The organism is Stenotrophomonas sp. YJH_SMC_19, from assembly GCF_059367915.1.
On sequence record NZ_JCAFRI010000009.1, the window covers coordinates 108,409 to 165,538 of the forward strand.

41 protein-coding genes and 1 pseudogene (1 of these 42 cut by a window edge) are annotated in these 57,130 nt (G+C 66.1%); 19 read left to right on the forward strand and 23 right to left on the reverse strand.

Features of this window, described 5'->3' with window-relative positions:
- The 4 genes from AC5P5R_RS11690 to AC5P5R_RS11705 all read right to left on the reverse strand — a co-directional run.
- Positions 1-243 carry the 5' portion of a DUF4304 domain-containing protein gene (locus AC5P5R_RS11690; protein ID WP_012480065.1) on the reverse strand. The gene continues 219 nt to the left of window position 1, outside the view, so the window shows 243 of its 462 coding nt (coding positions 1-243); its start codon is at positions 241-243; the stop codon falls past the left edge of the window.
- A gap of 118 nt (positions 244-361) precedes the next feature.
- A complete protein-coding gene (locus AC5P5R_RS11695) occupies positions 362-943 on the reverse strand; it encodes an NAD(P)H-dependent oxidoreductase (RefSeq protein ID WP_012480066.1) in 582 nt (193 codons plus the stop codon).
- Between the two features lie 55 nt (positions 944-998).
- On the reverse strand, positions 999-1,394 hold the full coding sequence (locus AC5P5R_RS11700) for a MerR family transcriptional regulator (RefSeq protein ID WP_012480067.1): 396 nt from the start codon (positions 1,392-1,394) through the stop codon (positions 999-1,001).
- A gap of 4 nt (positions 1,395-1,398) precedes the next feature.
- Positions 1,399-2,160, reverse strand: a complete 762-nt coding sequence (locus AC5P5R_RS11705) for a 3-oxoacyl-ACP reductase (RefSeq protein ID WP_414486345.1) — start codon at positions 2,158-2,160, stop codon at positions 1,399-1,401.
- A gap of 90 nt (positions 2,161-2,250) precedes the next feature.
- Here AC5P5R_RS11705 and dapB point away from each other — a divergent pair, with 90 nt between their 5' ends.
- The 5 genes from dapB to AC5P5R_RS11730 all read left to right on the forward strand — a co-directional run bounded on the left by dapB (position 2,251) and on the right by AC5P5R_RS11730 (position 9,194).
- Positions 2,251-2,970, forward strand: coding sequence for a 4-hydroxy-tetrahydrodipicolinate reductase (gene dapB, locus AC5P5R_RS11710; protein WP_005409480.1), 720 nt, complete (start codon positions 2,251-2,253; stop codon positions 2,968-2,970).
- 309 nt (positions 2,971-3,279) lie between these two features.
- Entirely contained in the window at positions 3,280-4,407 is a 1,128-nt protein-coding gene (gene carA / locus AC5P5R_RS11715; RefSeq protein WP_005413213.1) for a glutamine-hydrolyzing carbamoyl-phosphate synthase small subunit, read from the forward strand.
- A 149-nt stretch (positions 4,408-4,556) separates the two neighbouring features.
- On the forward strand, positions 4,557-7,799 hold the full coding sequence (gene carB / locus AC5P5R_RS11720; protein ID WP_005409482.1) for a carbamoyl-phosphate synthase large subunit: 3,243 nt from the start codon (positions 4,557-4,559) through the stop codon (positions 7,797-7,799).
- Between the two features lie 8 nt (positions 7,800-7,807).
- Positions 7,808-8,272 (forward strand): transcription elongation factor GreA, encoded by a 465-nt coding sequence (gene greA, locus AC5P5R_RS11725; protein WP_181453298.1) that lies wholly within the window; start codon positions 7,808-7,810, stop codon positions 8,270-8,272.
- Between the two features lie 4 nt (positions 8,273-8,276).
- Complete coding sequence (locus AC5P5R_RS11730; RefSeq protein WP_012480070.1) at positions 8,277-9,194, forward strand: hypothetical protein; 918 nt, start codon at positions 8,277-8,279, stop codon at positions 9,192-9,194.
- A 310-nt stretch (positions 9,195-9,504) separates the two neighbouring features.
- Here AC5P5R_RS11730 and AC5P5R_RS11735 read toward each other — a convergent pair whose 3' ends face one another.
- Positions 9,505-10,545: a DUF1176 domain-containing protein gene (locus AC5P5R_RS11735; RefSeq protein WP_099484313.1), complete on the reverse strand. Its 1,041-nt coding sequence runs from the start codon at positions 10,543-10,545 to the stop codon at positions 9,505-9,507.
- 145 nt (positions 10,546-10,690) lie between these two features.
- Between AC5P5R_RS11735 and recJ the strand changes: the two genes are divergently transcribed.
- Positions 10,691-12,448 carry a single-stranded-DNA-specific exonuclease RecJ gene (gene recJ / locus AC5P5R_RS11740; protein ID WP_099523832.1) on the forward strand — a complete coding sequence of 586 codons (1,758 nt, stop codon included), beginning with the start codon at positions 10,691-10,693 and terminating at the stop codon, positions 12,446-12,448.
- Between the two features lie 144 nt (positions 12,449-12,592).
- Positions 12,593-15,505 carry a DUF2135 domain-containing protein gene (locus AC5P5R_RS11745; RefSeq protein WP_100438483.1) on the forward strand — a complete coding sequence of 971 codons (2,913 nt, stop codon included), beginning with the start codon at positions 12,593-12,595 and terminating at the stop codon, positions 15,503-15,505.
- Between the two features lie 102 nt (positions 15,506-15,607).
- Here the strand turns inward: AC5P5R_RS11745 and AC5P5R_RS11750 are convergent.
- From AC5P5R_RS11750 to AC5P5R_RS11770, 5 genes and pseudogenes are all read right to left on the reverse strand, one after another.
- A pseudogene (locus tag AC5P5R_RS11750) lies at positions 15,608-15,856 on the reverse strand (acyltransferase family protein); the annotation flags it as partial.
- A gap of 129 nt (positions 15,857-15,985) precedes the next feature.
- Positions 15,986-17,176: a Wadjet anti-phage system protein JetD domain-containing protein gene (locus tag AC5P5R_RS11755; protein ID WP_162292025.1), complete on the reverse strand. Its 1,191-nt coding sequence runs from the start codon at positions 17,174-17,176 to the stop codon at positions 15,986-15,988.
- Positions 17,166-20,582, reverse strand: a complete 3,417-nt coding sequence (locus AC5P5R_RS11760) for an SbcC/MukB-like Walker B domain-containing protein (protein WP_100438485.1) — start codon at positions 20,580-20,582, stop codon at positions 17,166-17,168. Before AC5P5R_RS11760 ends, AC5P5R_RS11755 begins: the two co-directional genes overlap by 11 nt.
- Positions 20,579-21,175, reverse strand: coding sequence for a DUF4194 domain-containing protein (locus AC5P5R_RS11765; protein WP_100438486.1), 597 nt, complete (start codon positions 21,173-21,175; stop codon positions 20,579-20,581). Before AC5P5R_RS11765 ends, AC5P5R_RS11760 begins: the two co-directional genes overlap by 4 nt.
- Positions 21,175-22,593 carry a Wadjet anti-phage system protein JetA family protein gene (locus AC5P5R_RS11770; RefSeq protein ID WP_172476249.1) on the reverse strand — a complete coding sequence of 473 codons (1,419 nt, stop codon included), beginning with the start codon at positions 22,591-22,593 and terminating at the stop codon, positions 21,175-21,177. The genes AC5P5R_RS11765 and AC5P5R_RS11770 overlap by 1 nt, the downstream gene beginning before the upstream one ends.
- A gap of 80 nt (positions 22,594-22,673) precedes the next feature.
- Here AC5P5R_RS11770 and AC5P5R_RS11775 point away from each other — a divergent pair, with 80 nt between their 5' ends.
- The 8 genes from AC5P5R_RS11775 (at position 22,674) to AC5P5R_RS11810 (ending at position 35,472) form a co-directional block, all read left to right on the forward strand.
- The gene (locus AC5P5R_RS11775) at positions 22,674-23,510 is read left to right on the forward strand and encodes a WYL domain-containing protein (protein ID WP_100438488.1); all 837 of its coding nucleotides are present in this window, start codon (positions 22,674-22,676) and stop codon (positions 23,508-23,510) included.
- 306 nt (positions 23,511-23,816) lie between these two features.
- Positions 23,817-24,942, forward strand: a protein-coding gene (gene prfB, locus AC5P5R_RS11780) for a peptide chain release factor 2 (protein WP_014037064.1) whose coding sequence is annotated in 2 segments (ribosomal slippage) — positions 23,817-23,891 and positions 23,893-24,942 — 1,125 coding nt in all. Because the reading frame shifts where the segments join, the coding sequence is not laid out codon by codon here.
- A 154-nt stretch (positions 24,943-25,096) separates the two neighbouring features.
- On the forward strand, positions 25,097-25,879 hold the full coding sequence (locus tag AC5P5R_RS11785) for a helix-turn-helix transcriptional regulator (RefSeq protein WP_032966703.1): 783 nt from the start codon (positions 25,097-25,099) through the stop codon (positions 25,877-25,879).
- Positions 25,880-26,582: 703 nt separating this feature from the next.
- The gene (locus AC5P5R_RS11790; RefSeq protein ID WP_005413223.1) at positions 26,583-27,968 is read left to right on the forward strand and encodes an NAD-dependent succinate-semialdehyde dehydrogenase; all 1,386 of its coding nucleotides are present in this window, start codon (positions 26,583-26,585) and stop codon (positions 27,966-27,968) included.
- 63 nt (positions 27,969-28,031) lie between these two features.
- On the forward strand, positions 28,032-29,672 hold the full coding sequence (locus AC5P5R_RS11795; RefSeq protein ID WP_043035394.1) for an acetolactate synthase large subunit: 1,641 nt from the start codon (positions 28,032-28,034) through the stop codon (positions 29,670-29,672).
- Between the two features lie 218 nt (positions 29,673-29,890).
- The gene (lysS, locus tag AC5P5R_RS11800) at positions 29,891-31,402 is read left to right on the forward strand and encodes a lysine--tRNA ligase (RefSeq protein ID WP_043035395.1); all 1,512 of its coding nucleotides are present in this window, start codon (positions 29,891-29,893) and stop codon (positions 31,400-31,402) included.
- Positions 31,403-31,607: 205 nt separating this feature from the next.
- Positions 31,608-32,747: a cyclic di-GMP phosphodiesterase response regulator RpfG gene (gene rpfG, locus AC5P5R_RS11805; RefSeq protein WP_005409495.1), complete on the forward strand. Its 1,140-nt coding sequence runs from the start codon at positions 31,608-31,610 to the stop codon at positions 32,745-32,747.
- A gap of 1 nt (position 32,748) precedes the next feature.
- A complete protein-coding gene (locus AC5P5R_RS11810) occupies positions 32,749-35,472 on the forward strand; it encodes a response regulator (protein WP_100438489.1) in 2,724 nt (907 codons plus the stop codon).
- A gap of 12 nt (positions 35,473-35,484) precedes the next feature.
- Here AC5P5R_RS11810 and rpfF read toward each other — a convergent pair whose 3' ends face one another.
- The 5 genes from rpfF to betI form a co-directional block, all read right to left on the reverse strand.
- Positions 35,485-36,354 (reverse strand): diffusible signal factor synthase RpfF, encoded by an 870-nt coding sequence (gene rpfF / locus AC5P5R_RS11815; protein WP_065183661.1) that lies wholly within the window; start codon positions 36,352-36,354, stop codon positions 35,485-35,487.
- A 200-nt stretch (positions 36,355-36,554) separates the two neighbouring features.
- Complete coding sequence (locus tag AC5P5R_RS11820) at positions 36,555-38,231, reverse strand: long-chain fatty acid--CoA ligase (RefSeq protein WP_012480081.1); 1,677 nt, start codon at positions 38,229-38,231, stop codon at positions 36,555-36,557.
- A gap of 222 nt (positions 38,232-38,453) precedes the next feature.
- A complete protein-coding gene (betA, locus tag AC5P5R_RS11825) occupies positions 38,454-40,136 on the reverse strand; it encodes a choline dehydrogenase (RefSeq protein WP_012480082.1) in 1,683 nt (560 codons plus the stop codon).
- 101 nt (positions 40,137-40,237) lie between these two features.
- Complete coding sequence (gene betB / locus AC5P5R_RS11830; protein WP_005409500.1) at positions 40,238-41,710, reverse strand: betaine-aldehyde dehydrogenase; 1,473 nt, start codon at positions 41,708-41,710, stop codon at positions 40,238-40,240.
- Between the two features lie 38 nt (positions 41,711-41,748).
- Positions 41,749-42,339: a transcriptional regulator BetI gene (gene betI, locus AC5P5R_RS11835; RefSeq protein WP_005409501.1), complete on the reverse strand. Its 591-nt coding sequence runs from the start codon at positions 42,337-42,339 to the stop codon at positions 41,749-41,751.
- 169 nt (positions 42,340-42,508) lie between these two features.
- On the opposite strand from betI, the gene AC5P5R_RS11840 reads away from it, so the two are divergent.
- A complete protein-coding gene (locus AC5P5R_RS11840) occupies positions 42,509-44,059 on the forward strand; it encodes a BCCT family transporter (RefSeq protein WP_005409502.1) in 1,551 nt (516 codons plus the stop codon).
- Between the two features lie 151 nt (positions 44,060-44,210).
- Here AC5P5R_RS11840 and acnA read toward each other — a convergent pair whose 3' ends face one another.
- Together acnA and bamE are read right to left on the reverse strand one after the other, a co-directional pair.
- Positions 44,211-46,964, reverse strand: coding sequence for an aconitate hydratase AcnA (gene acnA / locus AC5P5R_RS11845; protein ID WP_065183660.1), 2,754 nt, complete (start codon positions 46,962-46,964; stop codon positions 44,211-44,213).
- Between the two features lie 260 nt (positions 46,965-47,224).
- Entirely contained in the window at positions 47,225-47,596 is a 372-nt protein-coding gene (bamE, locus tag AC5P5R_RS11850; protein WP_005409504.1) for an outer membrane protein assembly factor BamE domain-containing protein, read from the reverse strand.
- A 191-nt stretch (positions 47,597-47,787) separates the two neighbouring features.
- On the opposite strand from bamE, the gene AC5P5R_RS11855 reads away from it, so the two are divergent.
- From AC5P5R_RS11855 to acnB, 3 genes are read left to right on the forward strand one after another with little or no spacing between them, the layout of a single operon-like run.
- Positions 47,788-48,012 (forward strand): AbrB/MazE/SpoVT family DNA-binding domain-containing protein, encoded by a 225-nt coding sequence (locus tag AC5P5R_RS11855; RefSeq protein ID WP_005409505.1) that lies wholly within the window; start codon positions 47,788-47,790, stop codon positions 48,010-48,012.
- 6 nt (positions 48,013-48,018) lie between these two features.
- On the forward strand, positions 48,019-48,417 hold the full coding sequence (locus tag AC5P5R_RS11860; protein WP_005409506.1) for a type II toxin-antitoxin system VapC family toxin: 399 nt from the start codon (positions 48,019-48,021) through the stop codon (positions 48,415-48,417).
- A gap of 43 nt (positions 48,418-48,460) precedes the next feature.
- The gene (gene acnB / locus AC5P5R_RS11865) at positions 48,461-51,052 is read left to right on the forward strand and encodes a bifunctional aconitate hydratase 2/2-methylisocitrate dehydratase (RefSeq protein WP_005409507.1); all 2,592 of its coding nucleotides are present in this window, start codon (positions 48,461-48,463) and stop codon (positions 51,050-51,052) included.
- 91 nt (positions 51,053-51,143) lie between these two features.
- Here acnB and AC5P5R_RS11870 read toward each other — a convergent pair whose 3' ends face one another.
- The 6 genes from AC5P5R_RS11870 to AC5P5R_RS11895 form a co-directional block, all read right to left on the reverse strand.
- On the reverse strand, positions 51,144-52,088 hold the full coding sequence (locus AC5P5R_RS11870) for a hypothetical protein (RefSeq protein WP_100438491.1): 945 nt from the start codon (positions 52,086-52,088) through the stop codon (positions 51,144-51,146).
- A gap of 90 nt (positions 52,089-52,178) precedes the next feature.
- The gene (locus tag AC5P5R_RS11875; RefSeq protein WP_100438492.1) at positions 52,179-53,765 is read right to left on the reverse strand and encodes a hypothetical protein; all 1,587 of its coding nucleotides are present in this window, start codon (positions 53,763-53,765) and stop codon (positions 52,179-52,181) included.
- A 92-nt stretch (positions 53,766-53,857) separates the two neighbouring features.
- A complete protein-coding gene (locus AC5P5R_RS11880) occupies positions 53,858-54,931 on the reverse strand; it encodes a protein-glutamate methylesterase/protein-glutamine glutaminase (protein WP_005409510.1) in 1,074 nt (357 codons plus the stop codon).
- A complete protein-coding gene (gene cheD, locus AC5P5R_RS11885) occupies positions 54,928-55,524 on the reverse strand; it encodes a chemoreceptor glutamine deamidase CheD (RefSeq protein ID WP_005409511.1) in 597 nt (198 codons plus the stop codon). Before cheD ends, AC5P5R_RS11880 begins: the two co-directional genes overlap by 4 nt.
- Positions 55,521-56,390, reverse strand: coding sequence for a CheR family methyltransferase (locus AC5P5R_RS11890; RefSeq protein ID WP_100438493.1), 870 nt, complete (start codon positions 56,388-56,390; stop codon positions 55,521-55,523). The genes cheD and AC5P5R_RS11890 overlap by 4 nt, the downstream gene beginning before the upstream one ends.
- A gap of 37 nt (positions 56,391-56,427) precedes the next feature.
- Positions 56,428-57,130, reverse strand: a 703-nt coding sequence (locus tag AC5P5R_RS11895) for a methyl-accepting chemotaxis protein (protein ID WP_495205387.1), incomplete at its 5' end; no start/stop codon positions are given.

Here is a 57,130-nt window from a genome sequence, read left to right on the forward strand (position 1 = left end):
GACGTGGGGCGTGGGAATGCTGGAGCGGTACCTGAAAGCCGTTTCAAGATCGTCAGGTGCGAGGGGATGCTCGAGCAGCTCTGGAAAGTAGAGTCCAGCATTCACATAGAAACCCCGGCTTTCGCTGGCACGCTGGTGATTCACGACAAGCAGGGCGTCATCCAGCAAGCGGTAGCGGGTAGTCGTGGTCCCGGCAAAGCCGGTCTTCCTGGCGCACTTGCTGAAGACAGTCGAGGATTTCATGGGCTTTGCCCGGGCCGGAACAGGGGGGGCACAGCCTTGAGGCGCGGTGCCTGGCGGTCAATTGGCAAACGCGACACGCGGAACACTGGCCACCATTTCATCCACGCATGGCGTGGATCTACCAGGCGCGTGAGCCCAGGTCCGCCGCCAGCGCCAGCCACTTGCTGCGTTGTGCCGCTGTACTGCTGCGTACAGCGCCAAGGCGGCTGACACGCACCGGGCGGATGCCGCAGAACTGCAGGATGGTGGCGCGGATCTGGGCGACGCCCGGGTCGCGGTAGATCCAGCGGTAGTACCAGGGCGGCGTATCCAGCGTGGTGATCACCCGCGCGCTGCGCCCGGCCAGCAGCCGGTCCCACCACACCGAATCGCGCCGGTAGCGGAAGGCGTACCCCGGCAGCAGCACGCGATCGAAGAAGCCCTTCAGCAGTGCCGGCATCGCGCCCCACCAGGTGGGGTAGACCAGCACCAGGTGATCGCAGGCCTCGATCGCTTCCGCGGCGTCCTGCAGGTCGGCTTCCAGCGGCTGGATCTGACGGTAGCCGTGGCGCAGTACCGGGTCGAACTGGAGGTCACCCAGCGCGATCAGGCGTACCTGGTGACCGGCGTTCTCGGCGGCGGTGGCGTAGCGCTGGGCGAGGGCGCCGCACAGGCTGTCGCGGTCGGGATGGCCGAGCAGGATCAGGATGGAACGGGACACGGCAACCTCGGGCAATGGAAAGTGCGCGAGGTTGGGGTCTGCCCCAGGGGCAGAGTCAAACCGGGGTGGTGCAGCCGCTGGGTTCCAGGATGCAGTCGCCGCTGCCGGAGTGCAGCCACTGCTGCAGTTCGTCGCTGACCAGCTGCAGGTCGCGCTCGACCTGTGCCAGCCGCATCCGCTCGTCGGCGATGCGGCCGCGCTGCTGCTCCAGCAAGGCCAGTACCGCTGGCCAGTCGAGCCGTCCATCGCGGCCCTGCAGGCGTGAGATCGCGGCCAGGGTGATGCCCAGCCCCAGTGCCTGACGGATCAGCTGCACCCAGGCCACGTCCTGTTCGCTGTAGTCGCGATAGCGGTTCAGGCGTGGCACCGGCGGCAGTAGTCCGCGCGCCTCGTACAGGCGGATGGCCTTGGCACTGGCGCCGGTCAGGCGGCTGACTTCGGAGATGCGCATCGACTCAGTCCCGCACCAGCCCGCCATCGACCACCAGGTTCTGACCGGTCACCGCGCGCGACCAGGGGCTGGCGAAGAACAGCGCGGCATCGGCGAACTCGGCCGGCGTGGTGACGCTGCGCAGTGGCGTGTTGGCGGCGATGTAGTCGAACACTGCTTCCGGGGTGGCGGCGCTGGCATCGGTGGTGCGCAGCAGGCCGCCCGACAACATGTTCACGGTGATGCCATGCGGGCCGAGGTCGCCGGCCAGGGTACGGGTCAGCGACAGCAGTGCGGCCTTGGCGGCGGTGTAGTCGTGATAGGGCACCACCGGATTCTGGAACAGGTTGGTGCCGATGTTGATCACCCGACCGAAGCGACGGGCCTGCATGCCGGGCAGGGCGGCCTGCACGGTGTTCAGCGCGCCGCGCACGCTGCCCTCGAACTGCGCCTGGAACGCCGGCCAGCCGATGTCGGCGGCGCCGTCGCGGGCATCACCATTGAACGAGAACGCTGCCAGTGCGTTGTTGACTACGGTGGTGACGCCCTGGCCGAAGTGGGCGAGGGCGTGCTGCAGCATTGCATCGACCTCGGCGCGCTCAGTGACATCGGCCGGCAGCGCGATCGCCTGTCCGCCCAGCTCGGCAGCCAGAGCACGTGCAGCGCCTTCGCTTCGGTGGTAGTTGATGATGACGCGCGCGCCCTGCGCGGCGAAGGCGCGGGCGATGTGCTGGCCAAGTCCGCGCCCGGCACCGGTGACCAGCACCAGCTGTTCACTGATCTGCATGAGGGAACTGCCATCCATTGCATGAAAGGGCATGCAGCGTAGCAGCGATGGCGCTTGCCGGAGCGGGCGTGCTGCCGCTAGCCTGCAGGCATGAACCAGACTCCCCTGCGATTGCTCATCCACGGTGCCTCCGGGCGCATGGGCCAGGCCCTGCTGCGGCTGGCCGCCGAACATCCCGAAACCCTGCAGATCGCCGCTGCGGTGACGGGTCGTGCGCCGGCCCAGCGCGTAGTCGATGGCGTACCGTTCTTCGCGGCCAGCGAGCTGCCCGGTGCGCCGGCATTCGACGTGGCGATCGACTTCAGCCTGCCGGAGGGTTTCGACCCGATGCTGGCACTGTGCGTGGAACGTGGTGCGGGGCTGGTCTCGGGCACTACCGGCATCTCCAGCACGCAGCGCCAGGCGCTGGAGGCGGCGGCGGCGAGGATCCCGCTGGTCTGGGCCTCGAACTTCAGCCTGGGCGTGGCGGTGCTGGACGAGCTGGTCGAGCGCGCGGCGCAGGCGCTGGCCGGCTGGGACTGTGACATCGTCGAATCGCACCACACCCAGAAGAAGGACGCGCCGTCGGGCACTGCACTGACCCTGGGCGCGGCCGCGCAGCGGGGCGGGGCAGAGCCGCACTACGCCAGCCTGCGTGCCGGTGACATCGTGGGCGAGCACCTGGTGCAGTTCACCGGTCTGGGCGAGCGCATCGAGCTGGTGCATCGGGCCACCAACCGCGACATTTTCGCCCGCGGCGCCCTGTTCGCCGCCCGCCAGCTGCAGGGCCGCGCCCCGGGCAGCTACCGGGTACGGGACCTGCTGCAGTAAGGCGGTAGTGCCGGTCGCTGGCCGGCAGCTTCCGGGCGCCCGAAGGCGTGGGGATAGCCGGCCAGCGGCCGGCACTACCAGGCGGCGGACCGCGCATACGCCGCCGGATTGAAATGAATGCGCAATCGCCCGTTCATGAAGCGCGATAACCGCTGGCGCGAGCGCCCCGGCAGCGCTACAATTCGCACTCGCCGAATCACGAAAGCCGGACCGGTCCCAGACCGCACGTCCGCGCTTTTTTGCAACCGGATTTCCGTGAAGCGCAGGCGTGACTTCGGCAGCCCCCTCGGTAGCCAAAGTGAGATTCCCGTGACCCAAGCCGCAATCCTCGTCCTCGAAGACGGCACCGTATTCGAGGGCGAATCCGTAGGCGCGCCCGGCCTGTCCGTCGGTGAGGTGGTGTTCAACACCGCCATGACCGGCTACCAGGAAGTGCTGACCGACCCGTCCTACGCCCGGCAGATGGTCACGCTGACCTATCCGCATATCGGCAACACCGGCATGACCGACCAGGACAATGAAGCGTCCAAGGTGTGGTCGGCCGGCCTGATCGTGCGCGATGTTCCGCGTCGCCCCAGCAACTGGCGCAGCCAGGTGTCGCTGCAGGACTGGCTGATCCAGCGTGGCGTGGTTGCCATCGCCGGCATCGACACCCGCAAGCTGACCCGCATCCTGCGCGAGAAGGGCGCGCAGAACGGTGCGCTGATGGCCGGCGACATCGACGTGGAAAAGGCACTGGAAGCCGCCCGCAAGTTCCCGGGGCTGAAGGGCATGGATCTGGCCAAGGTCGTCACTACCGAGAAGACCTACACCTGGACCGAGGGCCAGCTGGACCTGGATGCCAATGCCTTCGTCAGCGTGCCGGCCAAGTACAAGGTCGTGGCCTACGATTTCGGCGTGAAGACCAACATCCTGCGCATGCTGGCCGAGCGCGGCTGCGAAGTGACCGTGGTGCCGGCACAGACCCCGGCCGCCGAAGTGCTGGCGCTGAAGCCGGATGGCGTGTTCCTGTCCAACGGCCCGGGTGACCCGGAACCGTGCGACTACGCCATCGAAGCGATCAAGACCTTCATCGACGTGAAGATCCCGACCTTCGGCATCTGCCTGGGCCACCAGCTGCTGGGCCTGGCCTCGGGCGCGCAGACCATGAAGATGGGCCACGGCCACCACGGTGCCAACCACCCGGTGCAGGACCTGGACAGCGGCCGGGTGATGATCACCTCGCAGAACCACGGCTTCGCGATCGATGAAGCGACCCTGCCGCCGACCCTGCGCGTGACCCACCGCTCGCTGTTCGATGGCACCAACCAGGGTGTCGCCCGCACCGACGTGCCGGCGTTCTCGTTCCAGGGCCATCCGGAAGCGTCGCCGGGCCCGACCGATGTCGGCCCGCTGTTCGACCGCTTCGTGGTGCTGATGGAGCAGGCCAAGGCGTGATCAGTACGCCGCCGGCCCCCCGGTGGCGTCGCGATGGACCGTAAACCCCGCATCGCTGCTGCCCCTGGCGCGGCGCTGCGGTTCAAGATTCCTGATCGACAGCGTGCGATCACTCCCCCTTGTCACGCTGTACTGACTTAGAGAAGAAAATGCCCAAGCGCACTGACCTCAAGACCATCCTCATCATCGGTGCTGGCCCGATCGTCATCGGCCAGGCCTGCGAGTTCGACTACTCCGGCGCCCAGGCCTGCAAGGCCCTGCGTGACGAGGGTTACCGCGTGGTGCTGGTCAACAGCAACCCGGCCACGATCATGACCGACCCGGAGATGGCCGATGCCGTCTACATCGAGCCGATCAACTGGCAGACGGTCGAGAAGATCATCGCCAAGGAAAAGCCCGATGCGCTGCTGCCGACCATGGGTGGCCAGACCGCGCTGAACTGCGCGCTGGACCTGGCCGACAATGGCGTGCTGGAGAAGTACAACGTCGAACTGATCGGCGCCAAGCGCGAAGCGATCCGCATGGCCGAAGACCGCGAGCTGTTCCGCGTGGCCATGGGTGAGATCGGCCTGGAATGCCCGACCGCCGCCGTCGCCCACACCCTGGACGAAGCGCTGGAGATCCAGACCCGCGTCGGCTACCCGACCATCATCCGCCCCAGCTTCACCCTGGGCGGCAGCGGTGGCGGCATCGCCTACAACCGCGAAGAGCTGGTCGAGATCGTCAGCCGTGGCCTGGAACTGTCGCCGACCACCGAAGTGCTGGTGGAAGAGTCGGTGCTGGGCTGGAAGGAGTTCGAGATGGAAGTGGTCCGCGATACCGCGGACAACTGCATCATCGTCTGCTCGATCGAAAACCTCGACCCGATGGGCGTGCACACCGGTGACTCGATCACCGTGGCGCCGGCGCAGACCCTGACCGACAAGGAATACCAGCGCCTGCGCGATGCCTCCATCGCCGTGCTGCGCAAGATCGGCGTCGATACCGGTGGCTCGAACGTGCAGTTCGGCATCAACCCGAAGACCGGCCGCGTGGTCGTCATCGAGATGAATCCGCGCGTGTCGCGTTCCTCGGCGCTGGCGTCCAAGGCCACCGGCTTCCCGATCGCCAAGGTCGCCGCCAAGCTGGCCGTGGGCTACACCCTGGACGAACTGAAGAACGAGATCACCGGCGGCCTGACCCCGGCCTCGTTCGAGCCGTCCATCGATTACGTCGTCACCAAGATCCCGCGCTTCGCCTTCGAGAAGTTCCCGGCCGCCGACGCCCGCCTGACCACCCAGATGAAGTCGGTGGGCGAGGTGATGGCGATGGGCCGTACCTTCCAGGAGTCGGTGCAGAAGGCCCTGCGTGGCCTGGAAACCGGCAAGGTCGGTTTCGACCCGACCGGCCTGGACCTGGGCAACGAAGACGACCTGCAGACCCTGCGCCGCGAACTGAAGGCACCGGGTCCGGAGCGCCTGTTCTTCGTCGCCGATGCATTCCGCGCCGGCATGAGCGTGGACGAGATCTACGCGCTGTCGTTCATCGACCACTGGTTCCTGGACCAGATCGAGGAAATCATTGCTGCCGAAGCTGACGTCGCCGCCGGTGGCATCGACGCACTGGACGCCGCACGCCTGCGCAAGCTGAAGCGCGCCGGCTTCTCCGACGCCCGCCTGGCGCAGCTGACCGGCACCAACGAAGCCGCCATCCGCGCGCTGCGTCGTGCGCACAAGGTGCGCCCGGTCTACAAGCGCGTGGACTCCTGTGCCGGTGAATTCTCCACCGGTACCGCCTACCTCTACTCGACCTACGAGGACGAGTGCGAGGCCGCGCCGAGCAACCGCGACAAGATCATGATCCTGGGCGGTGGCCCGAACCGCATCGGTCAGGGCATCGAGTTCGACTACTGCTGCGTGCATGCGGCACTGGCGCTGCGCGAGGATGGCTATGAAACCATCATGGTCAACTGCAACCCGGAAACCGTGTCGACCGACTACGACACCTCCGACCGCCTGTATTTCGAACCGCTGACCCTGGAAGACGTGCTGGAAATCGTCGAGCTGGAACAGCCGAAGGGCGTGATCGTGCAGTACGGCGGCCAGACCCCGCTGAAGCTGGCGCGCGCGCTGGAAGCCAACGGCGTGCCGGTGATCGGTACCAGCCCGGATTCGATCGACCTGGCCGAGGACCGCGAGCGCTTCCAGCAGCTGGTCGACAAGCTGGGCCTGAAGCAGCCGCCGAACCGCATCGCCCGCAACGACCAGGAAGCGCTGCTGCTGGCCCGCGAGATCGGCTACCCGCTGGTGGTGCGCCCGAGCTACGTGCTGGGCGGCCGTGCGATGGAAATCGTCTACGGCGAAGCCGACCTGGCCCGCTACGTGCGCGACGCGGTGAAGGTGTCCAACGATTCGCCGGTGCTGCTGGACCGCTTCCTCGACAACGCCGTCGAGTGCGACGTCGACATCATCGCCGACAAGGAGGGCAACGTCCTGATCGGTGGCGTGATGGAGCACATCGAAGAAGCCGGCGTGCACTCGGGCGATTCCTCGTGCTCGCTGCCGCCGTACTCGCTGTCGGCTGAAACCCAGGCCGAGCTGCGCCGCCAGGTGGTGGAGCTGGCCAAGGCCCTGAACGTGGTCGGCCTGATGAACACCCAGTTCGCGATCCAGACCAGCGACGAAGGTGCCGACACCATCTACCTGCTGGAAGTGAACCCGCGTGCCTCGCGCACCGTGCCGTTCGTGTCCAAGGCCACCGGCATGCCGCTGGCCAAGATCGCGGCGCGCTGCATGGCCGGCAAGAGCCTGGCCGAGCAGGGCGCGACCAAGGAAATCGTGCCGGACTATTACTCGGTGAAGGAAGCGATCTTCCCGTTCGCCAAGTTCCAGGGCGTCGACCCGATCCTCGGGCCGGAGATGCGCTCCACCGGTGAGGTGATGGGCGTGGGCCGCAGCTTCAACGCCGCCTTCGCGCGTGCGCAGGAAGCCGGTGGCATCAAGGCACCGCCGGTCGGCAAGGCCTTCGTTTCGGTCCGCGATCCGGACAAGAAACGCGTGCTGCCGGTGGCCAAGGCGCTGCTGGCGCGTGGCTACAGCCTGGTCGCGACCCGTGGCACCGCCGCGTGGCTGCAGCAGCACGGCATGGACTGCGAGATCATCAACAAGGTGGTCGAAGGCCGTCCGCACATCGTCGACTCGATCAAGAACGGCGAGATCGTCTACATCGTCAACACGACCGAAGGTCGCTCGGCGATCAACGACTCGTTCTCGATCCGTCGCGAGGCGCTGCAGCATCGCGTCACCTACTCGACCACCATTGCCGGCGCCAAGGCGCTGGTGGATTCACTGGAATTCCGCGGCACCGGCCCCGTCTGGTCGCTGCAGGAGCTGCACAAGGAGTTGAATGCATGAGAGCCCCCATCACGATGAAGGGCGCGCAGAAGCTGCGCGACGAACTGGATCACCTGAAGTCGGTCAAGCGCCCCAAGGTGATCGCCGCCATCGCCGAAGCACGTGAGCATGGCGACCTGAAGGAGAATGCCGAGTACCACGCTGCGCGCGAGGAACAGGGCTTCATCGAAGGCCGCATCAAGCAGCTCGAAGGCGAGCTGTCGCACGCCGAGATCATCGACGTGAGCAAGCTCAATGCCGGCTCCAAGGTGGTGTTCGGCGCCAGCGTGACGCTGGCCGACGTGGAAACCGACGAAGAGAAGAAGTACCAGATCGTCGGTGACCTGGAGGCGGACATCAAGCAGGGCCTGATCGCGATTTCCTCGCCGGTGGCGCGCGCGATGATCGGCAAGCTGGAAGGTGATTCGATCGTGATCGACGCCCCGGCCGGCCAGCGCGAGTACGAGATCGTCAGCGTCAGCTACGTGGACTGACCCGGTGGCAACGGCGACCCTGCTGTTGCCGGCACGCAGCCGCTTTGCCGCGGCTGCGCTGCCGGACGATGTGGCGCGCGCGCTTGGCCGCGCCACGACGGTGCAGGTCGCACCGGGTGAACGCGCGCAGCTGACGCGCCATTTCACGGTCGCCGCGCCGCAATGGCCGGTGGCCGCGTTGACCCGCCAGCGCGACGTCGGCGATGCCGCTGGCGCCAGCTGGCTGCGTGCCGATCCGGCCTGCATGGTGCCGGACATGCATGGCGCGCGGATGATGGCCTACGGCGAAACGCTGCGACCGACCCTGGCCGACTGCCTGGCCCTGCTGCCGGTGCTGCAGCCGTTGTTCGCCGATGCCGGATTCGTGCTCGACGCACCGGACCCTTCGCGCTGGTACCTGCGCCTGCCGATCGACCTGGCCCTGCCGGACTTCGACAGTCCGGACGAGGTGCTGGGCGATGACCTGTTCTCGCACCTGCCGGAAGGCGAGGTCGGCCGCCGTTGGCGGGCGCTGATGACCGAAGCGCAGGTACTGCTGCACAACCATTCCTGGAACCAGCAGCGCGCCGCGCAGGGACAACAGCCGATCAATTCGCTGTGGTTCTGGGGTGGTGGCGTGATGCCGGTATCGGTCAGCACGCCGCATGCGCAGGTGCGCAGCCGCGATGCGCTGCTGCAGGGCCTGGCTCTTGCGGCTGGCGTAGCCGTGGATGGCGAGCAGGCGGTCGATGCACTGGTTGATCTGCGCCAGCTGCGCTCGCTGCAGCAGCTCGGCAACGATGCGATCCGTCCGCTGCTGGCCGCGCTGAAGCGCGGCGAGCTGCAGCGGCTGGTGCTGGATTTCGAGGACGGCCTGCAGTTCCAGCTGGATCGCGGACAGCGCTGGCAGTTCTGGAAGAAGCCGCGCCAGCTTCACGACTGATCGGGGCCTCTGCCGTGCGGGGTCGGATCCGTTTTCCTAGGGAAAACGGCTCTGACCCCATTTTGTCTATCGATATCTGAAAGATGTGTCGACCAAGGTCGACACCTACCAGCAGCGGCGTGAACCTGTCGAAGGTGGGGCGGTGTCGGATTGCGGGGTGTCAGCCGCATGGATGCGGCTGCCAAGCCTACAGGTACGTACTTGCGGCGTCCCCGCAATCCGACACCGCCCCGCCAACCCACGGACTCCCCGCTGTTGCTGTTGCTTCGGATGTTGCTTCGGCAGGTGCAGGGCGCAGCCCTGCAAACAATCACCTCACCGTGCTGACCACGGTCGGCAGCTGCCAATGCCCTCCGGCCACGCCGCGGCACTGCCCGGTGGTGAACTCGCCGCTCTTCACAAATCGCGCGCCATCCCAGGCCCAGTCGTGGCCGGAGAAGCAGTCACCGATGCCGCGTCCACGGAAGCGCCCGCGCAGCGTCGCGTCATCGCGATCAAAGTCCTCCGCGTTGGAGGTCACGAACTTCGCCTGGTACGGCGCCTTGTCCTGCACTACCCAGTAGCCGCTGCTGAAGTTGTAGGCACCCATGAAGCAGCTGGTGCTTGCCAGTACATGCCGGGCGTCCAGTCGCTGGATCTCGATCTCATCTGTCCCGCCCTCGCTCAGGCGGGCGCACTCATCCGGCTTCGGCAGGCTGGCGATCAGTGCTTTGCGCAGGCCCGGTGCGTTCGCCAGTGCCGCGTCCGAGGCGCGCGGTGCCACCAGCGCGCCGCGCATGATCACTGGCACCGGCAACGCCGCAGGCACGCTCGCTTCGGGCTTGTCGCCACGCCGCACCAGCGCACCGGGCGTGCCCAGCCGGCCCTGGGCCTCGTCCATCTTCAGCAGTACGGCCGCTGCACCGCTGTCGGAGATCGGCCACGCCTTGCCCTTGCCGTCGATGATGTCGATGCGTGCGTGGCGTGGCAGCGCGGCGACCAGCGCATCGGTCTGTCCCTGCTGCAGCAGTACTTGATCTCCGTCGCCGGTGTCGCGCACCGGGCCCAGGTCCTTGCCGTTCAGGCGCAGGCGCAGCGCCCCGGTCGGCGTCGCGCTTTCGCCATCCTCGCCATTGCGCAGCCGCGCGAGCACCTTCGTACCCGGGCCGCCCGCGCGTTCCAGCATCAGGCTGAGCAGATTGCCGGATTGTTCCGGACTGTAGCCGGCGGCGCGGCAGGTGCGGGTGTTGTCACAGGCCAGCGACCAGTCGTTGTGCTGGAACTGCACGCCGGCCTTCGGTTCGGGCGTGGCGGCGTGGGTGGCCGGGGCCAGGGCGAGGCCCAGCAGCGCGGGAAGGAGCGTGCGATGCATGCGTTGAAGTCCATTTCCGGGCCGACAAGCATGGAAGATAGGCTGGCAGATTCCAAATGCCGGCGATCGGGGTGGAGCCTCCTGCGGGCAGCGAGATCCGACCCCGCGCTATCATGGGGACGTCTTCCGCAACCCGGCGATGCCGATGTCCCTTGCCGCCGATGCTGCGCAGCCGTCCTCTGATACGCCGATGATCCGCCGCCGCGATGCGGTCGTACCGGGCAGCTGGCCAGACGGCACGCTGCCACTGCTGGCGCGACTCTATGCCAGCCGCGGCGCCGGTACGCCAGAGCTGGCACTGCCGAAGCTGGGCAGCCTCCACGCGCCGGAGCTGCTGACCGGCATCGATGATGCGGTGGGTCTGCTGATCGAGGCCATCGCCAACGACAAGCGCATCCTGGTGGTCGGCGATTTCGATTGCGATGGCGCCACCGCCTGTGCGGTCGGCGTGCGGGGCCTGCGCATGCTCGGCGCGCAACACGTCTTCCACGCGGTGCCGAACCGCATGGTGCACGGCTACGGCCTGTCACCTTCTCTGGTGGAGGAGCTGGCCGCGCTGCAGCCGGACCTGCTGGTTACGGTCGACCACGGCATCGCCTGCCATGCGGGCGTGATCGCGGCGAAAGCGCGGGGCTGGCAGGTGCTGGTCACCGACCATCACCTTCCCGGGCCGCAGCTGCCGCCGGCCGATGTCATCGTCGATCCCAATCTCGACGGTGATGCGTTCCCCAGCAAGTCGCTGGCCGGTGTCGGTGTGATCTTCTACGTGCTGATGGCGCTGCGCCGGCACATGCGCGAGGCCGGCGTCTTCGCCGATGGCAAGGGGCCGGACCTGACCACGCTGCTGGACCTGGTGGCGGTCGGCACCGTCGCCGACCTGGTGGCGCTGGATCCGAACAACCGGGCACTGGTCAGCGCGGGCCTGCGCCGTCTGCGCGCGGGGCAGGGCTGCGTCGGCCTGCGAGCGCTGATCGAAGCCAGCGGCCGTGATGCGGCGCGGCTGACCGCCACCGACATCGGCTTCGCGCTCGGCCCGCGCCTGAATGCCGCGGGCCGGCTGGAAGACATGGCGCTGGGCATCGCGCTGTTGCTGACCGAAGACCCGCGCCAGGCGCGGGAGATCGCGCAGACGCTGGAGCAGATCAACTCGGAACGCCGCGCGGTGCAGCAGGCGATGACCGATGACGCCGAGCAGGCGTTGACCCGCGTGGTGCTGGACATGGCCGGTCAGCGACCGGTGGCGGCCTGCCTGTTCGATGCCGACTGGCATCCAGGCGTGGTCGGCCTGGTCGCATCGAAAATGAAGGATCGCCTGCATCGCCCGGTGATCGCCTTCGCCCCGGCCGAACCCGGCGCCGACACCCTGCGCGGCTCGGCGCGCTCCATTCCCGGCCTGCACATCCGTGACGCGCTGGCGTTGGTCGATGCGCGCCATCCGGGCCTGATCGAGCGCTTCGGTGGGCATGCCATGGCGGCCGGGCTGAGCATGCGGCTGGATCACGTCGATGACTTCAAGGCCGCCTTCGTCGCCGTGGTGCTGGAGATGCTCGATCCGGCCGCATTGCAGCAGCAGGTGCTCAGTGACGGCGAACTGGCGGCGGATGAGCTGGACCATCGCCACGCCGATGCGCTGCGCCTGGCCGGGCCGTGGGGGCAGGGTTTCCCCGAGCCACTGTTCGACGGCCACTTCGAAGTGGCCAACTGGCGAGTACTGAAGGAACGCCACCTCAAGCTGGAACTGCGCCTGCCGGGCGTACCCGGCACGATCAACGCCATTCATTTCGGCGGCTGGCACGGCAACGCGCCATCACGTCACGTCCACCTGGCCTACCGACTGGCCTGCGACGACTACCGTGGCGGCAGCGCCATCCAGCTGATCATCGAACACTGCCTGCCCGCCTAGAAAAAGGGGACGGAGGGGATTAAGCCGCTTTTGCCTTGTTTGCCAATTGCGACTTAATCCCCTCCGTCCCCTTTTTGGGGCCCCGCCAACCCCGTTACGGTTGCTGGTGCGTTCAACGATCCACGATCCCACTGGAGTCCGGTCATGGTCTTCGCCCGTTGCTGCACTGTGTTGTTGCTGGCCCTTGCGGCCTGGCCCGCTGGCGCGCAGTCGCCGCCGATCTCCCGGCCGCAGGCCAGCACGCCGTTGCTGATTGCCCTGGCTGCCGAGCAGGCGGTCCAACTGCGACACGCCCGCATCGAAGGCGAAGTCCAGGCCGGCGTCGCCCAGACCCGGATCTCCCTGGAATTCCACAACCCGAACCGGCGCGTGCTGGAGGGTGAGCTGCAGTTCCCGCTGAGCGATGGTCAGCAGATCAGCGGCTTCGCGCTGGATATCAACGGCGAGATGCGTGACGCGGTGCCGGTGCCCAAGGACCGCGGCCGCCAGGTGTTCGAGGAGATCGCCCGTCGTGGTGTCGATCCGGGCCTGCTGGAACAGACCGCCGGCAACCAGTTCCGCCTGCGCGTCTACCCGCTGCCGGCCGGTGGCAGTCGGCGTGTGCAGCTGGTGATCCGCGAACCGCTGGCCTTCGCCGGCCAAAGCTGGCAGTGGACGCTGCCGCTGCAGTTCGCCGCCGGTGCAGCCTCGGTTGAACTGAAGGTGCATGCTCCCGACGCGGCCACCGCAGGTACTGCGCCATTCCGCATCAGCGCGGGCCAGCTGCAGTGGCAGGGCAAGGGTGCGCAGCTGCCGAAGCAACTCCAGTGGAACCTGCCGGCAGCCCGCCACGCACAGTTGCAGGTGGCGCCCTGGCAGGATGGGCACTACCTGTTGGCACAGCTGCCGGTGGCGGCCAGCAGTACACCCCGCACGTTGCCCAGCGAGATCGGCCTGCTGTGGGACGGCTCCGGTTCGGCGGGGCTGCGCGATCGCACGCGTGAGTTCGCCCTGCTGGATCGCTATTTCGCCGCGCTGGGTGACGGCACCGTGGCCTTGACCGTACTGCGCGATCGCGGCGAGCCGGTGCGTCGATTCCGTATCCGCGCCGGCAACTGGAACGAGCTGCGCGCAGCGTTGCAGGCGGTGCGCCCTGACGGTGCCAGCGCGCTGGCGCAGTGGCAGTCGCAGCCGGGCGTGAAGGAATACCTGCTGGTCAGCGATGGACTGTTGACCTACGGCCCGGAACAGCTGCCGGCGATGGCGCCGGATCAACGCCTGTTTGCGGTCAGCAGCGCCGGTGCGCGCACCGATGCCGTGCGACTGCGTGGTTGGAGCGAAGCGCGTGGCGGCCGCTTCGTTGCGCTGGGCGAGGATGTCGATGCGGCGGCGCGCGAGCTGCTGTCGTCGTCGCTGGATGTGCAGGTCGATGCGGGGCGCGGCGTGCAGGACGTGGTGATCGATCGTCGCAGTGAAGCCCAGGGCTGGCTGTGGCTGCACGCACGACTGGCGGCCGACGGAGTGCCGATGCGGGTGCGCGTGGGTGGCGGCGAATGGCAGGCGCTGCCCGCCACGCAGAAGAGCAACGACGGTGAACTGCTGGCGGGCTTGTGGGCGCAGGCGCGCCTGCAGCAGCTGGCTGCCGACCGCCGTGGCAACCGCGAGGCGATGCAGCGGCTGTCGCAGCAGTTTGGCCTGGTCGGCCCGGACACCTCGCTGATCGTGCTGGAGACGTTGGAGGACTACCTGCGCTATGCGATTCGCCCTTCGGGCACGCTGCGCGCCGGGTACGACGCCAGGTTTGCAGTGCAGGTAAGAGATCGCGCCGCTGCTGATCGCCAGCGCCTGGATGAGGTGGCGGCACGCTGGAAGGAGCGCCAGCAGTGGTGGAGCCGCAGCTGGCCGAAGGGTGTGCCACCGCAGGCGAAGGGCGGGGCACTGGAAGTGGCCTCGGCGGACTACGCGATGGAATCGGCGCCGGTGGCAATGCTCGCCGCGCCGGCCCCTGCGGCACCGCCCGCCCCGGCACCGATGGCCGCCGCCGCCGAGCAGCGCATGGAAGCCAGCAGCGCGCGTGCACGTCGCTCGGCGCCTGCATCGAACAAGGCCCTGGATTCAATTACGGTCACTGGTGGCCGTGTCGCTGCGCCCGCTGCCGCCAACGAGGGCGAGCTCGGCATCCAGCTGGCGGCCTGGCAGTCGGATTCGGCCATCGCCCGGCGCCTGCGCCAGGGCCCGGCGTCGCAACTGTATGACCGCTACCTGGCCGAGCGCGATGCGCATGCCGACAGCAGCGCGTTCTTCCTCGACGTGGCCGACCTGCTGCTGGAGCAGGGTCAGCGCGACCTGGCACTGCGTGTGCTGTCGAACCTGGCCGAGATGGATCTGGACAACCGCCACCTGCTGCGCGTGCTCGGTTACCGGCTGATGCAGGCTGATGCCCCCGCACTGGCGGTGCCGGTGTTCGAGCAGGTCCTGGCGATGGGCCAGGAAGAACCGCAGAGCTTCCGCGACCTGGGCCTGGCACTGGCCGCGGCCGGCAAGCCGCAGCAGGCGCTGGCGCCGCTGTACCAGGTGGTGGTGCGGCCGTGGGACAGCCGTTTCGATGGCATCGCCCTGATCGCACTGGATGAACTGACCAACCTGGTGGCCCGCAGCACGCCCCGGCTGGATACCACCAGCATCGACCCGCGCCTGCTGCAGGCAATGCCGCTGGACCTGCGCGTGGTGCTGTCGTGGGATGCCGACAACAGCGACATGGATCTGTGGGTGACCGACCCGAACGGCGAGCGCGCGTACTACGGCAACCGCCTGACCTACCAGGGTGGGCAGATGTCGCAGGACTTCACCGGCGGCTATGGCCCCGAGCAGTTCTCTCTGCGCAACGCCAAGCCAGGCAAGTACAAGGTGGAAGCGAACTACTTCGGAAGCCGCCAGCAGCTGGTGACCGGCGCGACGACCCTGATGCTGCACCTGACCACCCATTGGGGCACGGCCAAGCAGAAGGACCAGATGGTGACGATGCGCCTGAAGGACCGCGCCGAGACCGTGCTGGTGGGCGAGTTCGAGGTGCGTTGACCGCTCGGACGTCCGCGTAGCGTCGAGCTTGCTCGACTGCTTTGCTGTAGAGCCGGGGCCATGCCCGGCTCACGGCACAGGCAGCCGAGCCTCGGCGCGGCTCTACAACGCCACGGTGCGCGCCTTTGACGCCGCTGGCGGTTCGGCACGCAGGCCGAACAGGGGCCGCAGCCAACGCACGCGACGGATCAGCAACTCATGGATCAGCAGGCAGCCGCCGACGGTGCCGCCCAGCAGCAGGGCCGGTTCCAGCCATGGGCCCAGCTGCAGCGGTCTGAGCCAGAACAACAGCACGATGATCAGGCTCTGGTGCAGCATGTACCACGGATAGATCGCCTCGGTGGAGACAGGGGGACGTGCCCGTGGCCTCTCCCATGTGTTCTGGATGAGAGTGGTTCCTCCTGCCAGTCTCTGCCTTCTGCTGGTTCCTGTCGCCGCGATCTTCATGGTGTACCTCTTCTTCAACTAACTGGCCTTGCCCTACGATTTCAGGATCCGCTCCTGGATATCGATTCCCGGCAAGACGGGATCGAGGGCCTCTTGTTCCACACAGATGGGGCGCAGTGTTTTTGCCAGCTCCGACCAGCCAGCGCGGTCAGCGTGGCGCGTCATGGCACCCAGGGTGGCAGGATCCGCTCGGTGCGTTTCCACGCCGGCAGGAAGCCCAAGCGGGTCCATCAACCAGGGAAGAAAAGGGAGGGATGTGGGCACCACCTCTCGGATCCTGGCGGCGATGCGGAACCCGCCTGCGTCGATGTCACCCCAGTGCAGGACGGGGGTGGCCGGCGAGACCCCGGCCAAGAGCTTGGCGTACGCGGTGGCCCAGGCGGGCGAGGGCATGCCTCCGGTGTACACGATCAACCCCTGGGGCGCTTGCGGCAATTGGCTGCACAAGTGGAAGGTGGTCAGGTTCTCGATGCTCAGTACCCATGCCGGGGTGCCTGAGTAGCCTTCAATGGCCTTGCTGGCCACGCCGAGAAACGGGCGAAGCACAGGGGCGAGCTGGTCTGGGCCAAGCCGCAGGGTGCCTGCGCCGGCGACCAGGAAGGGCTGTGGCTCCTTCACTAACCCCAACTGGTTGAACAACTCTTGAGGGGTCCTCGCAGGGGCCGCGAGACTTTCGTTGGTGAGGACGTCCAGCGGTCGATGCAGCCGTTCGATGCGTTTGGAGTCACCGAACAGCTTGACGCTCAGGCGACGTACGACCTGATCCTCACCGGGCAAGCGGGCCAAGGTGTCCAGGACGGTGAGGGCATCGACGAAGACGCTCGCCGATGCGGCGCCCAATTTGCGGATTTTCTTGCCGCTGTGCCATCTCTCGAGGATTTGCCGAACACGTGGATGCGCTGCCCAAGGCGCGAGCAGCGTGCTGGCCGTGCTGAGCACGTCCGTGCGGGTCGTCGTGCCCAGGAAGGAAGCCAGCGCCGGGACGTTCTTGACGGAGATGAGATCCGCTGTCCGATCCTCTCCTCCCTGCTTGGACCAGGCCACGTGGATGCCGCCCTCGCGTTCCGCCTTGCGCATGCGCTCGTGGAACGCATCACGATCTTTAAGTGACAGGGCCCAGTAGGCGTCGAGCTCGCTGATCTTTTCCTTGGCGGTCCGGCCGCTGGATAAGGCGAGCTTCTCGGCCCGGGCGAGCAGCCCGGCGAGTACGGCATCAGCCAGCATCGGAAGCCCCGCTGACCAATCGCGCCATCTCCGTCTCGAGAAGCTCGGGATAGAGCAAGTAGTTGTCGCTGCGCAGAAGCTCCTTTGCTTCATCCAGGACGATGTTCTTGGTGAGCTGGATCTGGTCAGAGCCGTGCCGCGCCATGTCGTAGTAGATGTCGAGGAAAGAAGACATCTTGGGCTGATCAGCCTCCGGGCCCGCCAGAATCATCTGCAGGCCCAGGGCGTTGAGGTACTCGGCGGTGGCGCGAACGTTCTGGGCGTCCATCTTCTCAAAGGCCTCATCGAGCATGATCAAGCCGCCTGGCGTCTGCGCGGTTTTGGACTTGCCATAGGCGGCAGCCAAGGCTGCTCCGAAGATCACGTACAGCGGCGTGCGGTGTTCGCCACCGGAACCCGGACCAAATCGCTTGCTCAGCAGCCCGATCGAGGTGCCGTTGTGGAAGATCTTGACGTCATAGGAGAAGAAGCGGCGATGGTCGTTCAACGGACTGGTCGCATGGAGAAGCGGGGAGTCGGCATCCCCCTCGACCAGCAAGCGGAACTCCTCAGGAACCTTCTCGGTTTCCTTGAACAGATCGACCCCTTCTTCGCCGTGTTTCTTGACCTGGAGCAGGAAACTGTAGAGCGCTCGATGCTGCTCAACCGGGCTATGCACGAACTGGTAGCGCTCGCCATTGGAAAACTCCGGCGCCGAACGCAGGATGTCGTTCAGTCCGTCAATCTGACTCGAGACGGCGTCAAACCCCTCCAGCAGGTTCTGGGCGACGTCGGTCCGGAACACATCGACGGCGGCTTGATACGCTTGCTCGGCCTCTTCCTTTCGCTGGACCAGCTCAAGACCCTCCAAGCGCTGCTTCTCGTCGACGGCAAAGGCGTGAACCTGCTGCCACTGCTGCTTGGTCAGATCGTGGTTTTGGAGAGCAAAGTCCGCCGCGTACTGACAGAAACTGCTCCAGCCCTCATGGTCGGCTTCAGAGGCGGCACCATTGGATTGGGTGACTCGGGTCCTGCAAGCGGCCTGCTTGGCATCCACGTCCTCGCCCAATCGCGCGTCATACCGTGCGCGGTGACGCTCCACTTCGTTGGCGTCGTAGAGGGGGGCAGCGCGAAGCAGCTTCTCGTTGGCTTGGGCCGACTCGAGCAGGCCCTCAAGTCCGCAGACGGCCTGGGTGGCCTGGTTGAGTTTCTGGGTCAGCCCGCCGACCTCGCTGCTCAAGGCAATCACCTGGCGTCTGGCCAGGTCACGGCGCTCGGAGGCCACCGCCAGTGCCCCTTCCAGCTTGTCCAGTTCCCCGGAGCGCACCGCCGCGAGCCTTTCACGCATCTGCTCGACCACGCTGAGGCTGCCTCGGACGGAGGAGAAGAGGCGGTTCAGATGCCCAAAGGTCTCATCTGCGCTGGCGTAGAGGCCCAGCCGATTGGCTGCTGCACCCAAGGCGGTGGCGTTGGCCTGGGCCAGGCCGTACACGCGCTCGGCCTCTGCCAATTCACGGGAGGCCTCCTCTTGAAGCTGGGCGGAGTCGACGCGGCCGATGATCAACTGTTTGGGGCGCTCTCGCAGTTCGATGCTGCCTCCGGTGCTGACCATGCCCTCCTTGGAGATCGCCCGCGCCGAATCCAGCAGTTCCTCGTTGCTGGAAGCCAAAGTGAGCTGTCCAAGAACACCCTGCAGATAGCGTACGGCCTCGACATCGCCTTCGATGAGGTCGGCGGCGAACCGTCCGGCGCTTCGGGACTGCCAGGGACGACCTCGAGAGGGCATGGCGAGTTTGACGCGCCAGAGACCGAGCCGGGGCCCGTGCTTCCTATATACGTCGATCGCGCGCAGTTCCTGTTCGCGGCCGCCGGCGACCAACAGGGCGTCGGCGTGGCTGGTCAAGAAGGCCTCCAGCGCCGGCTGCCAAGTCGGGTCTTTGATGCTGACCAGGTCGGCCACCGGGGTCGCGGTGATGCCATGCTCGTGAAGCAGGCGACGGAGGTCGGAGACAGGCTCCCTCAGCTTTCTGAGCCCTTGTTGGGCGCGCTCCAGCGTGGATTTGGCCTCCCGGCGTGCATCCAGCGCCGATTTCGCTGCCTGTTCGGCCGTCGTGGCGGCCCGGCGGGCACAGTGGCTCGTCTTCTCCAGCGCCGTCGCCACCGATCTCAACTGCTCGGCCGGAAGCGGGGCGTGCTCATCGTTGACCGGCAGCGCGAGGAGTTGCGCCAGCGCGGCTTCAAAAACCTCTTGGGCATCGCCGAGATCCGGCAGGCGTCCGGCTTGGGCCACCGCGGACGTCGCAGCGGCCACCATGGCGCTCAGCTCCGAGGCCTTCTCGCCGTGGCTGCGCTCCAGATCCGACAGGTGCGCCGCTGTACTGGCCTGCTTGGCATAGTCCGGATCCCGATCTCTTGCCTGCAGCGCGCGGTCTCGGGCAGCCTCGTGAAGCTCAACGGCCAATTCGGCCTCTTTCAACGCATCCTGCTTGGCGGAGAGCTCGCCCGTGAGCTCGTCGACCTTGTCCTGGGTAGCCGAGAGGTTCTCAGCCACCCGTTCGGTCTCATAGACAGCCTCGAGGGCCTGAACGTTCGTGGCGGCCGTACGCTCGCGAAGCACCAAACTGTACTTGGCGGCGATCCCGCTGACGCGCTCGATCCGCTCCTGGACGACGCGTACCAGCTCGCGCAGATCGCGGAACTGAAGAAGGCGGGCCTTGAACAGGGCGACGTCGGTGATGTGCTCCTCGACCAGGTTGTCGCGTAGCACCTCGTTGAGGTCGGCGACGTCCTGGTTGAGCTTCAGCGACCGGGCAAACGAGGTCTGGATGGATTTCGTGTTGGGGCGCTCGCCGGGCGATGCCAGGTTGCCCACAAACACGTGCCGCAGGAAGGTCTGGCGATTCTTGGTGATCTCCGCCGTCGTCCCGACGGCCCGGCACTCGTCGGCGATGATGTGCTGGAACCGGCGCCACGGGATGGTGACTTCCTTTCCATCCTGTACCTCAACGTGCATCTTGCTGGTGAGGGCGACGCCCGGGAGCACATAGAGGCCGTTGAGGGTGGCCTCGGGACTGGTCTCGTCGGCGGAGAACGATGCTCCGATCGTGACCGGATAGTTGGTCTTCTGATCACGGAACACCAGGTTGATGTAGGTGTTCGCCGCATTCCGATAGCGCTTGTCGTCGGTCTGGCCATAGACGCCCAGGCAGTAGTCGCGTAGCGTGCGCGCCCTCCGCTTGCCTTCGCCCGAGGCGTTGTAGTGGGTGCGGTTGCCATCGGCAGCCAGAATCACGATCTGGAAGGCGTCCAGCAGCGCGGTCTTGCCGGTTCCGTTGGGGCCAAGGAAGGCCGTGTTATGGCCGATCTCCAGGTCCGTCCTCTCGTAGAGGAAGTACTGGACCATGCTGATCATGACGAGCTTCTTCATGCGTTCTCTTCCTCCTCGTCAGTGCTCGTCGGAGCATGTGCGGCCAGCTGAAGCAGGGCGGTCTCGCCGAGGACGTCAACGATGCCGGGCCTGACGATGACCGTGAACGGCTGCTCGTCATGAGCGTCTTCCAAGCGAAGCAGGCCGTAGCGCTTCAAGGCCGCCAAGGTCTCTCGCAGCTGCGCGGTGTCCGGAAGCTCTTTCCCCATCAGATCCTTGTAGGCCGTCTCCAGATCATGGATCGTCACGTGCGCCTCGCCGGCGATGATCTCGGTGGCATACATCTTGTCGTTGTAGAGGCTGCGCAGAACCAACGCCAAGCGGGTCTCGGACAATCGCATCTTTTCCGCCACGTATGGGTTGGGGACGGCCACCACATAGGACATGTGGGGATTGTGGATCACCGTCATTCCCAAGCTACCGAGCAGCTCGCGGTAGCTTGCCAGGAACTTGACCAAGATTTCGTAGGTCGTCCGGCTGCGCAAGTCTGATCCGTAGATCACTTGTTCCATGACCAGGCGGTAGCCCGCACGCCGAAGATCATCGGCGACGTACAGCGGGTTCTGCTCAGCCAATCTCTCCCAATTGACCATCACGCACGCTCCCTCTGAATCCTGAAGGTTCGATGTTCCATGTAGGCATTGCGGGTGCTGGAGTCCGGGTCGAACCCTACGCGCACGCCTGGAAGTTTCAGCAACGGGTCGTCCCTCCGCATCTCGGGGGGACATTCGCTTCGAGAGGCAATCAACAGCAGGCGCTGATAGCAGCACAGATCGTTGATGGACTCGATGGTCAGTTCTTGGCAGCTGATTTCGCTGCGGCCCTTCAGGTGCCGGGCGATATAGTGGATGAGCTGCATGGGCTTCACCATTCGGACCTCGGCCATCTTGCGACGGAGCGATTCCAACGCCAGCTCCTCCAGGGTAGGGGTCCTGCGACGGACACCCGTGGCGACCTGGGATTTGACGAACAGGCGGGGCTTGGCCAGGCCCCACTCGGAGGCGTGGCGCGCGCCGCTGGCGGCTGGAAGCCCAATGTCGCCTTCGCGCATGTGCTCCACGGCCGAAAGCGAGCGCGCGATGAGTTTGTCGAAGTTGCGCGGGGCTCGCATGCTGTAGGCCATCAGCACGAGTCCCTGCTGATTGGCGATCCGGATCTCTTCATCGACGCGGCGCAGTTGCTCGTGTACCTCGCTCAGCCGCAGCAGTTGAAGGCTGTCGCGCTCGAAGAGCGTTTCAGCTCGGGCGCTGTCTCCCCCCGCACGCTTCTCGGTGTACCACGCAAGCAGCGAAGACCGGCGTTGTTCCTCGTGACGCATCTGGTGGGTGAGGCTGACGATCAGCGTACGGTACTGAAGGGGGTGATCCTTGGTCCTCAGCTCACTGTAATCGGCGATAAAGAGGCCCTGCACGTATTCCTCGAAGAAGCCCTTGACGAACTCCCTGGCCGTTGATCGGCGAAGCAGTTCTTCCATGAGGTCCTGGACTTTGCAGGCCGTGTGGACGATGTGCGCCATGCACTGTTTGGCCTGCCGCGCGGCCTCCACGAATTGCTCACCACCGGCTTCCCCGCTGTAGACGGCTTTCAGATTCAGAAGAATCGACCGGAACTTGCTACCGAGGAACTCAGGCTCCTGCGTCGCGAAGTCGCACAAGACGCTGAAGAACTGGGCGATCACGGGTCGGACGGTCAGCATCTTCACCGCACCACGGCGACGCTCGGACAGCCAAGACGTTTCCACCAGCTTGTTGGCGATCTCGTTTGCCCGAATCGTAATGTTGGTTTCCAGGTCCCCGTCCCAAGGGTCATCAGCGGCCAGGTAGGATTCAATGGCTCGAACCACGGCCGTTTTCTGGACGTCTTCGCCGGGAGAGAGGCCGCCGTCGCCCCACAGTTCAGCCATGAGGCGGCAGATGACCGCCCAATAGCGCTGCCCGTTGGGCATGCCCAGCAGCCGGAACAGGCCGGGGTTCAGGCGGTCGAACAGGGGTACGGCCTCAGAACTCTCCACGCGCGCATCCTTGCTGGTTGGGCATAGCATGGTGCTATTAATAGCGCCGTGCTATTGTCTATGTCAAAGCAGAGCGATCTATGGCCCAGAGAACCATCCAGTCGGAAGAGCGCTTGCGAGCGATCGAACTTTTACTCCTCTGGGAAGGGCGGGTCAGTCGCGCTCGCCTCTTGCAGTTGTTCGACGTCCACGAAACCCTTGCAAGCCGGGACATTGCCGCATTCAGGTTGCGGTACCCGCACGCCTGCGTGCCCGTCCCTAATGCCAAGGCCTATGACCGTGCCCGGCGAATGAGGCCCGACCTCACGGTGGGCCTCTTCAGTGAGTACGAGCGGCTGATTGGCGCAACAGCGGACGCCCACCTCTTGGCGGGGGTTCCCAGTTCGTTGGTGGGCGTCGACGGGACGCGTATCAGCTACTCAGATCATGCGCGAATACACGCAGCCATCCGTAGCGGCGGTGTGGTCGGCATCACCTACCGTTCGATGAGTCAGCCCGCCGCTCACCGGCGAACCATTCGGCCGCACACGCTCATCAAAGCCGGGCCGCGTTGGCATGTGCGTGCTTGGTGCACCAAGGCGAGTCAATTCCGTGATTTCAATCTGGGCCGAATCACCGAGGTCGAAACCGTGGACGTTCAGGACCTACCTGGGAAGGATGAGGACGTCCAGTGGGCCACCAAGGTGGCCGTTCGGCTCATCGCGCATCCGCAGCTCAGTTCCGCTCAGCGGGAGATGGTTCGCGAGGAATACATGCAGGGCACCGCAGGGCTCCGGTTTGAAGTGGAGGTCCCGTTGGTCCCCTACGTGATTCAGGCCTATCGGGCAGGACTGGATCCCCAGCGGCATCCTGCGCCCGATTATCTCCTGATGGTGGATGACCCAGAGTCCCTCCCCAAGGGTGCTAGTTGGCACTGACGGCGAGGTCAGGCGCCGCGTCACGAAGGTGGCGCTTGTTTCAAATTCGAAGGCTCCGCTCAGCCGCGGCTAGGGCGGGATTTCGCGGCCCTGGCATTGGGGCAGAGGTTGCGGCAGCAGTCGCTCTGATAGAGTGGGGCGCAGACGGATGAGGGTCCCACCCGGAGGCCGGAGGTCTGCTTCACAGCGCCCAAGGGGTGTGGGGGTTGTTGTGGGGGAAATGCCTGGCGCGGCCAGGTAACGCTTGCTGGATCAATGGCTTGGCGCTATCCTGAACAGTCATCTTTTGAATGCATAACCGCCGACATGATCGAACTGAATCCTGTCCGCCAGCGCATCACCGATCTGACCGATCGCGTGCTGTCGCTTCGGGGGTATCTTTGACTACGACGCCAAGAAAGAGCGTCTTGAAGAAGTAACGCGGGAGCTGGAAAGCCCCGATGTCTGGAACAACGCCGAGTACGCCCAGAACCTGGGCCGCGAGCGTTCCAGCCTGGAAAAGACCGTGGGCGGCATCGCCTCGGTGCTGGATGGCCTGAACGACGCCACCGAACTGCTCGAACTGGCCGAGTCCGAGCAGGACGAGGACACCGCACTGGCGGTGGTCGCCGACCTGGACAAGCACCAGGCGCACGTGGAGAAGCTGGAGTTCCAGCGCATGTTCTCCGGCGAGATGGACAATGCCGCTGCGTTCGTCGACATCCAGGCCGGTGCCGGTGGCACCGAAGCCCAGGACTGGGCCGAGATCCTGCTGCGCATGTACCTGCGCTGGTGTGAATCGCGCGGCTGGAAGACCGAGCTGATGGAAGTCTCCGGCGGCGACGTCGCTGGCATCAAGTCGGCGACGCTGCGCGTGGAAGGCGACTACGCCTATGGCTGGCTGAAGACCGAGACCGGCGTGCACCGCCTGGTGCGCAAGTCGCCGTTCGACTCGGACAACCGCCGCCACACCAGCTTCACCTCGGTGTTCGTGTCGCCGGAAATCGATGACAACATCGACATCACCATCAATCCGGCCGACCTGCGTACCGACGTGTACCGTTCGTCGGGTGCCGGTGGCCAGCACGTCAACAAGACCGAGTCGGCGGTGCGCATCACCCACATCCCGACCAACATCGTCGTGGCCTGCCAGACCGGCCGCAGCCAGCACCAGAACCGCGACAACGCGATGAAGATGCTGGCCGCCAAGCTGTACGAGCTGGAGATCCAGAAGCGCAACGCCGAAAAGGACGCCGTGGAAGCGACCAAGTCCGACATCGGCTGGGGCAGCCAGATCCGCAATTACGTGCTCGACCAGAGCCGTATCAAGGACCTGCGCACCGGCATCGAGCGTTCGGATACGCAGAAGGTGCTGGACGGCGACCTGGACGAGTTCGTCGAGGCCAGCCTGAAGGCCGGCCTGGCCGTGGGCTCCAAGCGCGTCGATGCCTGATCGGCGCGCCTGCGCGGATATCGTCACCCTCGTGCGCAACGCCGAGGGTGGCTGATCACGCTTCCGGTAGAGCCGAGCCCATGCTCGGCTGCTGTTGGCGCAGTAGCAGATGCGTCGAGCATGGCTCGACGCTACAACGGGTACGGCGGTAGCGATGATGCGCAGCGAAAGTGAACGCAAGGAACTCGGCGGCTTCCTCAAGGCCTGCCGCGCCCGTGTCGACCCCGCCACGCTCGGCCTGCCGGCCGGGCGGCGGCGCACCCCGGGCCTGAAGCGCGAGGAAGTGGCGCTGGCGATCGGGGTCAGCGTGAGCTGGTACACCTGGATCGAGCAGGGCCGCGAAGTGCGTGCCTCGCCCGAAGTGCTCGAGCGCCTGGCACAGGTGCTGCGCATGAGCGACGACGAACGCGCCTATGCATTCGCGCTGTCCGGCTACGGCGTGCCGCTGGAATCACCGGACGAGAGCGTGACCGACGGCCTGCGCCAGCTGGTGGAGGCGATGCAGCCGATCCCGGCGTACGTGCGCAACACCCGCTTCGACATCCTGGCCTGGAACCCGGCCATCGCCGAGCTGTTCGTGGACTACAGCCAGCTGGCACCGCATGAGCGCAACACGCTGCGGCTGATGTTCCTGTACCCGCCGTACCGCACGCTGATCCTCAACTGGGAAGAAATGACCCGCGGCCTGCTGGCAGGCTTCCGCGCGGCGATGGCGCAGGCGCCGGACAAGGCCCCGTTCCTGGCGCTGGTCGAGGACATCTCGGCGCACAGCGAGGAGTTCCGCCAGTGGTGGCCGGAGCACGACGTGCGCCGGTTCGATGAAGGTGCGAAGAAGCTGAACCACCCCACGCGCGGGTTGCTGGACCTGCAGTACGTGGCGCTGGTGCCGGAGAGCCGGCATGACCTTTCCCTGGTGACCTACCTGCCGCGGAAGTAGGGGGTGTTCGGCAGGGCTGCGCCCTGCACCCGCAGAGACCGAAGCGACAGCAACGGCAACAGCAACAGCGGACTATCCGAGGGATGGCGGGGTGGTGTGGGTTGACAGGACACGCCGTAAACCCGTCCATGGGGGCTCGATGGCGCCATCCATGGCGCCAACGGTCCTGCCAACCCACACCGCCCCGCCTCAGACAAATTTCGCGCGGTTGTTGGCAACTGCGGCTTTGTTCCGCGCGGCTGTTGGTAGGTGTCGACCTTGGTCGACACGATTTTTCTCTCAGATATCGAATGAGTCATCCACGCATGGCGTGGGTCTACTGTGTCGACCAAGGTCGACACCCACCAACAGCAACGCACAGCGCCGTCCCGACAGATCGCGGGAAATTGTCGAAGGTGGGATGGGTCCGGTTGCGGGAGTGTCCGCGGCATGGATGCCGCGGCCAAGCCCCCATGGAAGGGTTTACGGCGTCTCCCGCAACCGGACCCACCCCGCCATCCCTCAGGAAACCAGCTTCTGCTGTTGCTGTTGCTGTTGCTCTGGATCGTAGCGGGTGCAGGGCGCAGCCCTGCCGATAACCCCATTCAGGCAGGTAAGTGCAGGTCACAGGATAAGCAGACGCCTTGTTGCCTCCGCCATTCGGGTCCACATTCCTGTGCAGGAGACGGGCCACCGCCCGTTGTCGAGACACCAGGAGCCCTGCATGTCCGCTGCCCCCACCACCGCCATTTCCCGCGATCCGGCCACCGGCCAGCAGATCGCCAGCCATCCCTTCGCCACCGACGCCGAGCTGGAAACAATCCTGGATCGCGGCCAAGTCGGCTTTGCGGCCTGGAGCGTCAAGAGCCTCGAACAGCGCGCAGACGTACTGCGTGCGATGGCCGCGGTGCTACGCCGTGACCGTGAAAAGCTGGCCGCGCTGGCTACCGCCGAAATGGGCAAGGTCCAGGCCGAAGCGCTGGCCGAAATCGAGAAGTGTGCCGTGCTGTGCGACTGGTACGCCGACAACGGTGCGCAGTTCCTGCGCGACGAACCGACCCAGGTGCCCGACGACAAGGCTTACGTGTCCTACCTGCCGCTGGGCGTGGTGCTGGGCATCATGCCGTGGAACTTCCCGTACTGGCAGGTGATGCGCGCGGCGGTGCCGATCCTGATGGGCGGCAACGGCTTCCTGCTGAAGCCGGCCGAGAACATCGTCGGTACCGCGCAGCTGCTCGACGCCGCCTGGCGCGATGCCGGCTTGCCGGAGGGCACCTTCATCGCGGCCAACATCAGCCGCGAGGGCACCAGCCGCGCGATCGCCGATGACCGCATCGCGGCGGTGACCCTGACCGGCAGTGTGGCCGCCGGTCGCAGCATTGCTGCCCAGGCCGGGCAGGCGCTGAAGAAGGTGGTGCTGGAACTGGGCGGTTCCGATCCGTTCATCGTCCTGGCCGATGCCGATCTTGATGCGGCCGTCGATGCGGCGGTGGCCTCGCGCTTCCAGAACACCGGGCAGGTCTGCATCGCCGGCAAGCGCATCATCGTCGAAGACGCAGTCTACGATCGTTTCGTGGCGCAGTTCTGCCAGAAGGTGCAGGCACTGACCATTGGCGACGGCCGTGACCCGGCAAACCGCATCGGCCCGATGGCGCGCCAGGATCTGCTGGAGCAGCTCGACGCGCAGGTACGCGCTTCGGTCGACGCCGGTGCGCAGCTGCTGGTCGGCGGGCACCAGCTGGATCGTCCGGGTGCGTTCTATGCACCCACCGTGCTGGCCGGGGTTGAGCCGGGCATGCAGGCCTTCGATACCGAAACGTTCGGGCCGGTGGCCTCGATCAGCCGCGCCCGCGACGCCGACCATGCGGTGGAACTGGCCAACCAGAGCGAGTTCGGCCTCAGCGGCAACCTGTGGAGCGGCGACCGCGCCCGTGCGATGCAGCTGGCGCGCCGGCTGCAGACCGGCGGTGTATTCGTCAACGGCTTCTCTGCGTCCGATCCGCGCGTGCCGATCGGCGGCGTGAAGAAGAGCGGCTTCGGCCGTGAGCTCTCGCACTTCGGCATCCGCGAATTCGTCAACGCGCAGACGGTGTGGTTCGACAAGCGTTGACGCGCAGCTTCCATCCTCCCTGCAACGATCCACCATCAGTCCAGCGAAAAGGACGGCATTCCAATGTCCAAGGGTTCAGATCTGCTTGTCGCCGCACTTGAGAACGAAGGCGTCGAGCGCATTTTCGGCATTCCCGGCGAAGAAAATCTCGACGTGGTCGAGTCGCTGCGCCATTCCAGCATCGAGCTGGTCATCACCCGTCACGAGCAGGCGGCGGTGTTCATGGCGGCCACCTATGGCCGCCTGACCGGCAAGCCGGGCGTGTGCCTGGCCACGCTCGGCCCCGGCGCGCTGAATTTCACGACCGGCGCCGCGTATGCGCTGCTTGGCGCATGGCCGGTCATCATGATCACCGGGCAGAAGGGCATCGTCGCCAGCAAGCAGGCGCGCTTCCAGATCGTCGACATCGTCAGCACGATGAAGCCGCTGACCAAGCTGGCGCGTCAGATCGTCTCGGCGCGCACCATCCCGACCATCGTCCGCGAGGCGTTCCGTGTCGCCCAGGAAGAGCGCCCGGGCCCGGTGCTGCTGGAGCTGCCCGAAGATATCGCGGCCGATGAGGTCGAGGGCGTGGCGCTGATTCCGCCGCACGCGGTGGATCGTCCCATTGCCAGTCCGGAGGCGCTGGATCGGGCGGCGGAGATCATCCGCAACGCCAAGCGCCCCCTGCTGATGATCGCCTCGGCGGCGTCGCGGCCGCAGTCCAGCGAAGCGCTGTCGGCGTTCGTGTTGCGCGCCGGCATTCCGTTCTTCACCACGCAGATGGGCAAGGGCGCGGTGGCCGGTGGTTCGGGCCTGTACATGGGCACCGCGGCGCTGACCGAGCGCGATTACGTGCACATGGCTATCGACCAGGCCGACGTGATCGTGACCATCGGCCACGAGGTCACCGAGAAGCCGCCGTTCGTGATGCGCCCGGGTGGGCCGACCGTGATCCATATCGGCTACTCGCAGGCGGCCGTGGAGCAGGTGTACTTCCCGCAGGTGGAAGTGATCGGTGACATCGGTCGTTCGCTGACCCAGTTGGCCGATCGTATCGAAGGCGCGGTGCCGGATGCTGACGCGCTGCTGCCGCTGCGCGCGACCATTCTGGAACATCTGGCTGACCGAGCCGAGGAGGCTGGATTCACGCCTCAGCGGCTGGTGCACGACGTGCGCCAGGTGATGCCGCCGGACGGCATCGTGGCGCTGGACAACGGCATGTACAAGATCTGGTTCGCGCGCAATTACCGCACCCAGGTGGCCAATACGCTGCTGCTGGACAATGCGTTGGCGACCATGGGCGCGGGCCTGCCGTCGGCGATCATGGCTTCGATCCTGTACCCGCAGCGGCGGGTGCTGGCGGTGTGCGGCGATGGCGGGTTCATGATGAACAGCCAGGAGCTGGAGACCGCGCGTCGGCTGGGCCTGAACCTGGTGGTGCTGATCCTCAACGACGGCGCCTACGGCATGATCCGCTGGAAGCAGGCGGTAGATGGCTTCACCGACTACGGCATGACCTTCAGCAACCCGGATTTCGTGAAGTACGCGGAAGCCTACGGCTGCAAGGGCCACGAGGTGACCGCCATCGAGCAGTTCATCCCGACGCTGGAGGCGGCCTTCAACGAGGGCGGGGTGCACCTGGTGTCGGTGCCGGTGGACTATTCGGAGAACCAGCGGGTGCTGGTGGACGAGTTGCGGCAGGCGTTCCCTGGGAACGGTTGACGCCGGGACGAGCGCCAACCAAGGTTGGCGACTACCGGGGCATCGGTTCCCCGGAATCCGGTAGGTGTCGACCTTGGTCGACACACGGACCGCCAACCAAGGTTGGCGGCCATCTGGGCGGGCCCGGCCCAAGGCCGGGGCAGGGCGGTTTTGGTATGCTGGGCAACCGGCTGTGCCGGGTGCAACATCCCCCCTCACTACACGATTCCCGCAGATCCATGAGCGAAGCTACCGATACCCCCCCCGTTGACGAAAACAAGTTGATCGCCGAGCGCCGCGAGAAACTCAAAACGCTGCGTGGGCAGGGCATCGCGTACCCGAACGACTTCCGTCGCGAGGACTTCGCCGGCCGCCTGCAGGAAGAATTCGCCGATGCCGAGGCCTGGACCGCCGAGGCGCTGGAAGGCAACGGCCGCCAGGTGAAGATGGCCGGCCGCCTGATGGCCAAGCGCATCATGGGCAAGGCCAGCTTCGCGCAGATCCAGGACGAGTCCGGCCGCATCCAGCTGTTCCTGCAGGGCGCGGTGCTGGGCGATGCCTACACGGCCTTCAAGGGCTGGGACGTGGGCGACATCATCGCCGTCGAAGGCGGCCTGACCCGTACCAAGACCGGCGAACTGTCGGTCAAGGCCGAGTCGATCCGCCTGCTGACCAAGTCGCTGCGCCCGCTGCCGGACAAGTGGCACGGCCTGGCCGACGTCGAGCAGCGCTACCGCCAGCGTTACGTCGACCTGATCGTGACCCCGGAATCGCGCGCAGTGTTCATCAAGCGCTCGAAGATCATCCGCGCCATGCGCGCGTGGCTGGACAACCGCGACTTCCTGGAAGTCGAGACGCCGATGATGCATTACATCCCCGGCGGCGCGGCGGCCAAGCCGTTCACCACCCATCACAACGCGCTGGACCTGGACCTGTACCTGCGCGTGGCGCCGGAGCTGTACCTCAAGCGCCTGACCGTGGGTGGCCTGGAGCGTGTGTACGAGATCAACCGCAACTTCCGCAATGAAGGCGTCAGCACCCGCCACAATCCGGAATTCACCATGATGGAACTGTACGAGGCCTATGCCACGTACAACGAAATCATGGACCTGACCGAGGGTGTGATCCGTGATGTGGCCAAGGCCGTGAACGGTGGCACCGAAGTGGAATGGGACGGCGCGAAGATCGACCTGGGCCCGGCGTTCCGCCGCTGGCGCATGGATGAGGCAGTGCGCCACCACAACCCGGAAATCTCGGCCGCTGATTGCACTGACCGCGATGCGCTGCTGCGCCATTGCGAGCGCTTGAACATCCGCGTCAAGCCGTCCTACGGCTGGGGCAAGCTGTTGCTGGAGATCTTCGAGGCCACGGTCGAGCACACCCTGATCCAGCCGACCTTCATCACCGACCATCCGGTCGAGGTCTCGCCGCTGGCCCGTGCCAATGACAACGACCCGGGCTACACGGATCGCTTCGAGCTGTTCGTCAACGGCAAGGAGCTGGCCAACGGCTTCTCCGAACTGAACGACCCGGAAGACCAGGCCCAGCGTTTCCAGGCCCAGGTGGCCGCGAAGGAAGGCGGCGACGACGAGGCGATGCATTACGACGCCGACTACATCCGTGCGCTGGAGTACGGCATGGCCCCGACCGGCGGCCTCGGCATCGGCGTTGATCGCCTGGTGATGCTGCTGACCGGCAGCAGCTCGATCCGTGACGTGCTGCTGTTCCCGTACATGCGTCCGGAGCAGTAAGTCGTCTTTTTGACTCCCGTTTGTGCGCGCCGTCGCGAAATGAGACGGCGCGATTGACGCCTCCCGCGCTCGGCGTATCGTTAATGCACTACCTTGACGTCTGTTATGGCTTGATCGGCGCCAGGGGGAGTGCGCATTGTGGAGAGTCCGCTTCACAATGTGATGACGATCATGAACCGGGACGCATGACACGGGAGTCGGGCCGATGCAGGGTGCGAGCGTTCGCAGCAGCAGGGTATCCTCGCCTGCTGATGATCCAGCATGGTCGAGAAACCAGGCGGAGTACGCGTTGAACATCGTCATTGTTGACGACCAGACGTCCGCGCGGACGATGCTGCGTCACGTCATCGAAGACATCGCGCCGGAACTGAGCGTGTATGACTTCGGTGATCCGCTGACCGCATTGGCCTGGTGCGAGGCGCACCCGGTCGACCTGCTGCTGCTCGATTACCGCATGCCGGAGATGGACGGGCTGGAGTTCGCCCGTCGATTCCGGCGCCTGCCCAAGCACCGCGATATCCCGGTGATCCTGATCACCGTGGTCGGCGACGAGCCGATCCGCCAGGCGGCGCTGGAAGCGGGGGTCATCGACTTCCTGGTCAAGCCGATCCGCCCGCGCGAACTGCGCGCGCGCTGCTACAACCTGCTGCAACTGCGCCAGCAGACCGAGAACGTGAAGCAACGTGCGTTGTCGCTGGAGCAGCGCCTGCTGGCCAGCATGCACGAGGTCGAGGAACGCGAACGCGAGACCCTGTCGCGATTGGCGCGGGCGATCGAGTTCCGTGATGCCGGCACCAGTGCCTATCTCGAACGCATGGCGCGGGTTGCGGGGCTGATCGCCGAGCAGCTTGGCCTGCCCGAAGACGACGTGCGCCTGATCGAGATGGCGGCGCCGCTGCATGACATGGGCAAGATCGCCATTCCCGACGCGGTGCTGCTCAAGCAGGGCAAGCTCAATGACGAGGAGCTGGCGATCATGCGCCGGCACCCACGCATCGGCCACGAGTTGCTCAGTGGCAGCCAGAACCGTTTCATCCAGGTGGGCGCGCTCATCGCGCTGCGCCATCACGAACGTTACGACGGCAGCGGCTATCCCGACGGCCTGGTCGGCGAAGCGATTCCGCTGGAAGCGCGGATCGTTGCTGTCGCCGACGTCTTCGATGCGCTGATCTCGCCCCGTCCGTACAAGGAAGCATGGACCATGGAAGCCACTCTGGCTTATCTGTACGCCCAGCGTGGGCGACTGTTCGATCCGCGTTGCGTGGATGCGCTGATGCGCGGCCACCAGCAGTTGATGGATATCTGCGCCCAGCACTCGACGGCATCGACGCGACCGGGTGGGTGACATGCAGGACCTGTTCGCACGCGTGAGGCGTCGGCTGGCGCAGCGTCCGGATTCGGAACATGGCCAGGCGATCGTGCGGGTGGTGCTGATCTCGCTGATCCTGGTCTATGTTCTGTTGTCCGGCGCCCGCCTGCACCGGCTGGATCGGTACCAGGGCGCGCTGGCAACGGCGTTGACCGGGCTGGGCCTGTCGCTGCTGTTGTTCGGCTGGTTGCTGTGGAAGCCGCAGCGCTCGGACCCGCGGCGGGTGGCCGGGATGCTGGCCGATTACGGCCTGATCGCGATCGGCATGATCCAGATGGGTGAGCCGCTGGCGTGGGTGTATGCGGTGGTGATGTGGGTCACGGTGGGCAACGGCCTGCGTTTCGGGCCGCGTTACCTGACCGCTGCCATTGTGCTGGCGATGGTCAGTTTCGGCACTACCGTGCTGTTGACTCCCTATTGGCAGGCCAACCTGGGGCTGGCCATTTCCCTGTGGTTGGGGTTGCTGGCAGTACCGTTGTGCTGCTCCTCCCTGCTGCGCCGAAGGATGCGACATCCGACCATGGATACGACGCCCGCCGCTGGATCCGACAAGCGCTCGCTGTTGGCCCGCTTCAAGCAGCGCCTGTCCGGGCGCGAGGACAGCGAGCACGCGCAGAACCTGATCCGCATCATCATCACGGCACTGTTCATCAGCTATCTCGGCTGGCGCTCGCTGAGCGGCGGCGGTGAGGCGCTGACGGCGACGTGGCTGATCCTCGCCTTCGAGCTGACCATTTCCGCCGGCCTGCTGACCGCGATCCTGGTCAATCCGGGCGTGTCGCATGTGCGCCGCGTGATCGGCATGCTGACCGATTACACCTGCATGGCCTGGATCATGACCATCCAGGGCGAGCCGGCCGCACCGCTGTATGCGGTGATGCTGTGGGTGACGATCGGCAACGGCATGCGCTACGGCAGCACCTACCTGCGCGTGGCCACGGCCATGGGCTGCCTGGCCTTCCTGTGCACGGTGATGCTGTCGCCGTACTGGCGCGGCCACGATTATCTGGGCTGGGGCCTGCTGCTGGGCCTGGGCGCGATTCCGCTGTACTTCGATTCGCTGCTGCATGCCTTGACCCGGGCGGTGGCCGAGGCGCGCCAGGCCAACGAAGCCAAGAGCCGCTTCCTGGCCAACATGAGCCATGAGTTCCGCACGCCGTTGAACGGGCTGGCCGGCATGACCGAAGTGCTGGCCACCACCCGCCTGGACGACGAACAGCGCGAGTGCCTGAACACCATCCAGGCCTCGACCCGCAGCCTGCTGGCGCTGGTGGAAGAGGTGCTGGACATCTCCGCGATCGAAGCTGGCAAGGTGCGCGTGGAGTGGCACGAGTTCGCGCTGGCCGACGTGCTGCAGGCGATCAACCTGATCCTGACCCCGCAGACCCGCTCCAAATCGCTGGATTATCGCGTGCAGGTGGACGACAACGTGCCGCCGCGCCTGCTCGGGGATGCCGGGCATCTGCAGCAGATCCTGCTGAACCTGATGGGCAACGCGGTCAAGTTCACCGACAGTGGCTACGTGCATCTGCGCGTGTCCAGCCCCGATGCGCTGGGCAGCGAGCGGATGCGCCTGCGGTTCGAGATCGTCGATACCGGCATCGGCGTGCCGGTGGCGTTGCGCGGACGCCTGTTCAATGCGTTCGAGCAGGGCGATGTCGGCCTGGCCCGTCGCCATGAAGGCACCGGACTGGGCACCGCCATTGCCAAGGGCCTGGTCGAGTCGATGGGCGGGCAGGTCGGCTATGCGCCGAACAGCCCGCGCGGCAGCGTGTTCTGGGTCGAGATCACGCTGGACGTCGCAGACACCTCATCAGCCCCGGCGGTTCCGTCCGAGGTGGCTGAAGCCGGCAATGTCATCGCGTTTTCCAATCCCTTCCTGCGCCATCGCGCACGGGTGCGGAGCCTGCGGGTTCTGGTCGCCGACGACCACGAGGCCAACCGCATGGTGCTGCAGCGGCTGCTGGAGAAGGCCGGCCACAAGGTCACCTGCGTCAACGGCGGCGCCGAAGTGCTCGATGCGCTGGAGCAGGCCAGTTACGACGCAGCGATCGTCGACCTGCACATGCCCGGCATGAGCGGACTGGATCTGCTCAAGCAGTTGCGGGTGATGCAGGCCAGCGGCATGCCTTACGTTCCGGTCATGGTGCTGAGCGCAGACGTCACCCCCGAGTCCATCCTGCGTTGCGAGCAGGCCGGCGCCCGCGCCTTCCTTGCCAAGCCCGTGGTGGCCACCCGCCTGCTGGAAGTGCTGGCCGATGTCGCCGCCAACACCCGCTCAGAACCCGGCATCCAGTCGGTGCCTGCATTGCCGGTCGGCGATGGCGTGCTCGATACCGCGGTCCTGGACGAGTTGGCGTCGCTGGGCATGGGCGATGGCTTCGAACGCAAGTTCATCGACCAGTGCCTGGCGGACGTCGACGCGAGCATGGGCCAGCTCCAAGGCTGCGGCGAGCGCCAGGCCTGGGAGGATCTCCGCGAGCACGCCCACGCGCTGCGCGGCGTGGCAAGCAACCTGGGGCTTGTCCAGGTTGCCGCCTCCAGTGGCGAAATCATGCGCATGGCGGACTGGCAGCTGAAGGGTGAATGGAGCTCCCGCCTCAGCAACCTGGCGACCGCTCTGCGCAATGGCAGGAATGCGTTGGCTGCCCGTAGTGCGGGGGCACCGCACCGCGACGACAGCGAGCGCAGCCCGTCCTGACCCGCCAGACGATCAGGCCGGGTCGCCATTGCGTCGGGCCTGCGCCCGTACCAGCCGATCCATGGTGCGCAGGGACTTCTCGCCGAGCTGCATCGCAGTGTCTACCCAGATCTCGGTGATCCGCATCATTTCATGCAGCGGCACCATGGTGGCGATCTCGTTGACCTCACGCATCGCCGCCCAGGCGTGCGGGATGCGTCGGCTTTCCTTGATCACCTGTTCGACTGCGGCAACACCTTCGCCCACCGGCACCACGATGTCGACCAGGCCCATTTCCTTCAGCTGGCTGGCGGTGTAGAGGTTGCCTTCCAGCATGATCTTCTCCGCCAGCCGCGGACTGATCCGCTGGCACAGGAAGGAGTAGGCGCCCATGCCGGGGAACAGGTCGAACAGCACCTCCGGCAGGCCCATCAACACGCCTTCCTCGGCGACGATGGTGTGGCAGCTCAGTGCGGCCTCGAAGCCGCCCCCCAGTGCATTGCCCTGGACCAGGGCGATGCTGTGGGCACGGGTGCCCAGGCCGGCATGGAAGGCATGCACGCCGCGCACGCAGCGCTGGGCATAGTCGAGCAGGCGGGCGCGGTCGCCCTCGCGGATCAGGCGGCAGAACAGTTCGAGATCGCCGCCCAGGTTGAACACGTCGCTGTCCGAGGCAAGTACGACATGGGGTGACAGAGTGTGCGAGGCGCTGAGGCGATCGCCCAGTTCGCGCTGGTAGTCGACGATGTCATCGACCAGGCGTGAGGCGAAGCACGGCCGGCCTGGCTGGTTGACCAGGTTGGCGTGCATATGGATCCAGTAAACATCCCGCTCGGGTTCTTCGGTGATACGCAGGGTAGGGTGCTGCGAGGGACGGGTAATGATGGGGCGTACTGCAGACATGGGAGTTCTCCGTGTGACCGTCCGGCCAACCGCAGAGCGGACGGAGAGGAGTGAGGGGGCGAGCTGAACATGCGGCGGCGACTGATTCTATGCACCCGTCGTGAACCGCCCGCAAGCGCCGGGCCGGCCATGTTCCGGCAATAAAAAGACCCCGCCGTCTCCGGCGGGGTCCCCTGTACTGTCGTGCCGCCCGGAAACCCTTACTGGGCGGGCGTATCACGCAGCTCGCGACGGAGAATCTTGCCGACGTTGGTCTTCGGCAGCTCCTTTCGGAATTCTACGATTCTGGGGTGCTTGTAACCGGTCAGGTTGGCCCGGGCATGTTCCTTGACCATTTCCGCGGTCAGGTTCGGGTCCTTCTTCACGATCACGACCTTCACGACCTCGCCGGACTTCTCGTCCGGGACACCGACCGCAGCCACTTCCAACACGCCGGGCATCATCGCGATGACGTCCTCGACCTCGTTCGGGTACACGTTGAAGCCGGACACCAGGATCATGTCCTTCTTGCGGTCGACGATATAGAAGAAGCCCTGCTCGTCCATCTTCGCCATGTCGCCGGTGTGCAGCCAGCCGTCGGCGTCGATGGCGGTGGCGGTTTCCTCCGGGCGCTGCCAGTAGCCCTTCATCACCTGCGGGCCCTTGATGCACAGCTCGCCCACTTCGCCCAGCGCCAGGATGTTGCCGTTGTCGTCCTTGATGCACGCATCGGTGGACGGGATCGGCAGCCCGATGGCGCCGTTGTACTCGGGCAGGGTGAGCGGGTTGATGCAGGCCGCCGGCGAGGTCTCGGTCAGGCCATAGGCTTCGACCAGGGTCACCCCGGTGACCTTCTTCCAGCGTTCGGCCACGGCACGTTGTACCGCCATGCCGCCGCCGAGGGTGAACTTGACCGAAGAGAAGTCGATCTCGTCGAAGCCGGGCGTGTTGAGCAGGCCGTTGAACAGCGTGTTGACGCCGGTGATGGCGGTGAAGCGGGTGCCCTTGAGCTCCTTGACGAAGCCCTTCATGTCGCGCGGGTTGGTGATCAGGTGGTTGCAGCCACCGAACTTCATGAAGACCAGGCCGTTCGCGGTCAACGCGAAGATGTGGTACAGCGGCAGGGCAGTGATGATCACTTCCTTGCCCGGCTCGATGCCCGAGGTGGACAGCCACGCCGACGCCTGCTGCATGTTGGCGATCAGGTTGCGGTTGGTCAGCATCGCGCCCTTGGCCACGCCGGTGGTACCGCCGGTGTACTGCAGGAAAGCGATGTCGTCGTGGTCGATCTCGACCTTCGGAAGCGCGTGGCGGCTGCCCAGCTTGAGCGCCTGCCTGAAGCGGACGGCGCCCTTGATGTGGTAGTTGGGCACCATCTTCTTGACGTACTTCAGCACGAAGTTGACGATCGCGCCCTTGGCGCCGAGCAGGTCGCCCAGGCCGGTGGTGACCACGTGCTTGACCGGCGTATCGGCGATGACCTGTTCGACGGTGTCGCCGAAGTTGTCGACCACCACCAGCGCACTGACGCCCGCGTCGACCAGCTGGTGCTTGAGTTCGCGCGCGGTGTACAGCGGGTTGACGTTGACCACGGTCAGTCCGGCGCGCAGCACGCCGAAGGTGGCCACCGGGTACTGCAGGCAGTTGGGCATCATCAGGGCGACGCGGTCACCCTTCTTGAGCTTGAGCTCACCCAGCAGGTAGGCGGCGAACTGGGTGACCAGCGCATCGGTCTCACCGTAGGTGAGCACTTTGCCGAAGCTGGAGTAGGCCGGACGGTCGCGGAATTTCGCGACGGAAGCGTCGAAGACCGAAGCTACCGAATGGAACTCGTTGACGTCGATTTCGGCGGGAACGCCTTTCGGATAGCTCTGCAGCCAGGGACGATCCAGACTCATATTCCCCCTCCAGGAATCGTGATGTATTAGGTTCCGGCCCTGAGCGTAGCGACAATGGCCGTTCATTGCAGCATACCCCGCCGTAGGGAAAACGCGAAGAGGCCCCGAAGGGCCTCTTTGCTTGGTCGTGCCGGCCGCTGGCCGGCGTCTGCGCTCGATCGGGATTCCGGTGGATGCCGGCCAGCGGCCGGCACGACCGTGTCGCCAAGCCGGGCGCTTGCGTCAGTCCTGCTTGCGCACCGGTGCACCGTTGGCCTTGTAGTACGGCGCGGTGCTGCGGGCCAGCGGGGTGCGGCCGCGGATCACGTCGGCCAGCTTCTCGGCCATCATGATGGTCGGCGCGTTGAGGTTGCCGGTCACCACCTGCGGCATGATCGAGGCATCGACGATGCGCAGGCCTTCCAGCCCGTGCACGCGGCCCTGGCCGTCGACCACCGCCATCGGGTCATCGGCGTGGCCCATCTTGTTCGAGCACGACGGGTGGTAGGCGGTCTCGGCATGTTCGCGGACGAACGCATCGATCTGCGCATCGGTCTGCAGCGCGCTGCCCGGGGAAATCTCGCGGCCGCTGTACGGTGCCAGCGCCGGCTGCGCGAAGATCTCGCGGGTGATGCGGATCGCCGCGCGGAACTCGCGCCAGTCCTGCTCATGCGACATGTAGTTGAAGAGGATGCTCGGATGTTCGCGCGGATCCTTCGAACGCACGTGGATGCGGCCGCGGCTGGGCGAGCGCATCGAACCGACGTGCATCTGGAAGCTGTGCGCCTTGATCGGGTTGGAGCCGTTGTAATTGATCGCCACCGGCAGGAAGTGGTACTGCAGGTTCGGCCAGTCGAATTCGGCGTCGCTGCGGATGAAGCCGCCGGCCTCGAACTGGTTGCTGGCGCCGATGCCGGTGCCCAGGAACAGCCACTCGGCGCCGATGGCCGGCTGGTTGTACAGCTTCAGTGCCGGTGCCAGCGAGACCGGCTTCTTGCACTCGTACTGCAGGTACATCTCCAGGTGGTCCTGCAGGTTGGCGCCGACGCCCGGCAGGTGGTGCACCAGGTCGATGTCCAGGCTGCGCAGCAGGTCGGCCGGGCCGACGCCCGAACGCTGCAGGATCTGCGGCGAGGCGATGGCGCCGCCACACAGCAGTACTTCGCGGCGCGCGGTGGCACGCTGCGGCTGGTCGTTGCGCAGCCACTGCACGCCCACCGCACGCTTGCCCGAGAACAGGATGCGGTCGGTAAGCGCGTGGGTGACGATGGTCAGGTTCGGGCGCGGCTTGGCCAGGTCCAGGTAACCACGGGCGGTGCTGGAGCGACGGCCCTTCGGGGTCACCGTGCGGTCCATCGGGCCGAAGCCTTCCTGCTGGTAGCCGTTGAGGTCGTCGGTGCGCGGGTAGCCGGCCTGTACGCCGGCTTCGACCATCGCAGCGAACAGCTCGTTGTTACCGGCCTTCGGCGTGGTCACGCGCAGCGGGCCGTCGCCACCGTGGTAGTCATTGGGGCCGATGTCACGGGTTTCCGCCTTGCGGAAGTATGGCAGGCAGTCCAGGTAGGTCCAGTCTTCCAGGCCCGGCATGCTGGCCCAGTTGTCGTAATCCATCGCGTTGCCGCGGATGTAGCACATGCCGTTGATCAGCGACGAGCCGCCCAGGCCCTTGCCGCGGCCGCAGTCCATGCGGCGGTTGTTCATGAAGGGCTCGGGATCGGTCTTGTACGCCCAGTTGTAGCGCTTGCCCTGCAGCGGGAAGGCCAGTGCCGCCGGCATCTGGGTACGGAAGTCGAGCCGGTAGTCCGGGCCACCGGCTTCCAGCAGCAGCACGCTGACATCGGCATCTTCGGTGAGGCGGGTAGCCAGCACGTTGCCGGCCGAACCGGCGCCGATGATGATGTAGTCGTACTCGTTGTGGGTGCTCATGGGTGTCTCCTGCAGGCCGGGGCGCGCTGCGTGCAGGCGTCCCGGCGGAATGTCGGATCGGCGCGGTGGCCGGACGAGGGTGCGCGCTCGGGGCGCGCCGGTCAGAACACGCTGGCGTAGTCGCCCAGTTCCACCTGCACCGACTTGATGCGGGTGTAGTGGCCGAGGGTGGAAATGCCGTTCTCGCGGCCGACGCCGGATTCCTTGTAGCCACCGACCGGCATTTCGGCCGGAGACTCACCCCACGTATTGATCCAGCAGATGCCGGCTTCCAGGCGGTGGATGATGCGGTGGGCGCGGCTGATGTCCTTGCTGACCACGCCGGCGGCCAGACCGAAGGTGGTGTCGTTGGCGCGACGCACCACTTCGTCTTCGTCGTCGTAGGCGAGGATGCTCATGACCGGCCCGAAGATCTCTTCCTTGACGATGGTCATGTCATCGCGGCAGTCGGAGAACACGGTCGGCAGAACGTAGGCGCCATTGGCCAGCGCGCCTTCGGTGGCACGGCCACCGCCGGTCAGCAGGCGGGCGCCTTCGGCCTTGCCGCTTTCGATGTAGCGCAGCACGTTTTCCATGTGCGGGAAGCTGGTCAGCGGGCCGAAGTTGGTTTCGGCGGCCATCGGGTCGCCGATGCGGATGCGCTTGACGCGCTCGACAACGGCGGCCTCGAACGCGGCGAGCATGCTGCGCGGCACGAACACGCGGGTGCCGTTGGTGCAGACCTGGCCGGAGCTGAAGAAGTTGGCCATCACCGCGATGTCGGCGGCGCGGTCCAGGTCGGCGTCATCGCAGATCACCAGCGGCGACTTGCCGCCCAGCTCCATGGTCACTTCCTTCAGTGAGGAGGACGCGGCGCTGGCCATGACCTTCTTGCCGGTGGCGACGCCGCCGGTGAAGGAAATCTTCTCGATCACCGGGTGCTCGGTCAGCCACTGGCCGATCTCGCGGCCCGGGCCCTGCACGACGTTGAACACGCCAGCCGGCACGCCGGCTTCGGTGTAGATCTCGGCCAGCCGGATCGCGGTCAGCGGGGTCACTTCGGAGGGCTTGAACACCATCGCGTTGCCGGCAGCCAGCGCCGGGGCCGACTTCCACATGGCGATCTGGATCGGGTAGTTCCAGGCGCCGATGCCGGCGACCACGCCCAGCGGCTCGCGACGGGTGTAGAAGAAGCTCGATTCGCGCAGCGGCAGCTGGATGCCTTCGATGGCGGTGGCCAGGCCGGCGTAGTACTCGACCACGTCGGCGCCGGTGACGATGTCCACGGTGGTGGTTTCGGCCAGCGCCTTGCCGGTGTCCAGGGTTTCCAGGTGGGCCAGCTCGTCGTTGCGCTCACGCAGGATCTCAACGGCGCGGCGCAGGATGCGCGAGCGCTCCATCGCGGTCATCGCGGCCCACACCTTCTGGCCTTCGGACGCGCTCTGCACGGCACGCTCGACGTCGGCCTGGCTGGCAACCTGCACTTCGGCGATCACCTCACCGGTGGCCGGATTGACGGTCTTGAAGGTCTTGCCGCTGGTGGCATCGACGCGCTGGCCGTGGATGTAGAGCTGTTGGACGGGCAGGGTGGTCATGGGGCGTACTCCTTGGAAGGGGGCGGGTGCTGGAGCGCTTATAGCGCGACAGCCTGCAACTGGAAGTCGATGTAGCCGTAAGCGATGCGCCGGGACTTCTCGGCGTTGAACTGGCCGCCGACCAGGCTGCCGCGCAGCCACAGGCCATCGATCATCGCGGCCAGCCCGCGGGCGGCCAGGCGGGCCTGCGGGTGGGGCAGCAGGCGGTTGAACTGGTGGCACAGGTTGGAGAACAGGCGCTGGTCGTTGGCGCGCTGCAGCCGGGCCAGTTCCGGCTGGTGCATGCTCGCGGCCCAGAAGGTGAGCCAGACGCGCATCGCGGTGCCGTTGATCTGGCTGTCGTCGAAGTTGCCGTCGACGATGGCGCGCAGCTGCTCGCGTGGGTCGTCGCTGGCGTCGGCGCGGTAGCGGGCGACCGCGTCCTTCAGCTCGCGCAGGATCTGCCGCATTGCAGCATTGAGCAGGCCGTCCTTGTCGCCGAAGTAGTGGGCGACGATGCCGCTGGACAGCCCTGCCTTCTTCGCGATGGTGGCGACGGTCGCATCGGCCATGCCGATCTCGTCGATGGTCTGGAAAGTGGCCCGGATCAGCTGTTCGCGCCGTACCGGTTCCACGCCTTTCTTCGGCATTGTCTCTCCACGGATTGCGACCCGAAGGATCGGGCTGCCCGCCATTATGCTTTTTATTGATTGAACGTTCAATCAATAAACCCTAGGATGCGCTCGCGCCCCACGCCATGGGCCCGGTTTACCGGTCCGGCCCGCCCATGTGCTCCCTCGGACTTGATGAGACGACCCCATGTCTTCCCTGGCTCATCCCAAGCGTTCGCCCCTGCGCTTGAACCGTTTTGTCTTCTTCAGCTCCTCGGTGTCGATCGGCATCCTCGGGCTGCTCACCGTTCTCTATCCCGAAGGCAGCGAGCACTGGCTGCAATGGGCGCAGGCCGAGGTGTCGGCCGCGTTCGGCTGGTGGTACATGCTGCTGATCGTGCTGTGCCTGGGCTTCGTGCTGTGGCTGGCGTTCTCGCCGTATGGCCGCATCCGCCTGGGTCACAACGAGGAATCGCCGGCCTTCGGCTACGTCGCCTGGGTCTCGATGCTGTTCTCGGCCGGCATCGGCATCGCGCTGCTGTACTACGGCGCCTACGAGCCGCTGGACCACTTCCTGCATCCGCCCGGGCAACCCGGCGGCACCGTGGCCGCCGGCCGCGAGGCGATGGTGCTGACCTTCCTGCACTGGGGCCTGCACGGCTGGGCGCTGTATGCGCTGGTCGGCGTGGCACTGGGCTATTTCGCCTACCGCCGTGACCTGCCGCTGGCGCTGCGCTCGGCGCTGTACCCGATCTTCGGAGAGCGCATCCATGGCCGCATCGGCGACATGGTCGATGGCTTCGGCATCCTCGCCACGCTGATCTCGATGGTCACCAACCTCGGCATCGGCGCGCTGGTGGTGCAGTCCGGTCTGGTCTACCTGTTCCACATCCCGGATACGCCGCAGGTGCTGGTGGCGATCGTGCTGGTGATGATGGTGGTGGCCACCATCGGCGTGGTCGCCGGTGTGGAGAAGGGCATTGCCTGGTTGTCCAACCTCAACGTGCGCCTGCTGTGCGGCCTGCTGCTGTTCGTGCTGGTCACCGGCCCGACCCTGCACCTGTTCGATGGCCTGATCCAGAACACCGGCGATTACCTCGGTGCGTTCGTGCGCAAGAGTTTCGACATGTACCTCAACGACCCGAAGGGCCGTGAGTGGATGGGCTCGTGGACGCTGTTCTACTGGGCCTGGTGGATCGCCTGGGCGCCGTTCGTCGGCCTTTTCGTGGCACGCATCTCGCGTGGCCGCACCATCCGCGAAGTGATCATGGGCGTGCTGCTGATCCCGCTCGGCTTCACCCTGGCGTGGCTGTCGATCTTCGGCAACACCGCCATCGACCTGGTGCTCAACCATGGCCAGGCGATCCTGGGTGACGTGGCCCAGCACGATGCGGCGATGACGCTGTTCAAGCTGCTGGAATACCTGCCCGCCGCGCCGTACGTGGCCGGTGCCGCGGTGGTGATCGGCTTCGTGCTGTTCCTGACCCCGGTCGATTCGGGCACGCTGATGATCGCCAACCTGTGTACCCGTCGCGTTGACGATGGCGTGGAAGACGGTCATGACGCGCCGATCTGGCTGCGCGTGTTCTGGGCCGTCGGCATCACCGTGGCCAGCGTCGGGCTGCTGCTGGCCGGCAATTTCAGCGCAATGCAGACGGCGGTGGTGCTGTGCGGCCTGCCATTCTCGTTCACCCTGGCGTTCTACATGTGGGGCCTGCTGAAGGCGCTGCGCACCGACCCGGACGCGCCGCGCCGCTGAGCGCGCACCTGGCGCCCATCCCGGTGCCGCCGGAGATGCGGTAGAGCCAGGCCATGCCTGTCTGCAGAGAAACAGGAAGGGCCGGATCCGCGAGGATCCGGCCCTTTTGTTGGGTAGTCGACCAGCAGTCGACTCTACCGAGAGCGGAACGTTACTTGCTGGCCAACTGGCGCAGCACGTACTGCAGCAGGCCACCATGACGGAAGTACTCGACTTCCTTCGGGGTCAGCAGCATCACCGACACCTCGAAGGTCTTCTTCGTGCCGTCGGTCTTGGTCGCGGTGACCGTGGCGCGCTTGCTGGCACCGTCCTGCAGGCCGGTGATGTCGATCACTTCCGAGCCGTCCAGGCCCAGGCTCTGCGCGTTCTCGCCGTTGCGGAACTGCAGCGGCAGCACGCCCATGCCGACCAGGTTGGAGCGGTGGATGCGCTCGAAGCTTTCGGCGATGACCGCCTTCACCCCCAGCAGCAGGGTGCCCTTGGCAGCCCAGTCACGCGACGAACCGGTGCCGTATTCCTTGCCGGCCAGCACCACCAGCGGCACCTTGTCGGCCTTGTACTTCATGGCCGCATCGTAGATCGCCAGCTTTTCCGGCTGGCCGCCACCGGCCGGGTAGTACAGGGTGTTGCCGCCTTCCTCGCCACCGAACATCAGGTTCTTGATGCGGATGTTGGCGAAGGTGCCGCGGACCATCACGTCATCGTTGCCGCGGCGGCTGCCGTAGCTGTTGAAGTCGGCCGGCTGCACGCCGCGCTCCTGCAGGAAGCGGCCTGCCGGCGAGTCCTTCTTGATGTTGCCGGCCGGGGAGATGTGGTCGGTGGTGATCGAATCGCCGAACAGGCCCATCACGCGTGCGCCGTGCACGTCGTCGATGCTGCCGGTCTGCATGGTCATGCCATCGAAGTACGGCGGGTTCTTGATGTAGGTGGACGCATCGCTCCACGCGTACAGGTTGCCGTCCGGTGAGGCGATGGTGTTCCAGCGGGTGTCACCCTTGAACACATCCGCGTAGTTCTGCTTGAACATCTCCGGGCCGATGGTGGCGGCGATGACGTCACCGATTTCCTTGTTGCTCGGCCAGATGTCGCGCAGGAACACTGGCTGGCCATCGCTGCCGGTACCCAGCGGCTGGGTGGTCAGGTCGATGTCGGTGGTGCCGGCGATGGCGTAGGCCACCACCAGCGGCGGGCTGGCCAGGTAGTTCATCTTCACTTCGGGGTGCACGCGGCCCTCGAAGTTGCGATTGCCCGACAGCACCGAGGTGACCACCAAGTCGCCGGTGGCGATGCCGGCGCTGACTTCGGTCGGCAGCGGGCCGGAGTTGCCGATGCAGGTGGTGCAGCCGTAGCCGACCACGTAGAAGCCGATCTTTTCCAGCTCCTTCAGTACGCCGGCCTTTTCCAGGTAATCGGTGACCACCCGCGAGCCCGGCCCGAGCGAGGTCTTCACCCACGGCTGGCGGTTCAGGCCCTTGGCGGCCGCATTGCGGGCCAGCAGGCCGGCGCCGATCATCACCGCCGGGTTGGAGGTATTGGTGCACGAAGTAATGGCAGCGATGACCACCGCGCCGTCCTTCAGGCGGACCTTGCGGCCTTCGATCTCGATGTCGGCGAAGCCCTTGGCCAGCTGCTCGTTGCCGACCGCGGCGCCGCCGCCTTCGTTGACGAACGAGGAGACGTCGTCGCTGCGCTTGTCACGGTTGGCGGTCATGCCGACCAGGGCTTCACGGTAGTTCTTCTGCACGTCTTCCAGCAGCACGCGGTCCTGCGGGCGCTTCGGGCCGGCCAGCGACGGCTTCACCGTGCCCATGTCCAGTTCCAGCGTGGTGCTGTACTGGGCGTGCGGGCTGCCCGGCTCGTGCCACAGGCCCTGCGCCTTGGCGTAGGCCTCGACCAGGTTGATCTGCTCTTCGCTGCGGCCGGACAGGCGCAGGTAGTTCAGCGACTCGGCGTCGATCGGGAAGATGCCACAGGTGGCGCCGTATTCCGGGGCCATGTTGCCGATGGTGGCGCGGTCGGCCAGCGGCAGGTGCTGCAGGCCGTCACCGTAGAACTCGACGAACTTGCCGACCACGCCCAGCTTGCGCAGCATCTGGGTGACGGTCAGCACCAGGTCGGTGGCGGTGGCACCCTCGGGCAGCTTGCCGGTCAGCTTGAAGCCGACCACCTGCGGGATCAGCATGGACGATGGCTGGCCGAGCATGGCGGCCTCCGCTTCGATGCCGCCCACGCCCCAGCCCAGCACGCCGATGCCGTTGATCATCGTGGTGTGGCTGTCGGTACCGAACACGGTATCGGGGTAGGCCACGGCCTTGCCATCCTTGTCCGCGGTCATCACCACGCGGGCGAGGTTTTCCAGGTTCACCTGGTGGACGATGCCGGTGTTCGGCGGCACCACCTTGAAGTTGTCGAAGGCCTTCTGGCCCCAGCGCAGGAAGCCGTAGCGTTCCTGGTTGCGCTGGAATTCGATCTTGCCGTTGAGGTCCAGTGCGTCCGGCTTGCCGAACACATCGACCTGCACCGAGTGGTCGATGACCAGCTCGGAAGGAATCTGCGGGTTGATCTGCTCCGGCGAGCCGCCGAGCTTGACCACCGCATCGCGCATCGCGGCCAGGTCGACCACGCAGGGTACGCCGGTGAAGTCCTGCAGGACCACGCGCGCCGGCATGAAGGCGATCTCGGTGTCCGGTTCTGCCGCCGGATTCCAGCGGGCCACGGCTTCGATGTGGTCCTTGCCGACGGTGATGCCGCCGTCCTCGTGCCGGAGCAGGTTCTCCAGCAGGATCTTCATCGAGTAGGGCAGGTGGGAGATATCGAAGCGCTGGCCCAGCGTGGGCAGGCTGAAGTAGTCGTAGGTCTTGCCGCCGACGTTCAGCTGGCTGCGGGTGGAGAACGAATCGCTCATGCGGGGTAACTCCTTCTTGCGGATGGCTTGCTCTGGCCCGTGCGTGCAGGGGCCTGCTTGCGGTCGCCGGTGGCATTCCGGCCCCGGATCCTGCCCAGTATCGGCGATCCAGCGCCCGGCAATGACCCGGCTGGCTTGGAACGCAAGGTTACAGCGGTGTGTGTAGCCTTCGTGTCAGCGCGTGCGGTCGTCGCCCGCTGGCCCGAACGCAGACGGGACGCCCATGGGCGTCCCGTCCGGAAGTGCGTGTCGAGCAGGACTTACTTGCCGTTGGCGGCATCCAGCAGCGGATTGCCGGTCTTGCCAACAGCATTGCTCTTGGACTTGGCCGTCAGCACACCCTGCTTGTTGAATTCCAGGACGGTCGCTTCCTGGATGTTCTTGCCGAAGGTCTTGATCTTCACGTAGTCGTAGTACCAGACCTGGGTGTCGCCCAGCTGTTCGCGGCGGCCGGGTGCGCCGAACTTCTCACGGACCTGGTCCTGGCTGGTCTTGCCGACTTCCAGGGTGTCCATCTGCTGTTGGGTGATCTCGACGCCGGTGGTGTAGGCGCCGAACGGATTGGCGTGGGCTGCGGTCGTCGAAAGGGCCAGCGGGGCAGCCAGCATCAGGGCAAGGGTCAAGGCGCGCATGGAACATCCTTTTATGGCGGGTAGGTGCGGGCGGCACGCGGTGCGTCCAGCCCGGGGCCGCAGCAGGTCGCTGCGGAGCCAGTCTAACCCCCGGATGCGACCAGCGCAGGATCGCGGTCACGGATTGGCCGGGTTTGTTCCAGATACTGCAAGTATGTATAATTCATGCATACTTTTTGAGGCGTACCCCCATGGAAGCCACCGTTGCTGAACGCGGACAGATCACCCTGCCCAAGGCGGTGCGTGATGCCCTCGGCCTGACCAAGGGCACGCTGCTGAAGGTCGAGCTGGACGGCAGCCGCATCATCCTGCGCAAGAGTGTTGACGATGCCATTTCACGGGCGCGCGGCAAGTTCGCGCTGGACGGCTTCGAATCGTCCGACGCGGCGGTGCGCGCGGTGCGTGACGAGGAGTAAGCCGTGATGATCGCCGTCGATTCACCGGTGCTGGTCGAGCTGCTCAGCAATGGTCCGCAGGCCGATGCCGTGGAAGCCATCCTCAGGCAGAGCCTGGTCGGTGGCCGCGTGGTGGTCTGTGGCGCGACGTTGGCCGAAGTCTGCGCATCGCTGCGCGGCGGTGCCGAAGTGCTCGAAGCGCTGGAAGAGATGGGTGTGCATTTCAATCCGATGGAAGCCAAGTCGGCACTGCGCGCCGGCGAGATGCACCGCCGTCATCGCCAGCGCGGCGGCAGCCGCCGCAGCCTGGACGAATTCATGGTCGGCGCCCACGCACTGCTGCAGTGCGACGGCCTGATCACCTGGAACGACACGTTTTACCGCGACTACTTCAAGGGCCTGAAGCTGATCGTGCCGCAAGCCTGAGCCCACTTTGTTATTTCAACCTACGCATTACCCGGGAGTTGTCATGTTGGAAGCCTACCGCCACCACGTCGCCGAGCGCGCTGCGCTTGGCATCCCGCCGCTGCCGCTGAGCGCGCAGCAGACGGCCGATGTCATTGAACTGCTGAAGAACCCGCCGCAGGGCGAGGCCGAGTTCCTGCTCGACCTGCTGACCCACCGCGTGCCGGCCGGCGTCGATGACGCAGCCAAGGTCAAGGCCTCGTACCTGGCCGCGATCGCGCTGGGCAGCGAGCAGAACCCGCTGATCAGCCGCGAGCGCGCCACCGAACTTCTGGGCACCATGCTCGGCGGTTACAACGTTGCGCCGTTGGTGCAGCTGCTTGACGACACCAGCGTCGGCACCATTGCTGCCAATGGCCTGAAGAAGACCCTGCTGGTGTTCGACGCGTTCCACGACGTGCAGGAAAAGGCCAAGGCCGGCAACGCCAACGCCCAGGCCGTGCTGCAGAGCTGGGCCGATGCCGAGTGGTTCACCAGCAACCCGGAAGTGCCGCAGAGCCTGACCGTCACCGTGTTCAAGGTGCCTGGCGAGACCAACACCGACGACCTGTCGCCGGCACCGGATGCGACCACCCGCCCGGACATCCCGATGCACGCCCTGGCGATGCTGAAGAACAAGCGCGACGACGCGCCGTTCACCCCGGAAGAAGACGGCAAGCGCGGCCCGATCCAGCAGATCCTCGACCTGAAGGACAAGGGCCACCTGGTTGCCTATGTCGGCGACGTGGTCGGTACCGGCTCCTCGCGCAAGTCGGCCACCAACAGCGTGCTGTGGTGGACCGGTGATGACATTCCGTTCATCCCGAACAAGCGCGCCGGTGGCGTCTGCCTGGGTTCGAAGATCGCCCCGATCTTCTACAACACCATGGAGGATGCCGGCGCACTGCCGATCGAGCTGGACGTGTCGAAGATGGAGCACGGCGATGTGGTCGAGCTGCGTCCGTACGAAGGCAAGGCGCTGAAGAACGGTGAAGTGATCGCCGAGTTCCAGGTCAAGTCCGAAGTGCTGTTCGACGAAGTGCGTGCCGGTGGCCGCATTCCGCTGATCATCGGCCGTGGCCTGACCGGCAAGGCGCGCGAAGCGCTGGGCCTGGCCCCGACCAACCTGTTCCGCCTGCCGGTGCAGCCGGCCGACACCGGCAAGGGCTTCTCGCTGGCACAGAAGATGGTCGGCCGCGCCTGTGGCCTGCCGGAAGGCCAGGGCATGCGCCCGGGCACCTACTGCGAACCGAAGATGACCTCGGTCGGCTCTCAGGACACCACCGGCCCGATGACCCGTGACGAGCTGAAGGACCTGGCTTGCCTGGGCTTCTCGGCCGATCTGGTGATGCAGTCGTTCTGCCACACCGCCGCCTACCCGAAGCCGGTGGACGTGAAGACCCACCACACCCTGCCGGAGTTCATCTCCACCCGTGGCGGCGTTTCGCTGCGCCCGGGCGACGGCGTGATCCATAGCTGGCTCAACCGCATGCTGCTGCCTGACACCGTGGGTACCGGTGGTGACTCGCACACCCGCTTCCCGGTGGGCATTTCGTTCCCGGCCGGTTCGGGCCTGGTCGCCTTCGCTGCGGCCACCGGCGTGATGCCGCTGGACATGCCGGAGTCGGTGCTGGTGCGCTTCAAGGGCAAGATGCAGCCGGGCGTGACCCTGCGTGACCTGGTCAACGCGATCCCGCTGTACGCGATCAAGTCGGGCCTGCTGACCGTGGCCAAGGCTGGCAAGAAGAACATCTTCTCCGGCCGCATCCTGGAAATCGAAGGCCTGCCGGAGCTGAAGGTCGAACAGGCGTTCGAACTGTCCGACGCCTCGGCCGAGCGTTCGGCGGCCGGTTGCTCGGTGCGCCTGAACAAGGAACCGATCATCGAGTACCTGACCAGCAACATCACGCTGCTGAAGTGGATGATTGCCGAGGGCTACCAGGATCCGCGTTCGCTGCAGCGTCGCATCGAGAAGATGGAGGCGTGGCTGGCCAACCCGCAGCTGCTGGAGCCGGATGCCGACGCCGAGTACGCCGCCGTCATCGAGATCGACCTGGCCGACATCCACGAGCCGATCGTGGCCTGCCCGAACGATCCGGACGACGTGAAGACCCTGTCCGAAGTCGCTGGCGCCAAGATCGACGAAGTGTTCATCGGTTCGTGCATGACCAACATCGGTCACTTCCGTGCCGCTGCCAAGCTGCTGGAAGGCAAGCGTGACCTGCCGACCCGTCTGTGGGTGGCTCCGCCGACCAAGATGGATGCTTCGGAGCTGACCAAGGAAGGCGTGTACGGCACCTTCGGCGCCACCGGCGCCCGCATGGAAATGCCGGGCTGCTCGCTGTGCATGGGCAACCAGGCGCAGATCCGCGAAGGCTCCACCGCGATGTCGACCTCGACCCGCAACTTCCCGAACCGCCTGGGCCGCAACACCAACGTGTACCTGGGTTCGGCCGAACTGGCCGCGATCTGCTCGCGTCTGGGCCGCATCCCGACCAAGGAGGAGTACATGGCGGACATCGGCGTGATCAACGCCAATGGTGCGGAGATCTACCGCTACATGAACTTCGACCAGATCGAGGAATACCAGGACGTGGCCAACACGGTCGCTGCCTGATGCGGTAGTGCCGGCCACTGGCCGGCACGCCGTTGAAACGAAGAACCCCCGGTGAGAGCCGGGGGTTCTTCGTTTGGGGGCGTACCCAGGTTCAGGCCTGGGTAACGGCCGCCGCTTCCTCGGTCACGGCCGGCGTTTCCGCCGGAAGCTCGGCTTCCACCGCAGGCTGCGGCAGAGCGCCATGGTCGGGGAACAGGCGGGGCAGCTCAGCCACGAAACGCGCGATGCAGGCCTCGGCGAACTCACGCGACGCCGCCTTGGCCTTCGCGTAGTCGTCTGCCTGCCATTCCTGCAGCGGGGCAACCCGTGCTTCGTCCCGGCAGTGCACGCCCTGGCCGCCACTGGCGCTGCGGAACAGCTTGCGCACCACCGGGAAGCCGATGGTTACATCGTGGCGCAGCTCGTAGGGGGTCTCTGCATCGCTGAGCTTCTGGTACACCAGCGACCACTGGCCGGCACTGGCTTCCACGGTGCGCTCGTCGCTGGGAATGGCGCCGGGGTGGGCCGCGAAATAGAGTGCCAGCTGCTCGCGGATCATGCCGGGCAATGCGCCGAAGGCCGGGCTGGGCACAGAGTTGATGTCCTCGCCACGGACGTTGTTCTTGCTGAAGCTGTTGCTGGTACCGATGTCACCCACGCCAGTGACGAACGCCAGAGCAGACAGGCCGACCTTGGCCGCGGTGACGGCAGCGGTGTCGGCACGCATCACCAGTCGCAGCACGTGATCGCCCACGCGATTGCCGTTGGGGCCTGCACCCAGTCCGGAGGTGACCTTGATGTGCTGCAGGCTGCTGTAGTCGACAGGAGGTGCCACGGCGGCTGTGACATTCCCGATGGCCGGATCGGCCGCGGTGGGGGCGTGCGCCGCGTCTGGCGCGGTCGCCGCACCCGTTGCTGGATCGAGCGTTGACCCGCTGGTGACCGCGGAATCCACGGCAGGCGTAGGTGTGGGTGCTTCGTCGTTGGCGTAGGCCGACGGCGCCAGCAGCAGGGTGGCCGCGATCGCGGCGGTGAGGCAGGTTGGGCGTAATGCCACGGTAGTACTCCTTGGGGAAACGAAGATGAGGCGCTGTGTGCGCTCTGGTGGTTGATGCCCGGCGAAGGCCGAAGGTAGGGGAGCGATTGCTCAGTGCGGCGCGAATTCCCTGATCGGGAACGCATTGCAATGGACGATCGCAGCGGCGATGTCGACCGGAGCATCGGCGGCGGCACTGCGGCGCCTGTTCACCGTGGCCGCCTCTTCCCACAGGCTGGGCAATACCTGCGGTGCGTCCAGTACGCGTTCGCGCACGGCATCGTGAAGGGCGCTGCTGTAATCGGTAGCCGGTACCACCACGCACAGGCGTGTGCCGGGATTGCTGCTGGCCTGCTGCAGCATCTTCCGCAGTGCCTCGGTGCTGCCCGCGTCGTCGGTCAACCGTTCCGGTGCGCTGCCCTGGCGGGCATCCTGGATCTGCAGCTGGCCTGGGCTGAACAGCAGGACCTGCATGTCCTGCCGCGGTTCAACGCGCACCGGCGCACGCGTGCCCTCACAGATGCTGGGGGTCTTGCGCGCAACCTGTGGCGTCGTTCTGCCATCGGCGTGTACCTGGCGCAGATGCAGGCGGCACATCTTGTCGGCCACTTCCATTTCCACTTCGTAGTCCTGTCCGGGCCTGGCCACGAACTGACCCGACAACTGCCCGTCGCAGTACATGCGGCTTGATGCGTCGAAGCGCGCTTCGACGATCAGCGGCTTGCCGCCGGCGACTTCGTACTCCTGGTAGCTGAGCATGGAGAACCGCTCGTTCTCCTTGCTGCGCAGGGTTTCCGTGGCGGGGATGCCGAGCACGCCCTTGTCACCGGCGTTGTTGTACTTGACGTCGATCCTGTCGCGGTAGTCCTCGCGGCAGGCGGCGTCGGTGTACAGGGTGGTGGTCCGCCCCAGGCTGGCATAGATGCGCACCCGTGCCGGCGGCACGGCACCGCCTGCGTAGGCCGTGAGATCTTCAGCAGCAAGCGGGCGAGGGTACATCGCCGGTATTCGCTTGATGAGCTGCTCTGTGCACTTCATCGTGATCACCTGGGCGGCAATCTTGAGCCTGGCGTAGTCATTGGCCTGCCACTCGCCCAGGGTCGCCCGGTCGTCGCTGTCACTGCATCTGATGATTTCAGCCAGGGTGCCATCGGCACGGCGTTGCTCGATGGTGCTGACGTGGTTGAGGCGGTAAAGGGGATCCTTCCGCGTGTTGCCCTGGTGCACCAGCGCCCAGGTGTCTGCACTGAAACGCAGGGTGCTGCTCTGGTTGGGCAGCGCGTCAGGCGCATAGCTGAAGTAGCCACCCACCAGCGCCCTGGCTACGTTGGGCATCAGCGTGGTGGCGGGGCTGGCCTGGCTCTCGACGATGCTGCCGGGCAGGGTGTTGCGCCGGAAGTAGTCCGGCTCATTGCCGCTGAAGAGCAGTGCGAGGCCCTTTGGCGTGAGCGACTCGCTGTCATCGGGGGTGACGATGCGCAACGCCACGTCGGGTGCGTGGAGGCGCTTCGATGCGGTATCCGGACCACTCTGGATGTGGACGCGATCGGTCCAGGCGGTGCCCTTCGCGACGGGGGCGGGGGGAAGGCCCGGGGTGGCCTGCGGCGGTGCCGGCACGCCGGCAGCGGTAGCTGCCAGCGGAGCCAGCAGAGCGGCCGCCAGCAGTGACGGTTGGTAACGGAAGAGACGCAGGGCCATGGTCAAACTCCTTGGAAAACACGACAGCCGTGCCGGCCCTTCCGGGGCCGGCATCTGAAAGAGGAAATCAGGCGGTGCGATGCCGCGGACGATCAGCCGCGGGCGAGCGCCAAGAGTCGTTCGGCGATCCGTTCCAATGGCACCTGTTCTTCGGCCGCTCCCAGTTTGAAGGCAGCGCCGGGCATGCCCCAGACCACGCTGGTGGCTTCATCCTGGACCAGCGTCGGTGCGCCGGCCTGGCGCATTTCCAGCAGGCCGCGCGCGCCATCGTCACCCATGCCGGTGAGGATGGCGCCGATGGCGTTGCCGCCCGCGCTTTGCGCGACCGAACGGAACAGCACGTCCACCGCGGGCTTGTGACGGTTCACTGCAGGGCCATCATCGACGCGGCAGCGCCAGCGCGCACCGTCGCGGATGATCCGCAGGTGCTTGCCGCCCGGTGGCAGGTAAGCATGGCCAGGCAGCACTGCCTCGCCGTCGCTGGCCTCACGCACGGCCATCGCGGAATGCCGGTCCAGGCGTTCGGCGAAGGCGCTGCTGAAGCTGGCAGGCAGGTGCTGGGTCATCACCACGGCAGGCGCATCGGCCGGCATGCCTTCCAGCACCACGCGCAGCGCCTCGGTGCCGCCGGCCGAAGAACCAATCGCGATCAGGCGGTCGGTGGTGCGGAACTGCGGTGCAGCCGGGCGCATTGCAGGAGCTGCTTCCAGCAGGAGTTTCGGAGCGGCAGCACGCACCAGCGGGCGCACCCGCGAGCGCGCCGCCATCTTCACCTTGGCGATGATCTCGTCGGCGTAGCCCTGCAGGCCGCGTGCGACGTCCAGCTTGGGCTTGGAGACGAAGTCCACGGCGCCCAGTGCCAGTGCCTGCAGCGTGGTATCGGCGCCGCGCTCGGTCAACGAGGAAATCATCACCACAGGCAGTGGATGCAGCCGCATCAGGTTTTCCAGGAAGGCGAGGCCGTCCATGCGTGGCATTTCCACGTCCAGCGTGATCACGTCCGGGGCCAGGCGCTTGATCTTCTCGCGCGCCAGCAGCGGGTCGGCAGCGGTGCCGACCACGTCGATGGCCGGATCGCTGGACAGGATTTCCGTGAGCATCTGGCGCACGACGGCGGAGTCGTCGACGATCAGGACCCGGCAGGGGGCGTTGCCGGTCAGGGTCATTCGAACAACTCCACGCCGCCGGTGACCGGGGCCTTGGACAGGCGTGCACGTACCGCCGATTCGGTGGCGGCGACTTCGGCTTCGTGAGCGTGCGGCAGGCGCTGCACCACCACGCGGCCGGTATCGGCGAAGAACCAGATCTTGCGCGGATGGATGCCGCAGAGGTCCTCGGCGATGATCGGAATGTGCTCGGCCTGCAGGTACTGGCGCACGAACTCGGCGTTGCGGGTGCCGACCGGATTGCTGGTGAAGCCCTTCAGCACGTTGGCGCCGCCGAACACCTTGGCCTCGATGCGCTTGCGGTGCGCGCCGCGCTTGAGCATGTCGTTGATCAGCAGTTCCATCGCGTAGCTGCCGTAGCGCGCGGGCGCGCCGTCGCCGGCGTTGCCCTCAGGCAGCAGGAAGTGGTTCATGCCGCCGATCTTCAGCACCGGGTCACGCAGGCAGGCGGCCACGCACGAACCCAGGGTGGTGGTCAGCGCCGTGGTGTCATCGACCACCAGGTACTGGGTGGGCAGCAGCTTGGCGGCAAGGGTCTGAAAGCGTGCATCCTGGTAGCGCATCACGTCGTCGGTACGCAGTGAGGCGTTCATGCGCCGGCCTTTGCCGCGCGGCGGTACAGGGTGCGCCCGCAGGGCTGGATCAGGTCGGCGGCGTGCAGGTAGTTCTCCGAGTGTCCGGTGTAGAGCAGGCCATCGTCGGCCAGGTGATGCACCAGGCGGCCGAGGATGGCGCGCTGGGTCGGCTTGTCGAAGTAGATCATCACATTGCGGCAGAACAGCGCGTCGAACGGGCCGCCGACGTCGTAGCGCGGGGCGAGCAGGTTCAGCGGACGGAACTCGATCAGCTCGCGCAGCGCCGGCAGCACGCGGCACTGCCCCTCGTTGGGACCGCTGCCACGCTGGAAGTAGCGGCGGCGCAGGTCCGGGTCGAGATTGGCGACACGGTCGATGTTGTAGACGCCGCGGCCGGCGGTGGCCAGTACCTGGGTATCGACGTCGGTAGCGATGATGCGCACCGGCGGCTTCAGCGTACCGAAGGCCTCGCAGGCGGTGATCGCCATCGAATAGGGTTCCTCACCGGTGGACGCCGCGCACGACCACAGCAGCAGCGGCGAACGGCTGGAACGCTGCTGCAGTTCTTCGCGCAGCTTGTCGAAGTGGTGCGGCTCGCGGAAGAACGAGGTCAGGTTGGTGGTCAGCGCGTTGGTGAACGCCTGCCACTCGTCACCGTCTTCCTGCTCAAGATGGTCCAGGTACTGCTGGAAGCTGCGCATGCCCAGCGTGCGCAGGCGGCGCGACAGGCGGCCATAGACCATGTCGCGCTTGGCCGGTGCGAGGGCGATGCCCACGCGCTGGTAGATCAGGTCGCAGACGCGGCGGAAATCACGGTCGGCGAACTCGAATTCGCGCGGGCCGGTGACGATGGGAGTAGGACTTTGCACGGGGGACGTGTCCATCGGCAGAGGCGGCGGCCGAAGCCGCCGCGGGTGGGTCTCAGAATTCCTGCCAGTCGCTATCGCTGGCGACGAAGGTGCTGGCGTTGCTGCTGCGACGTACCGGCGTGGGCGCGCTGGTCGGCTGCGGACGTGCCACGGTGGTGATGCGCGCCGGTTCCACGCGTTCGGCGACAGCCTTCACTGCGGCGGAGACCTGGTTGTCGAGGCGGAAGATCGCCACGGCGTCGGCCAGCTGCGCGGCCTGGTCTTCCATCGCACGTGCGGCGGCGGTGGCTTCTTCCACCAGTGCTGCATTCTGCTGGGTGGTCTCGTCCATCTGCACCACGGTCTGGTTGACCTGCTCGATGCCGGCCGACTGTTCCTGTGAGGCGGCGGAGATCTCGGCCATGATGTCGGTCACGCGCTGCACCGAGGCGACGATCTCGCCCATGGTGGTGCCGGCCTGGTGGACCAGGCTGGAGCCTTCGGCGACCTTGCCGACCGAATCATCGATCAGGCCCTTGATCTCCTTGGCCGCCGCAGCCGAACGCTGGGCGAGGGTACGCACTTCGCTGGCGACCACGGCGAAGCCGCGGCCCTGCTCACCGGCACGCGCGGCTTCCACTGCGGCGTTCAGCGCCAGGATGTTGGTCTGGAACGCGATGCCGTCGATGACGCTGATGATCTCGGCGATCTTCTTCGACGAGGCTTCGATGGCCGACATGGTGGTGACCACCTGGCCGACCACCTCGCCGCCCTGC

What these genes read in the sequence shown, in the direction of transcription:
- AC5P5R_RS11700 (WP_012480067.1), bottom strand. Translation starts at nt 1,394, where the DNA reads ATGCGCATCTCCGAAGTCAGCCGCCTGACCGGCGCCAGTGCCAAGGCC.
- AC5P5R_RS11705 (WP_414486345.1), bottom strand. Translation starts at nt 2,160, where the DNA reads ATGCAGATCAGTGAACAGCTGGTGCTGGTCACCGGTGCCGGGCGCGGA.
- dapB (WP_005409480.1), top strand. Translation starts at nt 2,251, where the DNA reads ATGAACCAGACTCCCCTGCGATTGCTCATCCACGGTGCCTCCGGGCGC.
- carB (WP_005409482.1), top strand. Translation starts at nt 4,557, where the DNA reads ATGCCCAAGCGCACTGACCTCAAGACCATCCTCATCATCGGTGCTGGC.
- AC5P5R_RS11735 (WP_099484313.1), bottom strand. Translation starts at nt 10,545, where the DNA reads ATGCATCGCACGCTCCTTCCCGCGCTGCTGGGCCTCGCCCTGGCCCCG.
- recJ (WP_099523832.1), top strand. Translation starts at nt 10,691, where the DNA reads ATGTCCCTTGCCGCCGATGCTGCGCAGCCGTCCTCTGATACGCCGATG.
- AC5P5R_RS11745 (WP_100438483.1), top strand. Translation starts at nt 12,593, where the DNA reads ATGGTCTTCGCCCGTTGCTGCACTGTGTTGTTGCTGGCCCTTGCGGCC.
- AC5P5R_RS11755 (WP_162292025.1), bottom strand. Translation starts at nt 17,176, where the DNA reads ATGCTGGCTGATGCCGTACTCGCCGGGCTGCTCGCCCGGGCCGAGAAG.
- AC5P5R_RS11760 (WP_100438485.1), bottom strand. Translation starts at nt 20,582, where the DNA reads ATGAAGAAGCTCGTCATGATCAGCATGGTCCAGTACTTCCTCTACGAG.
- AC5P5R_RS11765 (WP_100438486.1), bottom strand. Translation starts at nt 21,175, where the DNA reads ATGGTCAATTGGGAGAGATTGGCTGAGCAGAACCCGCTGTACGTCGCC.
- AC5P5R_RS11775 (WP_100438488.1), top strand. Translation starts at nt 22,674, where the DNA reads ATGGCCCAGAGAACCATCCAGTCGGAAGAGCGCTTGCGAGCGATCGAA.
- AC5P5R_RS11785 (WP_032966703.1), top strand. Translation starts at nt 25,097, where the DNA reads ATGATGCGCAGCGAAAGTGAACGCAAGGAACTCGGCGGCTTCCTCAAG.
- AC5P5R_RS11790 (WP_005413223.1), top strand. Translation starts at nt 26,583, where the DNA reads ATGTCCGCTGCCCCCACCACCGCCATTTCCCGCGATCCGGCCACCGGC.
- AC5P5R_RS11795 (WP_043035394.1), top strand. Translation starts at nt 28,032, where the DNA reads ATGTCCAAGGGTTCAGATCTGCTTGTCGCCGCACTTGAGAACGAAGGC.
- lysS (WP_043035395.1), top strand. Translation starts at nt 29,891, where the DNA reads ATGAGCGAAGCTACCGATACCCCCCCCGTTGACGAAAACAAGTTGATC.
- rpfG (WP_005409495.1), top strand. Translation starts at nt 31,608, where the DNA reads ATGCAGGGTGCGAGCGTTCGCAGCAGCAGGGTATCCTCGCCTGCTGAT.
- AC5P5R_RS11810 (WP_100438489.1), top strand. Translation starts at nt 32,749, where the DNA reads ATGCAGGACCTGTTCGCACGCGTGAGGCGTCGGCTGGCGCAGCGTCCG.
- rpfF (WP_065183661.1), bottom strand. Translation starts at nt 36,354, where the DNA reads ATGTCTGCAGTACGCCCCATCATTACCCGTCCCTCGCAGCACCCTACC.
- AC5P5R_RS11820 (WP_012480081.1), bottom strand. Translation starts at nt 38,231, where the DNA reads ATGAGTCTGGATCGTCCCTGGCTGCAGAGCTATCCGAAAGGCGTTCCC.
- betA (WP_012480082.1), bottom strand. Translation starts at nt 40,136, where the DNA reads ATGAGCACCCACAACGAGTACGACTACATCATCATCGGCGCCGGTTCG.
- betB (WP_005409500.1), bottom strand. Translation starts at nt 41,710, where the DNA reads ATGACCACCCTGCCCGTCCAACAGCTCTACATCCACGGCCAGCGCGTC.
- betI (WP_005409501.1), bottom strand. Translation starts at nt 42,339, where the DNA reads ATGCCGAAGAAAGGCGTGGAACCGGTACGGCGCGAACAGCTGATCCGG.
- AC5P5R_RS11840 (WP_005409502.1), top strand. Translation starts at nt 42,509, where the DNA reads ATGTCTTCCCTGGCTCATCCCAAGCGTTCGCCCCTGCGCTTGAACCGT.
- acnA (WP_065183660.1), bottom strand. Translation starts at nt 46,964, where the DNA reads ATGAGCGATTCGTTCTCCACCCGCAGCCAGCTGAACGTCGGCGGCAAG.
- bamE (WP_005409504.1), bottom strand. Translation starts at nt 47,596, where the DNA reads ATGCGCGCCTTGACCCTTGCCCTGATGCTGGCTGCCCCGCTGGCCCTT.
- AC5P5R_RS11855 (WP_005409505.1), top strand. Translation starts at nt 47,788, where the DNA reads ATGGAAGCCACCGTTGCTGAACGCGGACAGATCACCCTGCCCAAGGCG.
- AC5P5R_RS11860 (WP_005409506.1), top strand. Translation starts at nt 48,019, where the DNA reads ATGATCGCCGTCGATTCACCGGTGCTGGTCGAGCTGCTCAGCAATGGT.
- acnB (WP_005409507.1), top strand. Translation starts at nt 48,461, where the DNA reads ATGTTGGAAGCCTACCGCCACCACGTCGCCGAGCGCGCTGCGCTTGGC.
- AC5P5R_RS11875 (WP_100438492.1), bottom strand. Translation starts at nt 53,765, where the DNA reads ATGGCCCTGCGTCTCTTCCGTTACCAACCGTCACTGCTGGCGGCCGCT.
- AC5P5R_RS11880 (WP_005409510.1), bottom strand. Translation starts at nt 54,931, where the DNA reads ATGACCCTGACCGGCAACGCCCCCTGCCGGGTCCTGATCGTCGACGAC.
- cheD (WP_005409511.1), bottom strand. Translation starts at nt 55,524, where the DNA reads ATGAACGCCTCACTGCGTACCGACGACGTGATGCGCTACCAGGATGCA.
- AC5P5R_RS11890 (WP_100438493.1), bottom strand. Translation starts at nt 56,390, where the DNA reads ATGGACACGTCCCCCGTGCAAAGTCCTACTCCCATCGTCACCGGCCCG.